Source organism: Oscillospiraceae bacterium, assembly GCA_009780275.1.
Lineage (GTDB): Bacteria > Bacillota > Clostridia > Oscillospirales > UBA929 > WRAI01.
Map to the genome: position 1 here is coordinate 1 of WRAI01000020.1, position 44,597 is coordinate 44,597.

Annotated in this window: 47 protein-coding genes, 4 tRNA genes and 1 riboswitch; of the genes, 19 read left to right on the top strand and 32 right to left on the bottom strand. The window is 50.0% G+C overall.

What is annotated here, in order from left to right; translation table 11 throughout:
- The first annotated feature begins 118 nt into the window (after positions 1–118).
- A complete protein-coding gene (locus FWE06_06900) occupies positions 119–628 on the top strand; it encodes a hypothetical protein (GenBank protein ID MCL2546907.1) in 510 nt (169 codons plus the stop codon).
- Positions 629–735: 107 nt separating this feature from the next.
- On the opposite strand, the gene thiE is transcribed toward FWE06_06900, so the two are convergent.
- The 19 genes from thiE to FWE06_06995 all read right to left on the bottom strand — a co-directional run bounded on the left by thiE (position 736) and on the right by FWE06_06995 (position 16,401).
- Positions 736–1,356, bottom strand: coding sequence for a thiamine phosphate synthase (thiE, locus tag FWE06_06905; GenBank protein ID MCL2546908.1), 621 nt, complete (start codon positions 1,354–1,356; stop codon positions 736–738).
- Between the two features lie 87 nt (positions 1,357–1,443).
- Positions 1,444–2,520, bottom strand: coding sequence for a 2-iminoacetate synthase ThiH (thiH, locus tag FWE06_06910; GenBank protein ID MCL2546909.1), 1,077 nt, complete (start codon positions 2,518–2,520; stop codon positions 1,444–1,446).
- A 5-nt stretch (positions 2,521–2,525) separates the two neighbouring features.
- Positions 2,526–3,293, bottom strand: coding sequence for a thiazole synthase (locus FWE06_06915; GenBank protein ID MCL2546910.1), 768 nt, complete (start codon positions 3,291–3,293; stop codon positions 2,526–2,528).
- Positions 3,290–3,919, bottom strand: a complete 630-nt coding sequence (gene thiF / locus FWE06_06920) for a sulfur carrier protein ThiS adenylyltransferase ThiF (GenBank protein MCL2546911.1) — start codon at positions 3,917–3,919, stop codon at positions 3,290–3,292. The genes FWE06_06915 and thiF overlap by 4 nt, the downstream gene beginning before the upstream one ends.
- A gap of 2 nt (positions 3,920–3,921) precedes the next feature.
- The gene (thiS, locus tag FWE06_06925; GenBank protein MCL2546912.1) at positions 3,922–4,128 is read right to left on the bottom strand and encodes a sulfur carrier protein ThiS; all 207 of its coding nucleotides are present in this window, start codon (positions 4,126–4,128) and stop codon (positions 3,922–3,924) included.
- Complete coding sequence (thiC, locus tag FWE06_06930; GenBank protein ID MCL2546913.1) at positions 4,121–5,428, bottom strand: phosphomethylpyrimidine synthase ThiC; 1,308 nt, start codon at positions 5,426–5,428, stop codon at positions 4,121–4,123. The genes thiS and thiC overlap by 8 nt, the downstream gene beginning before the upstream one ends.
- On the bottom strand, positions 5,425–6,270 hold the full coding sequence (gene thiD / locus FWE06_06935; protein MCL2546914.1) for a bifunctional hydroxymethylpyrimidine kinase/phosphomethylpyrimidine kinase: 846 nt from the start codon (positions 6,268–6,270) through the stop codon (positions 5,425–5,427). The genes thiC and thiD overlap by 4 nt, the downstream gene beginning before the upstream one ends.
- Positions 6,271–6,318: 48 nt before the next feature.
- Positions 6,319–6,413, bottom strand: a riboswitch (TPP riboswitch).
- 27 nt (positions 6,414–6,440) lie between these two features.
- Complete coding sequence (gene yunB, locus FWE06_06940; protein ID MCL2546915.1) at positions 6,441–7,019, bottom strand: sporulation protein YunB; 579 nt, start codon at positions 7,017–7,019, stop codon at positions 6,441–6,443.
- A 243-nt stretch (positions 7,020–7,262) separates the two neighbouring features.
- Entirely contained in the window at positions 7,263–7,928 is a 666-nt protein-coding gene (locus FWE06_06945; protein MCL2546916.1) for a helix-turn-helix domain-containing protein, read from the bottom strand.
- Between the two features lie 108 nt (positions 7,929–8,036).
- Positions 8,037–8,837, bottom strand: coding sequence for an AAC(3) family N-acetyltransferase (locus FWE06_06950; protein MCL2546917.1), 801 nt, complete (start codon positions 8,835–8,837; stop codon positions 8,037–8,039).
- Positions 8,834–9,544 (bottom strand): 1-(5-phosphoribosyl)-5-[(5-phosphoribosylamino)methylideneamino]imidazole-4-carboxamide isomerase, encoded by a 711-nt coding sequence (gene hisA, locus FWE06_06955; protein MCL2546918.1) that lies wholly within the window; start codon positions 9,542–9,544, stop codon positions 8,834–8,836. The genes FWE06_06950 and hisA overlap by 4 nt, the downstream gene beginning before the upstream one ends.
- Positions 9,541–10,134: an imidazoleglycerol-phosphate dehydratase HisB gene (hisB, locus tag FWE06_06960; protein ID MCL2546919.1), complete on the bottom strand. Its 594-nt coding sequence runs from the start codon at positions 10,132–10,134 to the stop codon at positions 9,541–9,543. Before hisB ends, hisA begins: the two co-directional genes overlap by 4 nt.
- 37 nt (positions 10,135–10,171) lie before the next feature.
- On the bottom strand, positions 10,172–10,966 hold the full coding sequence (locus FWE06_06965) for a class I SAM-dependent methyltransferase (GenBank protein MCL2546920.1): 795 nt from the start codon (positions 10,964–10,966) through the stop codon (positions 10,172–10,174).
- A 98-nt stretch (positions 10,967–11,064) separates the two neighbouring features.
- Complete coding sequence (locus FWE06_06970) at positions 11,065–12,117, bottom strand: hypothetical protein (protein ID MCL2546921.1); 1,053 nt, start codon at positions 12,115–12,117, stop codon at positions 11,065–11,067.
- A gap of 71 nt (positions 12,118–12,188) precedes the next feature.
- Complete coding sequence (locus tag FWE06_06975) at positions 12,189–12,659, bottom strand: hypothetical protein (protein ID MCL2546922.1); 471 nt, start codon at positions 12,657–12,659, stop codon at positions 12,189–12,191.
- 56 nt (positions 12,660–12,715) lie between these two features.
- Positions 12,716–13,777: a histidinol-phosphate transaminase gene (hisC, locus tag FWE06_06980; protein MCL2546923.1), complete on the bottom strand. Its 1,062-nt coding sequence runs from the start codon at positions 13,775–13,777 to the stop codon at positions 12,716–12,718.
- A 52-nt stretch (positions 13,778–13,829) separates the two neighbouring features.
- Complete coding sequence (gene hisD / locus FWE06_06985; GenBank protein MCL2546924.1) at positions 13,830–15,095, bottom strand: histidinol dehydrogenase; 1,266 nt, start codon at positions 15,093–15,095, stop codon at positions 13,830–13,832.
- Entirely contained in the window at positions 15,092–15,712 is a 621-nt protein-coding gene (gene hisG, locus FWE06_06990; protein ID MCL2546925.1) for an ATP phosphoribosyltransferase, read from the bottom strand. Before hisG ends, hisD begins: the two co-directional genes overlap by 4 nt.
- Positions 15,709–16,401 (bottom strand): ATP phosphoribosyltransferase regulatory subunit, encoded by a 693-nt coding sequence (locus tag FWE06_06995; protein MCL2546926.1) that lies wholly within the window; start codon positions 16,399–16,401, stop codon positions 15,709–15,711. Before FWE06_06995 ends, hisG begins: the two co-directional genes overlap by 4 nt.
- 258 nt (positions 16,402–16,659) lie before the next feature.
- Between FWE06_06995 and FWE06_07000 the strand changes: the two genes are divergently transcribed.
- From FWE06_07000 to FWE06_07020, 5 genes are all read left to right on the top strand, one after another.
- Positions 16,660–17,463, top strand: coding sequence for a Cof-type HAD-IIB family hydrolase (locus FWE06_07000; GenBank protein MCL2546927.1), 804 nt, complete (start codon positions 16,660–16,662; stop codon positions 17,461–17,463).
- A gap of 55 nt (positions 17,464–17,518) precedes the next feature.
- Positions 17,519–17,594 (top strand) — tRNA-Val (locus tag FWE06_07005).
- A 115-nt stretch (positions 17,595–17,709) separates the two neighbouring features.
- Positions 17,710–17,787 (top strand) — tRNA-Asp (locus FWE06_07010).
- Between the two features lie 55 nt (positions 17,788–17,842).
- Positions 17,843–17,917: transfer RNA gene (locus FWE06_07015), tRNA-Gly, on the top strand.
- Positions 17,918–17,920: 3 nt separating this feature from the next.
- Positions 17,921–17,996: transfer RNA gene (locus tag FWE06_07020), tRNA-Phe, on the top strand.
- A 303-nt stretch (positions 17,997–18,299) separates the two neighbouring features.
- Here the strand turns inward: FWE06_07020 and secF are convergent.
- The 5 genes from secF to FWE06_07045 all read right to left on the bottom strand — a co-directional run bounded on the left by secF (position 18,300) and on the right by FWE06_07045 (position 23,522).
- The gene (secF, locus tag FWE06_07025) at positions 18,300–19,238 is read right to left on the bottom strand and encodes a protein translocase subunit SecF (GenBank protein MCL2546928.1); all 939 of its coding nucleotides are present in this window, start codon (positions 19,236–19,238) and stop codon (positions 18,300–18,302) included.
- Position 19,239: 1 nt separating this feature from the next.
- Positions 19,240–20,547: a protein translocase subunit SecD gene (secD, locus tag FWE06_07030; GenBank protein MCL2546929.1), complete on the bottom strand. Its 1,308-nt coding sequence runs from the start codon at positions 20,545–20,547 to the stop codon at positions 19,240–19,242.
- Between the two features lie 181 nt (positions 20,548–20,728).
- On the bottom strand, positions 20,729–21,664 hold the full coding sequence (locus tag FWE06_07035) for a nucleoside kinase (GenBank protein ID MCL2546930.1): 936 nt from the start codon (positions 21,662–21,664) through the stop codon (positions 20,729–20,731).
- 50 nt (positions 21,665–21,714) lie between these two features.
- Complete coding sequence (hemZ, locus tag FWE06_07040; GenBank protein MCL2546931.1) at positions 21,715–23,130, bottom strand: coproporphyrinogen dehydrogenase HemZ; 1,416 nt, start codon at positions 23,128–23,130, stop codon at positions 21,715–21,717.
- Positions 23,124–23,522, bottom strand: a complete 399-nt coding sequence (locus FWE06_07045; GenBank protein ID MCL2546932.1) for a hypothetical protein — start codon at positions 23,520–23,522, stop codon at positions 23,124–23,126. Before FWE06_07045 ends, hemZ begins: the two co-directional genes overlap by 7 nt.
- A 158-nt stretch (positions 23,523–23,680) precedes the next feature.
- On the opposite strand from FWE06_07045, the gene FWE06_07050 reads away from it, so the two are divergent.
- Complete coding sequence (locus FWE06_07050) at positions 23,681–24,538, top strand: sugar phosphate isomerase/epimerase (GenBank protein MCL2546933.1); 858 nt, start codon at positions 23,681–23,683, stop codon at positions 24,536–24,538.
- A gap of 163 nt (positions 24,539–24,701) precedes the next feature.
- Here the strand turns inward: FWE06_07050 and FWE06_07055 are convergent, their stop codons facing one another.
- The 3 genes from FWE06_07055 to FWE06_07065 all read right to left on the bottom strand — a co-directional run bounded on the left by FWE06_07055 (position 24,702) and on the right by FWE06_07065 (position 26,102).
- A complete protein-coding gene (locus FWE06_07055; GenBank protein ID MCL2546934.1) occupies positions 24,702–25,022 on the bottom strand; it encodes a hypothetical protein in 321 nt (106 codons plus the stop codon).
- On the bottom strand, positions 25,019–25,624 hold the full coding sequence (locus FWE06_07060) for a zinc ribbon domain-containing protein (protein MCL2546935.1): 606 nt from the start codon (positions 25,622–25,624) through the stop codon (positions 25,019–25,021). Before FWE06_07060 ends, FWE06_07055 begins: the two co-directional genes overlap by 4 nt.
- Before the next feature lie 67 nt (positions 25,625–25,691).
- On the bottom strand, positions 25,692–26,102 hold the full coding sequence (locus FWE06_07065) for a hypothetical protein (GenBank protein ID MCL2546936.1): 411 nt from the start codon (positions 26,100–26,102) through the stop codon (positions 25,692–25,694).
- Positions 26,103–26,318: 216 nt separating this feature from the next.
- Between FWE06_07065 and FWE06_07070 the strand changes: the two genes are divergently transcribed.
- The 5 genes from FWE06_07070 to FWE06_07090 all read left to right on the top strand — a co-directional run bounded on the left by FWE06_07070 (position 26,319) and on the right by FWE06_07090 (position 34,525).
- Entirely contained in the window at positions 26,319–27,725 is a 1,407-nt protein-coding gene (locus FWE06_07070; GenBank protein ID MCL2546937.1) for a DivIVA domain-containing protein, read from the top strand.
- 1 nt (position 27,726) lies between these two features.
- Positions 27,727–30,459, top strand: coding sequence for an isoleucine--tRNA ligase (gene ileS / locus FWE06_07075; protein ID MCL2546938.1), 2,733 nt, complete (start codon positions 27,727–27,729; stop codon positions 30,457–30,459).
- Positions 30,456–30,947: a signal peptidase II gene (lspA, locus tag FWE06_07080; GenBank protein ID MCL2546939.1), complete on the top strand. Its 492-nt coding sequence runs from the start codon at positions 30,456–30,458 to the stop codon at positions 30,945–30,947. Before ileS ends, lspA begins: the two co-directional genes overlap by 4 nt.
- Entirely contained in the window at positions 30,919–31,827 is a 909-nt protein-coding gene (locus tag FWE06_07085; protein MCL2546940.1) for an RluA family pseudouridine synthase, read from the top strand. Before lspA ends, FWE06_07085 begins: the two co-directional genes overlap by 29 nt.
- A 97-nt stretch (positions 31,828–31,924) precedes the next feature.
- Positions 31,925–34,525 carry a transglycosylase domain-containing protein gene (locus FWE06_07090; GenBank protein ID MCL2546941.1) on the top strand — a complete coding sequence of 867 codons (2,601 nt, stop codon included), beginning with the start codon at positions 31,925–31,927 and terminating at the stop codon, positions 34,523–34,525.
- Between the two features lie 63 nt (positions 34,526–34,588).
- Here FWE06_07090 and FWE06_07095 read toward each other — a convergent pair whose 3' ends face one another.
- The 5 genes from FWE06_07095 to murI all read right to left on the bottom strand — a co-directional run bounded on the left by FWE06_07095 (position 34,589) and on the right by murI (position 39,244).
- Positions 34,589–35,812 (bottom strand): hypothetical protein, encoded by a 1,224-nt coding sequence (locus FWE06_07095; protein ID MCL2546942.1) that lies wholly within the window; start codon positions 35,810–35,812, stop codon positions 34,589–34,591.
- Positions 35,809–36,771 (bottom strand): sugar phosphate isomerase/epimerase, encoded by a 963-nt coding sequence (locus FWE06_07100; protein MCL2546943.1) that lies wholly within the window; start codon positions 36,769–36,771, stop codon positions 35,809–35,811. Before FWE06_07100 ends, FWE06_07095 begins: the two co-directional genes overlap by 4 nt.
- 12 nt (positions 36,772–36,783) lie before the next feature.
- Positions 36,784–37,866, bottom strand: coding sequence for a Gfo/Idh/MocA family oxidoreductase (locus FWE06_07105; protein ID MCL2546944.1), 1,083 nt, complete (start codon positions 37,864–37,866; stop codon positions 36,784–36,786).
- Between the two features lie 75 nt (positions 37,867–37,941).
- Positions 37,942–38,415, bottom strand: coding sequence for a glyoxalase (locus FWE06_07110; GenBank protein MCL2546945.1), 474 nt, complete (start codon positions 38,413–38,415; stop codon positions 37,942–37,944).
- A gap of 34 nt (positions 38,416–38,449) precedes the next feature.
- Positions 38,450–39,244 carry a glutamate racemase gene (gene murI / locus FWE06_07115; protein MCL2546946.1) on the bottom strand — a complete coding sequence of 265 codons (795 nt, stop codon included), beginning with the start codon at positions 39,242–39,244 and terminating at the stop codon, positions 38,450–38,452.
- Between the two features lie 258 nt (positions 39,245–39,502).
- Between murI and FWE06_07120 the strand changes: the two genes are divergently transcribed.
- The 7 genes from FWE06_07120 to FWE06_07150 form a co-directional block, all read left to right on the top strand.
- On the top strand, positions 39,503–40,375 hold the full coding sequence (locus FWE06_07120) for a substrate-binding domain-containing protein (GenBank protein ID MCL2546947.1): 873 nt from the start codon (positions 39,503–39,505) through the stop codon (positions 40,373–40,375).
- Positions 40,376–40,452: 77 nt separating this feature from the next.
- Positions 40,453–41,337: a phosphate ABC transporter permease subunit PstC gene (gene pstC, locus FWE06_07125; protein ID MCL2546948.1), complete on the top strand. Its 885-nt coding sequence runs from the start codon at positions 40,453–40,455 to the stop codon at positions 41,335–41,337.
- A gap of 72 nt (positions 41,338–41,409) precedes the next feature.
- The gene (gene pstA / locus FWE06_07130; GenBank protein MCL2546949.1) at positions 41,410–42,210 is read left to right on the top strand and encodes a phosphate ABC transporter permease PstA; all 801 of its coding nucleotides are present in this window, start codon (positions 41,410–41,412) and stop codon (positions 42,208–42,210) included.
- A gap of 1 nt (position 42,211) precedes the next feature.
- Positions 42,212–42,970 (top strand): phosphate ABC transporter ATP-binding protein PstB, encoded by a 759-nt coding sequence (gene pstB, locus FWE06_07135; protein ID MCL2546950.1) that lies wholly within the window; start codon positions 42,212–42,214, stop codon positions 42,968–42,970.
- A gap of 51 nt (positions 42,971–43,021) precedes the next feature.
- Positions 43,022–43,681 (top strand): phosphate signaling complex protein PhoU, encoded by a 660-nt coding sequence (phoU, locus tag FWE06_07140; protein ID MCL2546951.1) that lies wholly within the window; start codon positions 43,022–43,024, stop codon positions 43,679–43,681.
- Entirely contained in the window at positions 43,681–44,376 is a 696-nt protein-coding gene (locus FWE06_07145) for a response regulator transcription factor (GenBank protein MCL2546952.1), read from the top strand. The genes phoU and FWE06_07145 overlap by 1 nt, the downstream gene beginning before the upstream one ends.
- Before the next feature lie 2 nt (positions 44,377–44,378).
- Positions 44,379–44,597, top strand: a 219-nt coding sequence (locus FWE06_07150) for a hypothetical protein (protein MCL2546953.1), incomplete at its 3' end; no start/stop codon positions are given.

Consider the following 44,597-nt stretch of genomic DNA (forward strand, 5'->3'; position numbering starts at 1 on the left):
ACCGCCACCGCCGCCTTCTGCGCCGCCAACACCTTGGACGCCGCCACCGCCGCCTCCCCCACCGCCCTCACCTGCGCCTTCACCGACACCAACACCTCCGGGCGGCGACGTATAATCTATGATCGGCAACGTTTTCTTCAGAGGCATCACTGACATAAGACTGCCATGGGGCAAATGTTCCACACGCGCAACAACAGCCGACCAAAACCTGCGCGAAATCGTGCGCCGTCTGCTGAACGAGGGCGCGAACTATTTCTACACTAATCTGCAAACACCATCTGACGTTACCTTTGCACAGATGATATTGCATTGCAAGTCGTTATTCCCACAAATACAATTGGAAATTGCTCTGCCAAACGAATGCGGTCAGCACAAAGACCTACTCCATTCTGCAGACACAGTGACAATCTCCGAGGAAAACGACAACGACTTCTCCCTCTCACAAATTGATATGCGTTTACTCGAAATCGCTGACATGGCAATCGTTATGCCATTAGAGAACATGCCGCGCGACCCGTCAACGGTTCTATTGTCACGTATGACACGCCAAAAAGGCGTCGAAATCATCTTCTACTCTGATACAGGCATCCACAGAGCCAAAGCACAACGCTTACCGAAAAACATGTAAACGTAAAAGGGACGCAGCAGACCGCGTCCCTTTTTATGGCCACCCGTTCCCATAGGTCAAACATACCGCTACTGCACTATCACTGCTACAGGCGATTGATAATCGCGTTACAAAACAACGGCAATCCTTTTCCGCAATGCCTTCGCCGCCGCGAACGCATCTTGACTTTTCATAATCGCCGTCACAACCGCTGCCCCGTTAGCACGGCTGCCACGCAGGATATCCAAGTTTTCGGCATTTAGCCCACCAATGGCGACAATTGGCAAACCTGTCGCTTCGGCAATGGCATCGAGTGTCGATACTTTGGTAAGAACCGTCTTAACTTTGGTCGTTGTCGGAAAAATCGCGCCCACACCAAGATAGCTTGCACCCTCCGCCAAGGCTTGCTCAGCTTGCAGCACGGTTTTTGTTGTTGCACCAATAATGGCTGACTCACCCATCAATCGTCGCGCTATCTTAACAGGCATATCCTCTCGCCCCAAGTGCACGCCTGCCGCGTCAACTGCTATGGCGATATCAATTCTATCATCAATAATCAACGGTACATTATGCATATCAGTAATGGCTTTGACTTTTTGCGCCAGCACAAGATATGCGCTGCCATTGCATTCTTTCTCGCGCAATTGCACTATCGTCACACCACCGGCGCAGGCACGGTCAACGGTATGCAAAAATTGCTCATCGGTCAAACCATCGCGGTTGGTCACTAAATATAATGTTAAATCCATGATTATTTCCTCCCTACCCCCTTTCGAAAAAGAGGATGCTATATATCGCTTGCGTATCAACATCGTAACGGCTAGGGGAGGGAGACTCTACACCCTTATATAATCCGTATAAACAGGCTGCAACCCCTGCTGTACTATCATCTTATGAATCTCATCAACTCCACGCGGATCGGAAATGGCAAATTGCTCATCCCCTTTTGCCTCATCGCCATGTCCGCCAACACCGACCTTGACCCCCGCCGAAATCTTGTTGGCAGCAAGCTCTAGTACATGATTGCGAAAATGCGCACGTTCGCGCGTCGAAATATTGATAGAGGCATACGGCATAAAAATCCGATACGCCAACAACACTTGCAATAGCTCACGTTCATTAGTTTCAACTCCATATCCACGCAACCTCGGTACGGAAAAGGAAATTTCAATGTGCGGATACACTTGCTGGACATAATAAGCGTGTACAGCGGCGGCCAAAGCATCCCGCCGCCAATCATCTAACCCCAACAACGCGCCAAATCCCACACCCCGCATGCCGCTTTGTAAAGCACGTTCTTGCGAATTAAAGCGATAATCGTAATCGGATTTTGGTCCGTCGGGATGGCATTGTTTATACACATCTCGGTCATACGTCTCCTGATACACACTAACAAAATCAGCACCTTTTCGCCGCAAAGCATGGTATTCTGCACACTCTAACGAATAAATCTCAACGCCGACAGTCGAAAAACACGTTGCCGCAATTTCAACTGCCTTGGCAATATACTCAACCGGCGAGTGCTCACGCGATTCCCCCGTCAACAACAAAATCTCAGTCAATCCCATATCAGCAACAGCATGGCATTCCCGCTCAATTTCATCCAGCGACAACTTGCCGCGCCGAATATCCTTGTTGCAGTTAAATCCGCAATAAACACAATGATTGACGCAATAATTGGAAATGTATAACGGCGTATAAAGCGCGACGTTATTGCCATGATAACGAGCGCGTTCTTGTTTTGCGCGAATCGCCATGTTTTCGAGAAATTTATCAGCCGCAGTTGAGAGCAACGTCATCAAGTCGTGCGGTTGCAATGTTTCTTTGTTTAGTATATTTAGCACGTCTACTTGCGTGAAAGCATTAGCATCAAAAGCTTTTATGCACTGTGTTACTTTCTCTAAAATATCCATTTCATCTAATCCCCTAAAAAGCCCGTCAGTGGACTGGACGCTTCGCCTTCACGATCAAGTACACGCCCAAGCTTTGCCAAATACGCCTGCCGCCCCGCCTCAATTGCCAATTTAAACGCCGATGCCATCATGCCCACATCACCCGCCGTAGCGATGGCCGTATTTGCCATTACTGCAGCACAGCCCATTTCCATTGCCGCACAGGCCTGCGATGGCCGCCCGATACCGGCATCTACGATAATTGGCAAGTCGATCTCATCAATCAAGATTTGAATAAATTCGCGCGTTGACAATCCCTTATTGCTGCCAATCGGCGCACCTAACGGCATAATCGCCGCCGCGCCAGCCGCTGCCATTTTCCGCGCAGCAACCAAATCAGGATACATATACGGCATAACAATAAACCCCTCCGCCGCAAGAATTTCCGTGGCTTTGACAGTTTCATGATTGTCCGGCAAGAGATACTTGCTGTCGTTGATGACCTCGATTTTCACAAAACTGCCACAACCTAACTCGCGTGCAAGTCGTGCAATGCGCACCGCCTCATCTGCGTTACGCGCACCCGATGTATTGGGCAGCAGCGTAATGCCAGGCGGAATATAGTCCAAAATATTCTCACGCCCGCCTACATTGGCGCGACGCAAAGCAAGCGTCACCATTTCAGCCCCGCCATGTTCAATCACTTTTTTCGTAAATTCCAACGAGAATTTCCCGGAACCAAGGATAAATCGAGATAAAAAGCGATGGTTTCCTATTGTTAGCTTGTCATTCATACTTCATTCTCCTCTAGAATCAGCCGTAAAACCATATTCGCCTGATGTCCGGCGCAAATTATCACGCGCGGGGCCATCAATCCATGCTCCGGCGTTGTTTGAAAATCGCCACAAACGTATAAATTAGCAAAACGGCGCACTGTCTTAATTTCGTTGGCGCAGCCATAACCAGCCATACCGGACGCCGCAACCAGCTTTACACCCTCAACTTCCAATAATTCATTGGTAATATCTGCCTTAGACTGCGGATTGTCAAATGCCTCACAAACAATCGGATAGCCGGCGAAAATCGCCTGTGCGTTGCCCTCATCAACGCGCACATTTTTCGTATACACTGTAATAAACGGATTTGCCTGCTTAATTTGTGCTTGTAATGCCTCCGTTTTGCACTGCCCCAAATGAGTAAGATTGTAATGCTGACGGTTAAGGTTGCTTAGCTCAACCACATCAAAATCCACGAGGAGCAACGTCCCTACCCCAATGCGCGCCAACATCATGGCAATGTTTGAGCCCAGGCCGCCAAGTCCTGCAATGGCAATGCGTGCCGCCTTTAATTTAGCCTGTACATCCGGGGCATTCCGCGCGTACATCATGCTCTCAAATTCGTTGCTGTGCATAGTAGCCATACTCATCCACCACCTACAAAATGCACAACTTCCAACTTGTCGCCATTGATAAGAACATCACTATCAAATGCACTCCGCGGCACAATGTGGCCGTTTTTCTCAACTGCCACACGCTGTAAGTCATAGCTTTCCCGCATTAAAAGTGCCGTAACCGACATGCCTTTATCAATGACAATTGATGTCCCATTGACCATAACCATATCAGTCATATAGCTTCACTGTCCCGCCACTCAGAATTGTGTTTGTCGTCCGCACTGCACACATTTTACCGCACATCGAACAAGAATATTTGTCTTTCGGCGGCGCACTTTCGTGATACTTTCGCGCTTTTTCCTTATCAATAGCGAGCTTGAACATCGTTTCCCAGTCGAGATTGCGACGCGCATCCGACATACGGTTATCAATATCGCGGGCATTGGGAATACCTTTGGCAATATCACCGGCGTGCGCGGCAATTTTCGAGGCTATAATCCCCTCACGCACATCATCAACATCAGGCAACCGCAGATGTTCGGCCGGCGTGACATAGCATAGAAAATCGACACCATTCGCCGCGGCAATTGCGCCACCGATGGCAGACGTGATATGGTCATAGCCCGGCGCAATATCAGTGACAAGTGGCCCCAGCACATAGAATGGTGCGTTGTGACAGAGACGTTTCTGCAAGGTTATGTTAGCGGTAATCTCATTGAGTGCCATATGTCCGGGGCCTTCAACCATGACCTGCACGTCTTTTTCCCATGCACGTTTGGTCAAGTGCCCAAGCTCAACCAACTCACTGATTTGCGCCGCATCGGTGGCATCGTCAATACATCCTGGTCGCAAAGCGTCGCCCAAGCTAACAGTCACGTCAAATTCGCGCAAAATCTCCAGCACATCATCGTAATGTTCAAAAAAAGGATTCTCCTTGCCTGTCATTTCCATCCAAGCGAAGAGCAGCGACCCGCCGCGTGACACAATATTCATACGGCGCCCATCACGTTTGAACGCCTCTATCGCCGTTCGATTGATTCCGGCATGAATGGTCATGAAGTCCACGCCCTCAACTGCGTGCGCCCGAATGACGTCAAGAAAGTTCGCCGCTGTAATGTCGCACAGCTCTTTATCCAGATACCCGATGGCATCATACATCGGCACAGTACCAATCATCGCAGGCGATTTGGCAATCAAAGCCGTACGGAATTCGTTAGTTTTGCCGGTATTGCTCAAATCCATAATCGATTCAACACCGAATGACAACGCCATATCAACCTTTTGCATTTCCAGCGAATAATCCTTACAATCGCCTGATACACCCAGATTTACATTGATTTTCGTCCGCAATCCCGTGCCGATACCCTCAGGTGACAACGCAGCATGGTTGACGTTGGCAGGGATGGCGATTTCGCCACTTGCCACGCGGGCCACCAACAGCTCAATATCCATATTCTCTTTTTGCGCCACTGTTTTCATCTGCTCAGTAACAATGCCACGTTTGGCAGCATCCATTTGGGTGGTGTAATTTCTCATAGTTCCTTCCCCACGAAACAGGTTTCGCGGAGTCCCCTTTCTTGATTATATCGGCGGACTTCCGGCGACGAATAAAAATGATTCAATGGCCCATGCCCCTCGCCGATATTCGGCGCACACGCAATCGCCTCTGTCACATACTGCTTCGCCGCACCAACTGCCTCCGCCAATGCTAGCCCATTTGCCAAATTCGCCGCAATTGCCGATGACAACGTACAGCCTGTCCCATGTGTGTTGTGACTGTCAATGCGTTGGTGTGTAAAGGTTTGAAAGCTTTTTCCATTGAAGAGTACATCCACGGCATCGCCTATCAAATGTCCTCCCTTAATAAGTACGTTTTTTGCACCTAACTTATAGACTTCTTGTGCGGCAGATTTCATATCGTCAATATTCTCAACCGCCTGTCCAACAATAACAGCTGCTTCGGGAATGTTAGGCGTAAGCAAGTATGCGCGGGAAATAATCTTGCGACGTAAGGTATCAAGTGCGTCAGCTTGCATAAGTGCGTGACCACCCTTGGCAATCATCACAGGGTCAATCACAGTCAGCGGCGGTGCATATTGCACCAGCTTGTTTGCCACAGCTTGCATAATAGTTGCGTCCGATAGCATGCCTACTTTGACAGCATGTACTTCAATATCCTCAAAAATGGCGTCCATCTGGTTTGCAATCATGCTTGTCGCCACGTTCTCGACAGAAATCACACGGCAAGTATTCTGTGCCGTTACGGCAGTTATCACACTCATGCCATAACACCCATGCGCACTGAATGTTTTAATATCCGCCTGAATCCCCGCGCCGCCGGAGCAGTCAGAGCCGGCAATGGTGAGTAGATTTTTCATAAAATTTTCTCCCTCACAAAAACGCCCCTATCCCAACGATAAGAGCGTTCAAATGAACTTTTTGCTCCCTACGTCGGTCTTAACCAACAGGTTCAAAGGGTCTATCTCAACCGTGTCCCTGCACAGTACCCCTGCAACATTTTATAGTATATCACGCCACGACACACCTGTCAACCCTGTCGAAACACATCTCCAAACCCCGCATACGCATCCGGCACTTTGCCGACAATAATCGTTTCGGCAATGACAACCTGCGCGCGAACCGTCACATCGGTATTCTGTGACATGGTTAATACGCCCATGTGAAAGTCTAAGTTCATGACAATTTGGTGCTGCGTCTGATTTATCCCCGCCGCACTGAAATTATTTTCCAAATCGGCCGTCACCGCGCCTATGGGCACAATCCGAACGCCAATGCGCGGACCACGCCCCATCAACAGCCGGTTACTCGATAAGTTGCCGATGGGAATCGCCAAATCGCTGCGGTTGATGCTCTCAACCCTCCGTAGCACCTCGGCGCTGACTTCGGCTTTCAATGCATTCACACCTGCCATGTTGGTGCGCAATGCACGAATTTCGCCACTTCCGTCGCGCTCAAATGTAATCAAATCATCATACCCCACACCCTCGCGTGAAAGTACATCCAATACCGCCTCATTGATGGACATCGTAGCGAGATTCCGCACCCGCGCGCCGGCGACCTGTGCCACACCCGGGCGAATTTGTGTGTCAATCCAGATATAGAACATGACGATAATGCTCAATAATAGACATAGCAATAAAATACGCCGCTTTCGCCTATTCGGTAGGTATGCTCGCGAACGGCTGCGAAATAATGGACGCGAAAAACGTGGTGCCCGAAAACGACCTTTCCAGCGCAAACGCGAAAAAAGTCGCGGCAGTCGCAGTCGAAACACTCGGAATTTTTGCATGAGAACAACCCCTCTCGCGACAGTATATCACGGAGGGGTTGGCCATTATGCTTAGCAATTTTAAGGTCTGTTGTCTATAACGTATTCGATATGCCCTTTGTTTTCAGTGAAACCGATAGATTCCATCACCGAATTGTCAATGCCGTCTACAACGGTGCAGCTGATAAAATCTATACCGACTTTGTTCAATGCCTCGACCATCATCAATCCCATTTTTTTGGCGATGCCATACCTATCATTTTCTAGCAACGCCCCGTTTTCATGCTGATTTGCACCTTGCAATTCCAGTTCAAAATAAAATTCGCAAATTTTTGCGTATAGCTTATCGTGAATCACTCGAAGTATGCCGACAAGTTCATTTTCGCAAAACGCACCAACAATGAGATCAGAATTATACAACGGGATTGCGGCGGTTTCCTTGTCGTAGCACCGTGCCTCATACATGCCGTTGCGCACATAAAAACGCCAAAGTTGATCTTCCGATATTTCGGGATTGACAAGAATTTTCACATCACCCGGGTTTCTTTTGACTCTGAAAAGCCGGTTAACGGAAACGCCGAAAAATTCCGCAATCATGGGTATCAAGTACAAATCGGGCGTAGTGATATTGTTTTCCCATTTGCTGACAGATTGATAGGTAATCGAAAGATATTCGGCCAGCTGCTCCTGAGTAACGCCCTTTTCAGTACGGAGAGTTTTAATGTTTTCGCCAATATTAAGTGCCATTTTTTATCCTCCATAAATATAGTTGCATTACGTAACACAACCATATAATATCATGGCAAGAGCAATTTCAACAATAACGCATTCGGTTACTTTGATTAGCGTGGTGCGTTAGTTGCTCCTATTTTCCAAAAGCCATTTGGTCGCAAAGTCAACTGCCGGCTTAAAGTCAAACAATTTACATGTAGCAAGTCCAATTTGTCCCACCGCTACACCGCCTCCACGCTCATAAGCATTGCCGATAACAAGGAAGTCACCTTCACCGGCATAATCATAATCTTCGACTGATTTCCATGTCCGTTTTCCTGCCTCAGTCATAATAAACCGTTCGGGCACTTTCGACAAACGTCCGGTCAAGGCTTCAGCAAGATGAAACGCAGTGCAACAGTCGTAATCCACGCCAAGCAATAAAATCTTTGCGCCAAAATTATAAATCGCCCCTAAAGGAGTTTCCATTCCTTGCGACGGCGTTAGCGCGTGTTGCGCAACGATTTGTTTAGCCAGCTTTCCGTTTGCTGTAAACGAAACATATGGGTGGTCAGAGCGCAACGTCCCCGGATAGGTGCGAAAATACTCCGGAATTATTCCCAAGCCGCGAACAAAAACAGGTGTGGTGTTTTTGTCGAACGGCAACATCGTTTCACGAAACATTTCGTGCCATTCTACGGGCAGAGGTGGATTTTCATAATTGAGCGGGTCATCATTTTCCCAAGTAAACGCCGGCATCACTACCGTACCGCTACTACCAACCGCTTTCAATAATGCTCGAACAACTGCTTCTTGTGCACCAAAAACTGTGCCAAGCGCCGATAGCGACGAATGCACCATTAGTACATCACCGCCTGAAATCCCCATTGCGTTCAGCCCGGCATAAATGCTATCAATAGTGCTTGGCACTTTAGTTTTATTCATTCCAACTCCCGCACAGCCCGCGCCACATCAATTCCACCACTATACGCCGCCTTGCCGACAATTGCGGCGTCAACGCCCATGTCGTGCAGGCGCCGTAAATCTTCATGATTACTCATGCCGCCGCTGGCAACAATCGCACAGCTCAACTTCTCGCGCAATGTACGATACAATGCAAAATTCGGACCTTCAAGCATTCCGTCTTTGTCAATATCAGTCACAATCAACGTGCAAACGCCGCGCTTTTCCATATCAATCGCCATATCCAGTGACGTTACGCCACTGTTTTGCAGCCAACCATCAGTCTTAACGTCATCGTTCAGCGCGTCAATACCAATAGCAATGCGGTCGCCGTATTTCGCCACCGCTTGGCTCACAAATTCGGGATTGCGCACCGCCGCCGAGCCGATAATCATACGTGTTATGCCCAGTTTGTCGGCACGTTCAAGACACACCATGTCGCGCAGCCCGCCCCCGAGCTCAATCTTAACGCTCAATTTACAAAGCGCGGCAATCACGTCACCGTTGACGGATACGTCGCCTTTTGCGGCGTCAAGGTCAACGACATGAATCATGCTTGCGCCGGCGTCAATAAAACGTTGTGCCGTTTCAACGGCATTGTCGGCAACTTTATGCGCCGTCGCGTAATCGCCGCGCTGTAAACGCACGCATTGCCCGTTGTGCAGGTCAATCGCGGGTAAAATAATCATGCATCAATACTCCCTTTTGTCGAAGTTGCGCCCGCCAGTGGTACCATTGCGCCGCGCAACGCACGGGCAACAGCTTTGAAAATCGCCTCGGTCATGTGATGACCGTTTGTGCCGTAATACAAGTTGATATGCAACGTAATTTTTGCATTATTGCAAACAGCGCGCAAAAACTCTTCGGTCATATCGTACGTATAGCCGCCGCTTGCGCCTGTTAATTGCGGTTTGCTGAAATCGTTGAACACAAGAAACGGCCGCCCGCTGAGGTCAATCGTGGCTTCGGCGAGCGCTTCGTCCATAGGAATTGCCGCCGATGCAAAGCGCGCCATGCCGGACTTATCTCCTAAAAGTTCGTAGAGCGCCTGTCCCAGCAAAATGCCGGTATCCTCGATGGTGTGGTGTGCGTCAACGTGCAAGTCGCCCGCAGCAGAGAGCCGTAAGCCCAGCCCTGCATGGAAAAACAGCGCATCAAGCATATGGTCAAAGAACCCTATGCCGGTAGCGATTTCGCGTGTAAGGTCGGTGCGGCTGATGATGAGTTTAATGTCGGTTTCCTTAGTACGCCGTGCGGCGGTCGCATTTGGTGTGGTCATGATGTGTGTCCTCCCGGTTGTGTTGTTGTGGGTGTTTTTATTTTCTGAATATGTCAATCGCGTGACTCGTAATCCCCAACATATCTTCGCGTTCACAAGTAGCGAAGTGATACTTCAAATATAACTCAAATGTAGCTTTATCCATCGCGTCAACAGCTTCACGCATAATCATTGTGTACCCGTCTGATGCTACATAATGCAACCGAGCAACGCGAAATTTTGACATTAAATCGTCAATATGCTCTTTGCGAACAAGCTCAAATAATTCTGCTTCATTAGATTTTACAGTAAATGTAGTAGGGTCTATCAAATCTTGCTCGATATAATTTGAAATATTGATGTTACCGCGACTAAACCCCTCATCAAGAATACAGCCATCTGATATGACATACGCAACAAAAATAATCCCGCCTCGTTTTGTAACACGGATTGCCTCGCTCAACGCTCGTAGCTTGTCCTCTTTATTATATAAGTGATACATTGGCCCTAAAAGAAGTGTAATATCATATTTATTGTCTGAAAAATCGGATAAATTCATGGCGTTGCCTTGTGTAATGGTCACCATTTCATCGGGCTGAGTATTTTGACGAAAAATTTGTATATTATGTTCGATAAGTTCTATGGCATCAACGACATATCCTTGACGTGCCAACGCATGGGAATACCGACCGGTTGCTGCCCCTATTTCAATCACATGGTCACCCGGTTTTATATACTTATCAATGTAACGCATTGTGGTAAGAAACTCCACCGAACCACGCTGTGATATAAGGCGTTTATCTTCGTCACAAGTATTCGTGTAATAGTCTACTAGAAATTGATTCGGTTGCATGGTGTGTCCTCCCGGTTGTAGTCTGTTTGGGTTTTATTTGATTATTTAGTGTGGGTAGGCATCGCTATTGCTTATACTCTGTACTGCTTCTTACAATATCATAATTCACGTTTTGCCAAAATCAGCTGTTTGGCACATTCTATTTCCTCAGCATCAGGATTCCAGAAATCAGGAGCAGCTAACCCGCAAACTCTCTCCATTTCTTTTCCGAGTATTGTTTTGTTACCCCCCGGAAAACAGCTATTGCATACTTTGCAAGTTCTTACATTTGACCAAACGATTTCTTTGATACGCTCATCAGCTATTAAATTCTCATCGGCAAGACCCTCACAAGAAAAGCTGACCCACCAAGAACCGGTAAAAATTCCGTCAAGCTGAGACACTCGTATATAACACGTACGTTTTCCTTTGACGCTGACCATCCAATTATTTTTAGTAGCCCATGCGGGTGATATCTTGTTTGCCCGAAGCCACGTGACGAAGTTCAACAAGTTATCCAGCCTTTCACCAACAAGGGCTTTGCCCGCGATGTCTTCGATTTGAGGACGAGTATTTTTTTGACATTCATGCAAGGGTTTTACATCTTGTTCGGCTTTTTGAACATCGTTGTGTTTTACGACTTTTTTCGGCACTTCACTCCTTGCCGTTTTCTCTAATTCTATCAGTCTTTTTATGCCATTTATCACCGTTTCACTGGGATTCTCAACCAGCGTGAACGTTCTGCTAAAATGGCAAACACCTTCAATCTCCTTACCGAGAATTATTCTGCTTTCACCGCCGACACAGGGTTTATTCGAGCTGCAACCTGTACCTGACCCGTTGCTGCTATAAATACAGTAAACGACATTATCAAAAATGATTTTCTGTAATCCTTCACCCATTATCAAATCTTCATATTTATTTGTATCATTAAGACAATCAAGGTAAAGGGCAACAGCCCATGGATTCTTCTGTTCGGGTAGCAGATGTACAGTACAAATCACCTCGCCCTTATAACTCACCTTCCAAGTATTCCAAGCAGTCCACACAGGTTGTAACTTGATTGTCCGCAAATACACAACAAAATCCAACGCAGTTATTTTCATATCTCCATCAAGGTATTTGGAGATGCTTTCTTCAATTATCGGTTTAGCCTTCTTTGGAATTGACATTTTAATTTCCTCAATACCTAATATAAAATTTCGCTGTTATGTTGACAGACCGCGAGCGCAGGCGAGTTTGCTTATCTTGTGCTTTTTAGTTCTGCAATGCAGAGCTTCCACGCTTCCACTAATTTTTTGATTTCTTCAAATGTATCGGCAGTAGGATTCACGAACATGATAGGACAATGGCAAATGTTATCAAACTTTTCGCCAAGAATAATAAAACTCTGTCCAGGTTGACTGCCGCAACCGCAAACTTCACCGTTTGTTCTAAAATGGTTACATTGATTAAGATTATTGAAAACAAAGTTTTTCATTTCGTCACTTATCGGATAACTGTTAAAATCGCTAGTGCAAACACTGCTATTTTGTCCAAAGAAAATACGCAATGTTGAAGGTTCAGTGACGAAAAAACATATCGCTTCACCCAAGTGATTCCATCCAGATATTTCGTCCATATGCTCCACAAAGGCAAGCGCATTTGTCAACAAATCACCACTTAGGTTAGTATTAAATTCCTCTTCAATTTTTGGCTTTACTCGTTCTGACATTTTTGCAATCCTCCTACACCAAATATAAATTCCCTACACGTCCAATCGCCCCACGCCTACACCAAGTACCCCGCTGAGCTGTCCTCCCAATCGTCCATCGCCGCGACAAACGCCGCGTTTTCCTCACGGCTACCCACTGTTACACGCAGTAAGTCCGGCTTTAAGTACCGTGTAGCAATGCCTTGGGCAGTCATATGTGCGTGCAGTAACTGCGCGTCTGCGCCTTTGAGCAAGATAAAGTTCGTTTGCGTATCCAAACGCTCCAAAAGCCGCTCCACTGAGTCAATTGCAGTGATAAATTCGCGTTTGTTGTCCAAAATCTCGGCAATCATGGCTTTCAATTGCGCCGGCTCGCGTAACACTGCCGCGCCTACTGCTTGCGTCAACGCATTGACGTTAAACGGCGAGCGCACGTTGTGCAACGCCGTAATAATTGCCTCACTCGCCATGGCAAATCCCAGCCGAATACCTGCCAAGCCAAACGCCTTTGAACAAGTGCGCAGCACAATCAAATTCGGATACTCATCTAAACTCGGCAGCATACTGTCTTCGCAAAAATCGGCGTACGCTTCGTCAACGACAATGAGTGCGTCGGTCGAACGCAGTAAGCGCACGATTTCGGCTTGCGGAATCACCGCGCCTGTCGGGTTGCATGGGCTCGAAAAGATGACCAAGTCAACAGCCTGCGCCTTTTCAATCAAAGCGTCAAGATTAACGTCATCGCGCGGCAAATCGGCGACTTCAATGTCTGCCAACCCCGCGTAAAATGCGTACATATCAAAGTCTGGTTTGGTGACCAAAACCTTGCCGTCACGCGGCAGCAGTGCCATCATTAACAGCGAAATCAGCTCATCGCTGCCGTTGCCTGCAACAACTTGCTCGACACGAACGCCGAAATAATCCGCCGCCAACGCGCAACATTCACGCGCTATGGGGTCAGGGTAACGGTTGAGTTTTACATCCGCCAATGCGGCTTGCAAATCCACCTGCGGCGGCTGAAAATTTTCGTTGCCATTGAGAATCACTTTTGCCTTTTGCGGGCTGGGGCGGTATGGTGTAAAGGCGCGTTGCTTTTCCGCAATTTTCGGCGGCAAGCCTTGCCATGTCGGGTGTGTCATCGTGTTTTTCTCCCTATCAATTGGTGTGGCATCAGGCGAACATTGTTCGTCCCTACTTGAATCTGTATTTTACGCTGTTTGCATGGGCGTCTAAGCCCTCTTCTTCGGCGATATTGATAATATCGTCTTTTAACGCCAGCAAGTTTTCCCGGGAAAACTCAATCAAACTCATGCGGCGCAAAAAGCTGTCTGCCGACAGCGGTGAAAAGAACCGCGCACTACCCGATGTCGGCAACACATGGCTCGGTCCTGCCATGTAGTCACCCAACGGTTCGGGGCTGTACGCGCCCAGGAATACCGCGCCTGCATGTTTGATGAGCGGCAATAATTCGCGCGGATTTTCTGTGATAATTTCCAAATGTTCTGGTGCAAAGACATTGGATAGCTCGGCGCATTGCTGCAAATCATCGCATACAACCATCACGCCAAAACCTTCAATCGACTGTGCCGCAATCTCTTTGCGCGGCGATTCGTCTAACTGTTTTTGCAATTCGTCACGCACGGCGTCAATGAGTTGCTGCGAATTGGTCAACAGTATCGACTGCGCCAATGCGTCATGCTCGGCTTGGCTCAAAAAATCGGCGGCAACAAATTTGGGGTCGGCGGTTTTGTCGGCAATCACCAAAATCTCCGACGGCCCTGCGACGTGGTCGATGTCAACTTGCCCGTAAACCATGCTCTTTGCCGCGGCAACGTAAGCGTTGCCCGGGCCGACAATTTTATCAACTTTCGGCACAATGCCGTACCCGTATGCCAATGCCGCAACCGCCTGTATGCCGCCGACGGCAAACACACGGTCAACGCCTGCAATGTACGCGGCGGCAAGTACGCTTGGCTTCAAGTGCGCCGTGGGCGGCGTTACCATAATAATCTCAGATACGCCTGCGGCTTTGGCCGGCACTGCGTTCATCAACACCGACGACGGATACGCCGCCGTACCGCCCGGGACGTAGATTCCCACACGCCGCAACGGGCGCACCAACTGCCCGACTCTGCCACCAACGGGTGAATCCCACTCGCTGTCTTGCAGCACAATACGCTTTTGATAATCAAAAATTTGGTCGCGCGAACGCTCCAACGCGCGGCGCAAATCAATGTCAATGCTGTCGTACGCCTCCCGCAATGTTTCTTGCGAAATCTCGTACGGCGCAGTGCCGTCAAATTCCATTGAGCATGCAACCACGCCGTCCCAGCCTTTGGCGCGGATATCTTGCATAATCGCCTGTGTTTTTTGCTGTATGTCTTGCTCGACTGCTGTGCGCTTGCTCTGGGTAGCGGCAATTAAAGGCTGTGCTTCATTATATTTTACAATATTCATAATTTAATGTTCTCCAATAACGCCTTAATCTCGGCTTTGCGCGTTCTCATCGAAGCCGTGTTTACGATTACACGTGCGCTGATTTTTGCGATTTCTTCAATCTCACGCAACCCGTTGGCACGCAGCGTTTCGCCTGTTTCCACCAAATCTACAATACCATCTGCTAACCCAAGCAACGGCGACAATTCAACCGAACCTTCGATTTTAATCAGCTCAACATCCATGCCGCGTTCGGCGAAATATTGCGCCGCAACATTGGGGTATTTTGTGGCAACCCGACGGCGTTTGTAAGTATTAAAAAAGTCCACGCCATTGGGTACAGCCAGCATGAAACGACAAGCACCGAATCCTAAGTCTAAAACTTCGTAGAACGATTGCCCTTGCTCCAAAATCGTATCTCTGCCCACCACGCCGATGTCAACAACGCCGCGCTCGACGTATGTAATTACATCGGGTGCCTTGGCAAGCACGACTTGATACTTACCACCGTCCAACGGCACAATCAGCCGCCGACCCGGCGACTTTACGTCAGTGCAATCCATGCCGGCACGCTCGAACAACTCAACTGTTTTCTTCTCCAACCGCCCTTTGGTGAGCGCAATTGTCAGTGGTTTCATACACACACCTCCGAAAGTGCTTCCAAATCAACGGCGAAACCCACAGCAGGCAAATCACGCCCGAATTTCGATAACAAATTATCATACCGCCCGCCCGTAATAATCGGTGTGCCGACACCATGGATATACACATCAAAAATCAATCCTGTATAGTAATTCAGCGGTGTTGACGGCCCGATTGCGCCTTTGTCGGCATGCCCGATTTCTATATGCGCATTGTCAAGCCCGCACGCGGCAATTGTTTCGTCAAGCAAGCGCAATATTTCTTTATCGGCAATCTCAGCCTCTACGCCGAGTAGTTCCAGCCCGATTTGCCACCGCTGCGAATCGGCACCTTTGTGGCTGGCGTCACTGCGATACACAGGCTGCGAGTAATACAGCCGAAACGGCGGTTCTTGCGCCTTTAATCGTGTACCGACAAGCCGCGCAATGGGCGTAGTATTGTCGGGACGCATGACCAAAATTTTGCCCTCACGGTCGACGAGTTTCACCATCGCTTCTTGCGCAATGGGGCTTCCCGATTGCGCAATGGTATCGTAATATTCCAAAGTCGGAGTCATCACTTCACTGTACCCGTTGTGCGAGAAGACATCCGTAATTTTTTGCTCATATGTACGGCGGCATTGGCACTCGTCAAACAACCAATCACGGCTGCCCTCCGGTGTCCCCGCCCAATTTGTTTGTGTCATAGTTTTCACCTCTTACAATGGGCATTGTAACATAAATATGTTAATATAGCAAACACCCCCGCAAGGCAAGGCGTTGAGGCCTTATCTTGCGGAGTGCTTGTGTGGTACGATAACGCACCTCGGTTCGTTTATATTGATGTAAACGGTTTGTTAGTAATACACATGAACAGCCCAATTTATCGGGCAGAAAACAATTTTCCGCATAAACACTTGCTCAAACACATGATAACATGTTATTAAAATTTGGAGGATTCGTCTATGCCGACATTTGCGCCTAAACTTATTGTTACCGACCTTGACGGCACATTATTACGCCGTGATAAAACAATTTCGCAATATACTGTCGATATTTTTGCCAAATGCCGTGCGCGCGGCATTAAAATCGCGTTTGCCACGGCGCGTCCTGTGCGTTCGGTTGCTGCACTTGCCGCCAAGGCGTTAATTGCACCCGATGCCTTAGCCTACCACAACGGCGTGATTATCGAAATCGACGGCGCAATCACGCATCGATTCGGCATTCCACATGAAATGGCAGCATCCATCGTAGGAAAATCGCTATCAATATTTCCTTCTATGCGTGTCTTCGTCGAAACAGACGACTTTCTATATGTCAATTATGATGATTTTCCTTGCGACTCTTGGCGCATCAACTGTGCCAGCCTCACCGATTTGCCATGCAAGATCATTGATAAAATCTGTTTCGTTACACCGCAATATGATGAGCCTATTTCGCTAGATGTGATTGCAGGCATTAAAACCCTATTGTCCGATGATTTGCGCTACTTATTGGTCGAAGGCGCGCAATACATGCCGGTAACAAGCAAACAGGCTGGCAAAGACCTGGCATGCCAACATTTTGCAACACGTTACGATATTGCAACGGCCGACATTGTAGCTTTCGGCGATGATTACAATGACCTTGAAATGCTGCGTGCCTGCGGTGTTGGCGTCGCCATGGGCAATGCTTGCGAGGGTGTCTGTGAGGCTGTCGATTTAATCTGCGATAGCAACGAAAATGATGGTGTGGCAAAATGGTTGGAAGAAAATGTGCTGAACAACTAAAAAAGGGCTTGACAATGGCGCGTGAGTGTCGTATAATAACGAAGTTGTCAGTTGCGGAGGCATAGCTCAGTTGGTAGAGCATACGCCTTACAAGCGTAGGGTCACAGGTTCGAGCCCTGTTGCCTCCACCACATCATCGCAAACATCCGCTCTGCTTTCCTCTTGAAACAGGTTTCGCTTGAGGAGGGACTGGATTGTAGTCTCTGACCGCGAGCATTGTCGAGTAATGTGTTTTTTTGGCTTCATGGCCCGGTAGTTCAGTTTGGTTAGAACGCTAGCCTGTCACGCTAGAGGCCGAGGGTTCGAGTCCCTTCCGGGTCGCCACCAGGCGCCGAATAGGCGCAATACACCGGAGCAAAGTACCTTTTGCTCCGTTTCTGCGGGAGTGACTCAGTGGTAGAGTGTCACCTTGCCAAGGTGAAAGTCGCGGGTTCAAATCCCGTCTCCCGCTCCAAACGCCTCTGTAGCTCAGTCGGTAGAGCAACGGACTGAAAATCCGTGTGTCGTTGGTTCGATTCCGACCGGAGGCACCAAGCAAATCCCGCTAAACACCTTGACTTACAAGGGTTTGACGGGATTGTTTGTTTTAGTGATATTTTTCGTCAGTGGTGAATTCCCCGGAGCGGATGTATTAAGTTATTGAGTTGGCGAACGGTTGGTATGCACACTATCTTGTAATCTTGGATGAAGAAGTTGCTACAGCAGCATTTGAAGAATGGCAAAATGCTCAATTCAACCTAGGCAACGACGAGCAGTAAAAATGCAGCAAACACACCAGCATATACTTCTCCCCATCTATCAAAAAAAGACCGCGAGAGCGGTCTTTTTTGTAGGTTCTATGCGTCTTTCTTGCGGACTTTCATCAGCAAATTCCAAATGGGGCCAGACAGCAATATCGACGAATATGCACCCGCCGCAATACCGAAGAACAAAGGTAACGCAAAATCACGCACACTGGGCACACCCAAGAAAATCAGGAACGTAACCGGCAACATGGTCGTGATGGTCATATTCACCGCGCGAGACAACGTAAGGTGCGTCGCCTCATCAATAACAGTAGCTGTATCAATTTTGCGTTCGCGACTCTTAGTTTCGCGCACACGGTCGAACAAAATAATGCTGGCGTTCAATGAATAGCCAAGCGTGGTCAGCATAACGGCAATAAACGTCATGTTAACAGGGATTTGGAACACCACATAAGCGCTCAGCACCACAAGTAAGTCATGCGCCTGTGAGGCGATGACCGCAAGCCCCGAACGGAACTCAAAGCGAATGCCGATATAGATTAAAATCAACAACGCTGCCAACAGCGTCGCCATAATAGCAATATTGCGCAAATCGGCGCTCACCGCCGCTCCAATGTACGAATACAGCGGCGGCTCAATATCGTAAGCCTCAACCATAGCATTCTGAAATGCCTCAACCTCCGCCGTTGATACACGCGATAAGCGCAACAAAACAATGGAATTTTCAATCGCATCATCGCCAATACCGCCAACACGCTGTAACATGGATGGCGCAACGCCGAAGATTTCAGTCGCCAAAGCCTCTACTTCAACCGACTCCTCACGGGAAACATAACGTCCAAAATCGCTTTCAATTTCAATGCCACCTAAAAAATCAATGCCCAAGTTAATAAAAGACGTATTACTCTGTTGCACAATTAAACTGCCTGCACCAATCAATCCCGGCATAATTAAAATTAAGCTGATCAATACCGACCATTTGAAGTTCTTAACAAATGAGAACTTTCCGATTCTTTTTTTCAATGACATGTTAGGCTACCTCCTTGCTCGTCGATGCCCCAGAAAGCTCAGATACGCCGTAAAGCCGCGGGTTTGTTATGCGCAGACCCACCACCGCACGAAGCATGAGGCGCGTAATCACAAGTGCGGTGAACATTGACACCATAACACCCAGAAATAGCGTCACAGCAAAGCCTTGAATCGGCCCTGTCCCCATAAAGTACAAAACACCGGCTGAAATCATCGTGGTTAAGCAGGTATCAATAATTGCACTTCTGGCGCGCTTGAACCCAGAGTCAACAGCCGCACGAAGTGTCTTTCCACTGCGCAACTCATACTTAACGCGCTCAAATATGACAATTTCGGCATCGGTTGCCATACCAATACTGAGTATGATGCCGGCAATGCCAGGCAACGTCAAGTTGACGCTCAATATATTCATCAATGTAATCGATAACGTAACATATAGCGTCAGCACAACAGCCGCCACAATGCCGGGTACACGATAGTAGATGATCATAAACAATGCCAATAGAATCAAGCCAATCAGACCGGCACGAATGGATGTATGTAACGCCTCTTCGCCCAATGTCGCACTGACTTGGCGCATTTCAACCAGTTCCAATGTAAATGGCAATACACCGCTATTAATTAACTCCGCCAAATTTCTTGCCGCATTCCATCCGTCGCCTTCACCTCCCATTGTGATAACAGCCGTATTGCTGTTAATCGGTTCGTTGACAAATGGCGCACTTATCTGGTCTTCGTCCAGATAAATGAAAATACGATTGGCATCTGAACCCTGCGGCTGCGCAGCCGCAGCAGAGGTTGCCGCAAAGAATGCCGCCTGTGCCGATTGATCAAACGCCAACTGCACCACAGGCTGCCGCGCACCAAACTCTTGGTTCTGCCAATCCGCTCGCGCATTTCTTACTTGCTCGGCTCCAATGATTTCTTCGCCGTTATGGCGGAAACTCAGCCGTGCCGTACTTCCAAGTAATGCAACCAAGTCATCATCAGGGTTCTGCCCGGGAATCTCAATGGTAATACGATTTTGCCCCGACTGCACAATGCGACGTTCAGTAAAGTTCTGGTTATCCAGCCGTCGCCCAAAAATAGTGACGACGGAGTCCATATCCGACCTTGAAATGTTATCGACACCGACCGCTTGATACGTAATTGACGCGCCGCCCTGCAAATCCAGCCCCAGCACAATACCGTTGTCGCTCCCTACGCCGGGGAAATGAAAGTCGCCAATATCAAGCCCGGTGAGTGCTACCGTACCCAACACCGCGATGACAACAAACACCGCTGCGATGGTGATGATGTGTTTTCTCACGTTTTCAACTCCTTTTATATCCTTTGTAAATTCTTACCTGTCCGAGTATACAGCAATTACACAGCCGTGTCAATACTTCAAGCCTGTCGTGCCTCGTGTGCGCCGCACAGCCGACCGTAATAAGGCACAGACGACACCGTCTTATCGCGCCTTATACTCATTGCACGTCTACTCGGCAGTTCTAATATTTCAAATCCCCGCCCCCGATAAACTCCCGCAACAATGAGCTTTTTGCCACCACGTTTTCATCTATTCCCTCAAACATGGGCAACGCCGCCAACACTTTGTCATAATCGCTCTTGCGCAAAATATCTTCAGCTTCCCAGTCCTCGAATAACGACAACGCAAACGGTTTCAATGCCGCTACTTCGTAACCCAATGCTGTATCAAACTGATAATCGGCCAACCCTTTGTATGGCGAGATATAACGCAATTCACCACGTCGCACGCCATCCCACATATGCAATGTTTCGGCAATGCCCGTACCGCGAAAATGATTGTCGCGCACTACACGCCGAATCAAGCGCAGCAACGTATGGTCGAGCAAAACTTGCCCGTCATACATCATATCTGTTTGTGTCGAAATATACAGTTTGAAGCTTTTCGCCACACATTGCTCGTATAGGTTTGGATTTAAAGCGTGGATGCCCTCGTATATGGCAATTTCATCACGAACTAACTGCAGTGCTTTTTCTTTATCGGGGTTGCGTCTGCTCATTTTAAAATCAAAATACGGTACAAGCACCTCCTCGCCTTGTGACAGACTGCGATAATGTTCGCGCAGCAGCGGCAAATCCAGGCAATACGGCGACTCATAGTCGCGATCCCCCACCTCGTTGCGCAGATGTTTGGTCTGGTTTTCAGGCAAAAAGTAACTATCCATGGAAATCACGTGTGTGCCTATACCGCGCTTGCGCAGTGCCAGTTCTAACATCTTTGCTGTCGTTGTCTTGCCGCTCGCACTCGGACCTGCGAGAAAGGCAAGGTGGCTATTCTCTAAATTCGCGGCAATTTTATCCGCAGTTTCAGCAATTTGTCCTTCGTATTGCGCGTCGCATTCGGTCATGAATGCCACAACATCACTGCGAATGCGCGTGTTAATGGTAGTTAGATTCATGTTGTTTCTCCTTTTTTACGTAGTGTTGCGTTAACGGCACTTGATATCATCTACACGTTCATTCTATGGATATAGTCAACCGGATATTTCGGGTTGGCTTGGCGGATGATTTCGCCGTGTCGGCGATGAATTTTGCTGGCAGCACCGGCACCAAGGCCGATGACCGTGTGCAGTTCGTCCATTATACATATGTTATAGCCGCATTCTGTGCCGCGCTTACACCAACCGACGTTTTCTCCGTTTTCTGCCATTTGCTTTAGGCGGTATAAATAATATGGGTGGTATTGTGGAGGCAGGGCTTGTAGGGTGTGGTTGAGCATCCGGGATGGATGGCTGTTGTTTTGTGGGATAATCGGAGCGTCTCGATTTGCTGTTGCGCCTTTTTTATTTGCCATTGTGTGAACTGTGATATTTTCGGGGGCGAATGCCTGCACGGCACCCAAGGTTTCCTGAAAACCACTCAAATTATCGTTTGGTAAGCCTGCAATTAGGTCCATATTTAGTGCGGAAAACCCTATTTTTCGCACGGTTTCTACGGCTTTGTACACGTCTTGTACGCTGTGTTTACGGCCGATGGCATCAAGCACCGATTGATGCATACTCTGTGGGTTGACCGACACGCGCGTCACGCCATGATCGCGCAGAATACGCAAGCGCTCGTCATCGCATGTTTCGGGGCGGCCCGCCTCAACGGTGTATTCACGGAGAGATGACAGGTCGAGAGAGCATGCCAGCTTTGTCAGCAGCGCATCGAGCTGCACCGCCGACAGCACCGTTGGCGTGCCGCCGCCGATATAGAGATTGACAATGCGTTGTTTGTTGCCAGCGATGAGGCTTGCTTTTTGCTTAATTTCGCGGTATAGGGCCTGCAAATACGGCTCAATGAGCGGCAACTCGCGCTGTGTTGATTGGCTGACAAAGGAACAGTACCGGCAGCGCGACGGGCAGAACGGAATGCCGACGTAGACCGATATATCGTTGGGCTGCAGCATTGCCTGATACTCACGCGAAGCCAGCGCGGCTTGCAAACACAAGTCGGCACGCCGGGGCGAGACGTGATATTGTTTTTGTAATATAGTCAACACCTTTGACGGCGTTTTGTGTGTTTTGAGCAGCCTTGACGCCACACTTGCCGGTTTGACACCCGTTAATGAACCCCATGCCGGCGCGTCACCGGTGGCAGCGACGTAAGCGCGATAGAAAGATTCGCGGATGAGTTCGCGCAGCTGACGTTTGTGTTCGAGAGTTGGAAGAGCAGGCGCAAGTTTCCGCTGTGTTTTACCAAGCGGACGCGCACTGTACGCCCCTACATCGTTAATGGACAACCGCGTGGTGACGATGTATGTATCGTCGCGGACTGTTAATTTGCTTATACAATGGCCGGTGATATCGCGGGACAGCAGCATGAGGGCGCTTTGCTGGACGCTGTATTTGTCGATGTGACCGATGGTTTCGATGGTTAGCATGGCACACACTCAACCCGATACCCATAAGGCAGGGCGAAATCCGGCGGCAGATTCGGCAACATGATGGAATCCGCGGGTTGTCGCATCGGTGAGCGCAACCCCACCGCCGGCACTGATAATCGCCATAGGGAAGTGCGCGAATTCACTGCCGGGTGACCGTTGCCACCACAACCGCACTGTGCCGTCGACACAAGCCAAGTCACGCTGTTACTGTCGGCAAAGGTTTCGCCAACCGGCGCCGACGGCAGCACCGTTTCTGAAGCAAGCTCCGTTTGTGCGGTAATCTCCACTTGCGTGAGCCGTACGGATTCATGGCTAGTATTGCGATTGTTACACCCACTGATTGTCAGTGCCAGTACAACGAAAAATAAAATTGCGGCGCACGTTTTCATACTCTTCCCCACTTCCGTTTTGCTGTTTTATTCTACCACAAACAATGCGATGTTGCAACGCTGAATTCATTTACGGCGGCTTTTGAAATTCCCCCCTTGACAATCGCGCCCGATATGATAAAATGACGGTAATCAAACTTTATCGGAGGTACATGAATATGCAGAAATTTCCCATCGGCGTAATTCTAGATTCGTTCCGCGCCGGATTTCAAGGCGGCATTGAAAAGGCTAAGGCTCTTGGTGTACAAGGATTGCAAATCTATGCCGTGCACGGCGAAATCGCACCCGAAAATCTCACGCCGGCCAAAACGGCTGAGTACCGCAAAATGATTGCTGATGCCGGCTTAGTTGTCAGCGCGCTGTGCGGCGACATGGGCGGCGGATTTACCAAACCGGCTGAAAACCCTGCGAGGATTGAGAAATCCAAGCGCATTATTGACGTTGCGCTGGAAATGGGCACCAATATCGTTACCACGCACATTGGCGTTGTACCGCAGGATAAAAATGAAGAGCGGTTCAAAATTTTGCAAGAGGCTTGCAATGAGCTGGGCGAGTACGCGCAGAAACACAACGCCTGGTTTGCCATTGAGACAGGTCCCGAGACATGCAACACATTGGGCGCATTCCTCGACTCCCTGGACAGCAAGGGCGTCGGCGTAAACTTCGACCCCGCCAACCTTGTCATGGTCGTGGCTGATGACGTCGTGGCCGGCGTACATCGCTTGAAAGACTATATCGTGCATACCCACGCCAAGGACGGTGTAATGTTCCATCAAGTTGACGCTCGCGTGACGTATGACAACTTTACACATGAGGGGCTTGCCGAATTAGGTGAGTTGTTCCGCGAAGTGCCGCTGGGTGAGGGCGGTGTTGACTTTGACGGCTGGATTGGCGCGTTAGATGCCATCGGATACCACGGCTTCTTGACCATTGAGCGCGAAGTCGGCGACACGCCAGAAAAAGACATCGGCTTGGCGGTAGACTTCCTGCGAACCAAGACGGCTAAATATCAGTAGGCTGATTCTTAGTGTCAGAAAAACCGGGCAGCTTGGCTGTCCGGTTTTGTTTTGGTTGTCACGCCTCGTGTACGGCGGCTTTTCGATGATTTTTCGCGGGCTATGTCAGGTCGCGCCCTGACCCGCCCCCTCCAAAATCAATCGGCCGCCTACTCGGCAGCTCTCAGCCCCCGCAGAAAGTGCATCGCTCACCTTCGTAGCGGTTATTGCAGGCCTCGCAACGGTGCAGGATGGTCCGCGGTTTTTTATCGTCGCGACGGTCATCTTGCCATTTGAGCATTTCGTACATCTCTTCGAGCCGATATTTGATGTTTTCTTGATCTGCGCGCAGGCCTTCGAGGCGGATAAACAGCGTCAAGGCAATCGAGCCGACAGCTAAAGCGAGCAAGAAGCCGAAAACGCTCCGCAGCTCGTATGCCATCCACAGGCAGGCAATAAAGGCGACCAGCCAACTGGCAATGGTGACGGCTCTGATGTTTTTCATGATCGTTCCCCTCTTCTGTTTTTGGATGCGCCGATGAAATATAAAATGGGCAGCACAAGACCGAAGGGCATATCAAAAATACTCGAAATTGTTATGCGTCCGTGTACGTCCATGAAATATGTACTGCCAAATTCGTCGGCAATGCGCAACGCCACCCAAAGTACAGGCAATGCAATAACCAGTGCCATTTCAATGATAACAAAGATTTGCAGCAATCTGGCTTTTAGCACGTTGCGCCAATGGGTTACGGCCATAATGCCCATCAAAAGCATATAGCCCGCCAAAAGAAACGACACGATATAATAGAAACTCCATATCCCGCGCATGGTTTCGCCGCCGAAATCTTGCAGCCAAACATTCATATCCGCCAACGTCAGCGGTGCATACATAACCCCGGCTGCGCCGAACACGATGTATAAAATGCCAACGACCAAAAGAAACCACCGTCCCGACGGCTTGCTGTTTGTGATGGCGTGGGCGTAGCGCGGTTGGGGCTGCCATGTTGATTGTTCGGCCATCGGCGGCGGTGTTGTTTTCGCGCCGCATTTGGCGCAAAATTGCTGTTGCTCTTGCGCGACCGTGCCGCAAGTTGTGCAGGTCATATTATGTCCTCCTTGTTTTTTCTATATTTCCGGAGCTCATTTTTTTCCGGGCAGCTGTTCGGCTGCTCTATTTGTCCAGCACAATATTATCCGTGCCGTTGCGTTCGAATTCGAGGATATAGTCCGAGATGCGGCGGCTGAGTTCTTCAATATCTTCTTCGTCAAGCGCGGCGGCCTGCATATCGCGGCGCGCCAGTTCTTCAGCGAGGATTTCGAAGAAGACAACGTTTTCGTAGTCTAAAATCACTTCATGAATACCGCCCTCACAGAATTGCTGCGACGGAATGCTCTGCCGTCGGAATTTCTCGACCAGCGTCGGCATATCGACAGCAGCGCATTGCTCAAACAGCAACGACTCCACTTCGTCGAACTCGACAATGCGGTCGTTGGCATCGCGTGTAGAATTGATGATCCAGTTGCCGACATACGCCAGATCGAGCAGGCGGCGAAATTGCTTGTCGGTCAGTTCCAGTTTCATTGTTTCACCTCGCGCAAGCGTGCCGCTTGACTCCATTTTCTGAGTGACGTTGAGCAACGTCCTTCAAGTCTGCCCGCTTTTTACTGAATTAATTTAAGAATATAAGTATTATACACTATCGGCGCAAAACTGGCAAGAGGCAAAACTTCCCCTTGCCAATTTTGGCAATCCGTGATACAATGACATCAAACGTCAAAAGATACAGGAGTGACCACTATGCTGACACCCAATGAAGTGATGAATCAACGGTTCGACAAACAGAAATTCGGCGGCTATTCGCTCGACCAGATCGACGCGTTTTTGAAGCGTCTGACCGAGGATTATGCCACGCTCTATAAGGACAACACCTTGTTAAAGTCCAAAATGAAGAGTCTCGTCACAACGATTGAGGACTATAAACGCGTAGAGGAAGGTATGCGCAAGACCTTGCTCAATTCGCAGAAGATGGCTGATTCACTCATCCAAGAGGCGCGGGTCGAGGCAAAGCGCATTGTTGAGCAAGCCGGTGCTACCGTCGCGGGCACGACCGGCGACTTGGAAGAACGTGTCCACCGCGAAGAGGCACGTTTGCAGCAAGTTAAGCAGCAGACGGTGGCCTTCAGCAACGTTATTCGTGAGCTGTTTGCGCGTCAGTTGCAAATGTTAGAGGCTGTACCGTCGCACGTTGACAGTGAAACGCCCATCCCGCATGAGGACACCGAGCGCCATCTCTCGGAAGCGGCGCGTGAAATTGAGCAAAATCTAAACGCACAGCTTGACAGCGCGAAAGATACCATGTCCTTTGCCTTTGTGCAAGGCGGCGGTGAGCCGGTTGCCCAAGATACTGAACTGCTTCCCAACCTGCCGACCAGTTTTCCCTCAGAGACCGTCTTTACGCCGACAGCGTTTGAGCCACCGCAACAGCCGCAGCCCGCACAGCCCGAACCGCCATTTGTGACCGCTTTTGCGCCACCTGCTGCGTCAACGGCTTCGATGGACGACTTATTCCAATTTGAACCGGCACCACAAGAGCCGGCGTTCCCGCAAACAACGACATTGCCGCAACAAGACAACACACTGCCATTTGAGCCGGTCCTGCCGGAAACTGTTACTGCGCCGGATGTGTTTGCACAGCAAGACCCATTTGCGCCGCAGGCCGCAGTGCCTTCGCAGACTCCTGCTGCACAAGAACCGCTGCGATTTGAGCAAGATATGCCGACAACCCCGCAGGCAACAACTGCTCCGCAGACCGCGGCTTTTGAACTACCCTCATTTGCGCCGCCGGTAGCGACTGCGCCGCAGGAGCCACTCTTCCCGCCGGCTTCCCATCCTCAAACGCAGACCCCTACTTTCGATATGCAGCCCCCTACCCCGCAACCGACAGAGACAGAACCATCGCCGGCCGCTAACATCAGTACCACGGCATTGCAAGACACCTTGACCCGCTTGCGTCAGATGGACAACAGCGGTTTCCCGAATGCCAACGCGCAGACTAAAGACGCAGAAGAAGTTCTGCAACGTCTATTGCACGGCGGTAATGAGGCCATGGCAAAAGGTGTAGAAGACACTACGGCGACCTTGCCCAAGATTGATTTTAATGCGCTGAATTTCGGTAGCAATTATAAACCCGGAGACAATTCATAAAATGGACTATAATGTAACTGTAAATTTACCTAAAACCGACTTCCCGATGCGAGCCGGTTTGCCGCAGCGTGAGCCTAAGATGTTGGCCGATTGGGGCGATGTCTACGGACAATTGATGGCACGCAATGCCAATGCACCCAACGGAAAATATATCATGCACGACGGCCCGCCGTTCTCCAACGGCGACATCCATGCCGGGCACGCGCTGAATAAAATCCTCAAAGATTTTATTGTACGTTACCGCAATATGACAGGCTTTCAGGCACCCAATACGCCGGGTTGGGACAACCACGGTCTGCCGATCGAAAGTGCCATCATCAAAAAGCAAAAACTCAACGCCGAGACACTCTCTCCGGTGGCGTTTCGCGAGGCTTGTCATGCTTTTGCGCAGGACTATGTCAACCGTCAACGTGACAGTTTTATCCGTCTCGGTGCACTCGGCGACTGGGATAATCCCTATTTGACCATGGCACCTGCCTTTGAGGCGCGCGAGGTTGAAGTCTTCGGCGCAATGGCAGAAAAGGGTTGTTTGTACAAGGCATTGAAGCCGGTGTATTGGTGTGTGAAGGACCGCACGGCACTGGCTGAGGCTGAAATTGAATATCAAGAAGAGGACTGTGAGTCGGTTTATGTTAAATTTGCCGTCAAAGACGGCAAAGGGATTATTAACGACGCATACTTTGTCATTTGGACGACAACGGCATGGACGCTGCCGGGCAATATGGCGGTCTGCTTGCATCCGCGCGCCGATTATGTGTTGGTAGAGGCCGGCGACGAGAAATATATTTTGGCCGAGGCGTTGGTCGAAGCTGTTTCTAAGATTGCCAATTGGGATTGCTATACTGTGTCACAGCATTTTAAGGGCAACGAGTTGGAACATATTGTCTTGCAGCATCCGTTTTTAGATCGCGACAGCTTGGTCATCATGGGCGAGCACGTTACCACGGAGAGTGGTACGGGCTGCGTACACACGGCGCCGGGGCACGGTGTCGATGACTTTAATGTCTGTCAGAGCTATGGTCTTGAAACCATTGTGCCTGTTACCGACAAAGGTATTATGACTCAAGAGGCCGGGCCGTTTGCGGGGCAGTATTACACCAAGGCGGCGAAGAATATCATCCAAGCCTTGCGTGACGACGGCACATTGCTCGTCAGCGATGTTATCCGCCACACCTATCCGCACTGCTGGCGGTGCGGCGATCCGATTATTTTCCGCGCCACCGAGCAGTGGTTTGTCAGCATTGACGCCATTCGTGACGCGGCGTGTGGGGCTGTTGACGCTGTAGCGTGGCTGCCGGCGTGGGGCAAAGAGCGCATGAATGCCATGATTGTCGAGCGCAACGACTGGTGCATTTCGCGCCAACGTAACTGGGGTTTGCCGATTCCTGCATTTTTATGTAACGACTGTCCCGGCTATTTGGTCACGCCGGAAAGCATCGCCAAAATAAGCGATATTTTTAAGCGAGAGAGCAGCAATGCTTGGTTTGCCCGCGATGTCGCCGAGCTGTTGCCCGAAAAGGCAGTTTGTCCACTGTGCGGCGGCAACAATTTGCGCAAAGAGACCGATACGCTGGACGGTTGGTTTGACTCGGGCTGTACGCATGCTCATGTGTTAGAGGCGTTTCCGCATATGCGGCGCCCCGCTGATTTATACATTGAGGGCAATGACCAGTTCCGCGGCTGGTTCCAAAGTTCGCTCTTGACCTCAATTGCGGCGTACGGTAACGCGCCTTACAAAACAGTTGTTACTTGCGGCATGGTTGTTGACGGCGACGGCAAAAAGATGAGCAAAAGCTTGGGCAACGGCATTGATCCGATTGACGTTTGCAATGAGTTCGGTGCCGATGTGCTGCGACTATGGTTTGCGTCTTGTGATTATCACAACGATGTGCGCTTTTCTAAAGATTTGATCAAGCAGACGGCAGAGAATTACAAGAAGATCCGCAACACGGCGCGTTTTATTTTAGGCGTATTGAGCGATTTTGAGCCGAATACGATGGCTGTGCAATTAGAGGAGATGTTACCGCTTGACAAATACATTCTCTCACGCTTGAACAAACTGATTGAGAAAGTGCTGTTAGGTTACGAAAGTTTTGATTTCCATGCCGTTTCGTATGCTTTGCACAACTTTTGCGTAACTGAGATGTCGAACTTCTATCTTGATGTGCAAAAAGATACCCTCTATTGCGGCGCAAAGGCCGAATTGCCCCGCCGCAGTGCGCAAACAGCGTTGCATATTATCTTAGGTGCGCTTGTACGGTTGATGGCACCGATTTTGTGCTTTACATCGGAAGAAATTTGGCAGGCTATGCCGCATAGCAAAGACGATGCCGAGATGGCATTGTTTGCCGGTATGCCACAAGCCAGTCCGCTGTCGAGCTTGGGTAGCGAAATGGCAAACGCTTTTGAAGTGCTGCTTGCCAAACGCGATGAGGTCAATAAGGCACTCGAAGAAGCGCGCGCAGCAGGCGGAATCGGCAAATCGTTAGAGGCTTCTGTTTCCGTTGCTGAAGGTGCCGAAATTTTGACAATTCTTCGAAAATGGCAGGATTTATTGCCGAATTTATTCATTGTTTCGAACGTTACACTTTCTGAGGGTGAACCTATTATCACTGTCAAGCCTGCGGAAGGCGAAAAATGCACGCGTTGCTGGATACAGAGCGCATCAGTCGGTCGCAACGCCGCGCATCCCGAGCTCTGCGCTCGTTGTGCTGAGGTTGTCAGCACGTTATGAGCAAAAAGCTGACGTTGCACGGCTTGCAGTTGCTGGTGTTTGCTGCGTTGCTTGCTGTTGACCAGTACACCAAATGGCTGGTGCTTGCCGCTGAGCGGCGCGGGGCGGCGATGCCCTTTTGGTCGCTTGGTGGTGTACTTGATATTATTGTCACACGCAATCACGGCGCGGCATTTGGTATGTTGCAAGGCGGCGGTATTTTCTTTCTCATTATTGCAATCATTGCCGCGGCCGTCATTGGCTTTATTCTTGGCAAAGGCTACGTCAAAAATCCGTGGGGCGTATGGGGCATGATCTTGATTGCCGCGGGCGCGCTGGGCAACGCTGTTGACCGCATTCTGCACGGCTATGTTGTCGATATGGTACGTCTGCTGTTTATCAACTTTGCCATCTTCAATGCCGCTGATGTTTTTATTTCGGCCGGCGCAGGCATGATGTTTATTTATCTGTTCTTCTACTATGAAAAAGAGCGCGGCAAAAAGACTTGATGTACAAGAAGCCGACGTCGGGCTTCGGCTCGACGTCTTTTTGGCGCAGGCATTGGCAACCAGCCGCAGCGCGGCGGCGCGGCTGATCGACGGCGGCGATGTTGTCAACTTGCGCGGCCACGCTTGTAAGGCGGCGCAAAAAGTCGAGCTTGGCGGACAATATGACATTACATTGCCTGCGCCGACGCCGGCAACAGCTGTGGCGCAAGATATTACATTAGATATTGTCTACGAGGACGATAGCTTGCTTGTCATCAACAAGCCTCGAGGCATGGTGGTGCACCCCGCTCCCGGCCATCCTGACGGCACATTGGTCAACGCTTTGCTGCACCATTGCGGCGAGAGTTTAACGGGTGTTGGCGGTGTGGTGCGGCCGGGCATTGTGCATCGATTGGATAAGGATACATCGGGACTGATGTTGGTTGCCAAGACACAGGCAGCCCACGAGGCGTTGTCGGCGGCATTGAAGGCGCGGCAAGTCACGCGCATTTATCACGCACTTGTTGTTGGCAATCTTAAAAACGATTGCGGCACAATTGACGCGCCTTTAGGGCGGCATCCCGTCAAGCGCAAGCAGCAAGCTGTTGTATTGAGCGGGCGGGCGGCTGTTACGCATTATTGCGTCATCATGCGCTATCCCAAGCATACACTGGTGCAGTGCCAACTTGAAACAGGGCGTACACACCAAATCCGCGTACATATGGCACATATTGGCCACCCCATCGTGGGCGATCCGCTGTATGGTTCTGGAAAATTGGGCAAAGACAGCCAAATACTGCATGCTGCCGAGCTGCGATTTGCACACCCCGTCAACGGCGAGGCGATGGGGTTTAAGGCAGAGTTGCCCGAATATTTCCAAAAGGCATTGCGCGGACTTTAACTTGACTTTTTCCGTGTCATGTGGTATAATATATCCATGTGCGGGTGTGTATGCAGGCGCCTGTTATCTATTGTGACTTGACACAAAGGAGGCTTATATGGCAAAAAAAGAATCACGAAAAGACGTCTTGGGCGCTTTTAAGAAAACATTGGCGTGGGTCGGGCGCATTGTCGGCTCACTGCTGTTGATTATACTCACCACCAGCGCGATTTTGGCAGTGATCGGTGCTGTCTATATTGACCGGCATCTCGGCGAACAAGTGCTGGGTTTTAATTTGCGCGAATATCAGCTCGATATGTCCAGCACCATCTATCACCGTGATGCCAGTGGACAATGGGTAGAACTAGAGCAACTTGCCGGCATTGAGCACCGTGTTTGGGCGCGGTATGAAGAGTTTCCCCGGCATCTCGTACAGGCCGCGATTGCTATTGAAGATCAGCGTTTCCTTGAACATAACGGCGTAGACTGGCGGCGCACAGTCGGCGGCTTTTTAACCATGATGACGGGCGGTTCGCAATTCGGCGGCTCGACCATTACGCAGCAGGTCATCAAAAATCTGACTGAAAACGACGAAGTGACCGTCACGCGCAAACTCAATGAAATTATGTTGGCAATTGAAGTTGAACGCAGCCATTCCAAGGCTGACATCATGGAGTTGTATCTCAACACCATTTATCTCAGCCAGGGCAATTACGGCATCCGTACGGCAGCGTATTTCTACTTTGGTATTGAGGATTTGCAGGAATTGACCATTGCACAATCGGCAGCTCTCGTCGGCATTACCAATATGCCTGCGTTTTTCTGTCCTATTCGCAACCCCGAGAATAACCGCGCACGGCAGGAAACCATCCTGTATACTATGCGTAACCAAGGCTTTATCACACAGCAAGAATACGAAGAAGCTTGGGACGAAGAGTTAGAATTTCAAACCAATCGCGGGCTGCGGGCCGGCGGCGGTGAACGGCCTGTTCACGCCACTTATGTTGACCAAGTCATTGTTGATGTCAGCCGCGCTTTGGCAGAAGAACGCGGTATTCCCATCAATGAGGCGCGGCAGCTGATTTTTACAGCCGGATTTAATATTCATATCAGCATGGATATGGATGTACAGCGTACGTTGGAAGAAATCTTCCAAGACGACGCCAGCTTCCCAAACGTGCGTAGTTTGGACATTCCGCAAGCTGCCATGACGATTATCGAGCCAGGCACCGGGCGTATTCTCGGCATGGCGGGCGGGCGCGGCGAACGCGAAGGGCGTATGATTTTGAACCGTGCTGTATCCCGGCGGTCGCCGGGCTCGGCCATTAAACCGATGTCGATATTCGCACCGGCGTTGGAATTCCATGGCATGAATCCCTACTCTCCCATGCTCGATGCTCCCTTGCGACTCAACGCACGCGGACAAATGTGGCCACAAAACTCGACATCGCTGCCCGGTCGCCGCGGACAAATGCTCGGCAACATGACAATGACCGATGCTTTTGCTTTTTCAATCAATACGCCGACGGTGCGAACTTTACATGATATTATCGGCTTGAACGAAGCCTTTGAATTTATGACATCAGACACTGCCGGTTTGGGCTTCAATCTCGTTTCGGAAGATGGCGGTTTTACCGATATCGGATACAGCCCGTTGGCGTTGGGCGGCTTTACGCGCGGCGTGACAACGGTTGAAATGGCGGCATCGGCGGCTACGTTTGTCAACCGCGGCATCTTCAACGAACCGCGTACCTTTGAGTATGTCGTAAACAGCCGCGGCGAAATCATCCTTGACAATCGTGCCAATGTCGGCCGTGCGGTAGTTTCTGAGTCTACGGCATGGTATATCAATTATATGATGGTCGACGCGGTGCGGCGCGGCACAGCACCGGCTGCACGAAACGGCGCAGGGGGCGAAAACCTTGCCAACATCCCTGTCGGCGGTAAAACGGGTACAACTGATAACAATTTCGACCGTTATTTTGTCGGATACACACCCTATTTTGTCGGCGCAGTGTGGTTCGGCTTCGATGAGCCGCAGGAAATCCGGCTTGATTTTACACACAATCCCAGCGTCCACCTCTGGCGTAATGTTATGGGGCGGTTGCACGCGGGGCGGTCACGCAGTTTTGGCAATTTGGTCTCAGAAACGCAAGAGTTTTTTGAACTGCCGACAGAGCAGGTTGCCATCTGTTTAGATTCGGGCAAGCTTGCCGGTGCCGCTTGTCGTGAAGACCCGCGCGGTGGTCGTGTACAAACCGTCACACTGGTGGCAAGCGCCGTGCCGGAAGACACTTGTGAGGTGCATCAATCTATACACGTTTGCCGACAAACAGGCAATCGCGCTACGGCCTCTTGCAGCAGCACGCGACGAATCGGCGTACTGGCATTAAGCCGGCAATTCCCCATGCGAAACGTAAATTTGGTTGATGAGGCATTTGTGCTGCATTCAGCACGGGAAGCGTTGCGACCCGGTTACCATTATGCTAATGGGCGCGGGGCATTCAACAACCAGTGTCCAGGTTGCAGAGCCGCGCCGCCGCCTGCGCCTGACCCCACACCCACCCCTGATGCGCCGGCAGCGACACCAACGCCGCCCGCTGCACCATCACCAACGCCACCGCCTGCCGCACCGTCACCAACACCGCCGCCCGAACCACCGTCTCCGACACCGCCGCCCGAACCTTCACCACCTCCTCCGCCGGATGACGATGAATAAATAAAGCCCCGCCGATTGGCGGGGCTTTATATTGTGAGTATGGCGCTGTTCTCTTTTGCCTGCTTAATTTCTTTCAAACCACGCAACACCAATTGTGTCTTGCTCTGTTCTGTTGCCGGTGCGTACCAGCAATTCCTCGGCCAGCGGCTGTCCATTGATCGATATCGTCCACCGAGCCGCATTATCTACATAAAACGTCATACCGCGCAGCGAATCAATGGCCGGGTTCGAGTCCAATCCAAGTTGCGGGTCATCAATGGCCGTTATATCAATATTTCGCCCTGATGCCTCATACGCCAGATGGTCACGCACACGCAGATATTCTAAAAGCCGAGATGTGCGTGTCACCAAAATGTCGCCGCGTTCATATCGCTCGGCCAGACGTTGTAAGCCTTCCACGGCAGAACTGATAAAGGGGAAGTAATAGTTTGCGCCGCCGAAGTGTTGTGATACAACGACAGGTAACCTGTTTTCCACCAGCAAGTCAAGATTTGCATCAGATAACTGTTCATGCAAACCATATATGCTCCACCCCGGCGTATAACGGTGAAATCCCCATAACGTCTGCCCGTCATGCAGCGTTGTCGGATACAGGATGTCGTGCCGGCCAAAGCTGGTGTCATTATGCGAACCCCAAATAAATTTTATTCCGAGCGGGATGGTAATATCGGTGTGAAATGCATCGGTCCCCGGACGATCACCCGAGCGATATGACTCGACTCCGCGAGTTTCAATATTTTGTGTATTTGCCGCGTTGCCATGGTTGATCCAAACCGTTGGATAAATGCCGTGTTCACGCAATGCCGCTACGCCCCGCTCGGCCATTTCACGGCTGAATAAATGCTCACTTTCATCCACACGAGTAAAGTCTCCCCAGGTATGAATACTGTCAATCCAACCCTTCTCCCAGTAATGCACAATCATCTCGGCATCCTTGACAACATCGGACGTGCCCACAAACCATGACATTACGGCTTCCGATCCGTTTCCATGCCGATCGGCTACCAAAGGGAGATCGCTTGCCATATACATCCAAAAAGAATCGGCAATATCCAACCCCAGACCCAAACCCATATCGGTCATCTCGCGGGTATTCAGAAATTGATGGTAGGCAGTGAATTGTTCCGGCGTTGCAGCATCGATGTCAGAGCTGATGGCCAACATCGCCCGATACGAGTAGGGGAAATCACGCAGCTCTGCCACATCGCTACCCGCTTCATCCCCTGCGGCACAACCTGTCAAGCTGACAACCAAGCAAATCGAGAGTAGCAAAACAATACGTTTCATGCCCAAGTCACACTCCCTTTATCCTCAAACATGATCGTCTCTTTCAAGAAAGCAATGGCCTTTTCCAGCCCTTCGCGCGGACTCATTAAGCTGTCCTCATGCTCAATGCTAATGGCGCCGTCGTAACCGCACAAGCGCAATGTCGAGAATAAGTCTTTCCACATTTCAGTGCTTTGCCCGTACCCAACGGTGCGGAACAGCCACGAGCGATTGGCCTCATCGCCGTAATGACGGATATCAAGCACGCCGTTGACAGCGGCATTGTGCGTAATTTTTGTGTCCTTGGCGTGAAAATGGTAAATCGCGCCTTCCAACGCCCGCGCACACGCCGATGGGTCCATGCCCTGCCAGATCATGTGCGACGGGTCAAAGTTCGCACCGATTGCAGTTCCGCCGACAGCCTCCCGCAAACGCAGCAGCGTTGCGGGACTGTATACGCAAAATCCGCCGTGCGGTTCAAGCGCAATCTTCGTTACGCCGTGGTCGGCACAGAATTTCGCCATCTTTTGCCAGTACGGTACGAGGATTTCCCACTGATAATTCAGTGCCTCCATATACTCGCCCGGCCACGACACAACAGGCCAGTTCGGCGTTGTGTCACCCGGCGCACCGCCGGGAATGCCGGAAAAACCGATGACGGTATCAACGCCCAGCATTTCCGCCGCCAACACAGCTTTTTCAAATTGATTGTGATAATGCTCCGCTTGTTCTTTCACCGGATGTACAGGGTTACCGTGGCAGCTAATCGCCGACACTTCCAGCTCATTGCGCGCTAGAATGTCTCTGAATTGCTGCCGATAATTTGCATCGGACAGAAATTTTTCCGTCTGCAAGTGGTCATCGTTGGGGTAGCCGCCCGCACCAATTTCCACGCACTGCACACCTTGGCCGTGCAAGTAAGCCGCCGCTTGCTCAAACGGCATATGGTATAAACAAACTGTAAACACGCCTAGTTTCATTTTCTAATCCTCCTACGCAAAAAACACCGGCTGGCCCGACTCTGCCGACGCATAAATCGCCTCTAAAATCTCGGTTACAACCAACGCCTCTTCGGGTTTGACAAACAAGTCTTTGCCTTCGCGTACCGACTGAATCCAGTGATAGGCTTCCAGTTCATTCGGGCAACTGCTTGCGCCCTCGTAAAAGTCCACGCCGCCGCTTGCTAAATCGGGGCGCGTAATAATCTGCTTACCCAAATCGACACTATTAATACGCAGTCCGTCACGCATATCGGCACCTGCTTCGGTGCCACACAGCGTGGTAATCGCCTCGCCCTGTTCCAGCGTATTCAACGCCCAGCTTGACTCGACAATTACCGTCGCACCATTCTTCATCACAACAAAGCCAAACGCCGAGTCTTCGACTGTAAACTCATCGGGGTTCCAGTCGCCAAACGGGTTGCCGGTATCTTTGCACTTGTCGCGGAACTTTTTATAGCTCGTACCGACAGCATATGCCGGCTCATAATTGTCCATCATCCATAACGTCAAGTCCAGCGCATGCGTTCCGATGTCAATCAACGGTCCGCCGCCCTGCTCCTCTTCGTTGAGAAACACACCCCATGTCGGAATGCCGCGCCGCCGTAAGGCAATTGCCTTGGCGAAGTAAATTTCGCCCAAATCGCCGCGCTTGCAAACCTTGTTCATGTACAAGCTGTCAGGCCGATAACGGTTTTGGTAGCCAATTGACAGCAATTTCCCTGTTTTCTTGGATGTTTCAAGCATTTTTCGCGCGTCTTCCGCCGTTTTCGCCATCGGTTTTTCGCACATAACGTGTGCGCCGGCTTCCAGTGCAGCACAGGTAATTTCGCAATGCGACTTATTGGGCGTACAAACGTGTACGACATCCGGCTTAACTTCGGCAAGCATTTGCTTGTAATCGGTGTACGCCTTGGCGTCCTTTGAACCGAATGCGGCCTTTGCTTCTTCGGCGCGAGCCGAAATAATGTCGCAAAATCCGACCATTTCGACCATGTTGAGTTTGTGAAGTGACGGCATATGCTTGCCGTTGGCAATGCCGCCGCATCCGATAATAGCTACGCGTGTTTTGTTCATGGGTTTGTCCTCCAATATTTTTTTTAGTTTGTTTATGTATGTTGCCGTAGAGCGCTTGTTTTCAAAACCCTATGTTTACCATTCTCCGTTTAAGTATTTTTCTATATCGTCTGCCGGTATTTCACAGCGTGCAGCAACTTCATTGACTGACATGCCGCTCGACATAAAACGTTGGATAACTTGAAGGAATTTTTCTCCAACTTCGAGAATATGTCCATCCAAATCATAAATATGAACAACTCTTTGCCCCCAAGGCTGTTCAACCATTCCACCTTTAACAAACTCAACATTTGGATAGTTTTCAACCTTTGTAACAAACGCATTAAAATCATCTGCTTCAAAGACTAATTCCATATTATGGGAGCGGGGCATAACACTTTCTTTTGGTACACCAATGATTTCATTAAAATCTTGTTGTAAAGCAATTCCACCCTTAAAACTAACATTGACACCCCAATCAGTATCAATTTCCAATCCCATTAAATCTTGATAGAACTTTTTTGATGCCTCAATATCTTTCACAGCCAAGCATAAAGCTTCATATTTCATTCATTTCACCTCCTGCTTAACTTTGCACCAATCCTTACAATTGCACCGTCTCCGCCATAATATCCGCCCCTAGAAACAGCGATGCCAATGCCGCAAATCCCGGCGCACTATCACTGACAAAATAGCGGTCTTCACCACTTCTTCCTGCCAACGCATTCTGCCCGCGCAAAACATCTAACGTCGCCAACGCTGCCTCATGCCCCGCGTCAATCAATGTCACTTGCTTGCCCATCTCGGCAGCAATCAGGTCTGCCAGCAGCGGATAGTGCGTGCAGCCTAAAATCAGCGTATCGACGCCGCTGTCACGTAACGGCGCAAGGTATTCACGCGTCACTGTTTCAGCCACAATATCGCCGCGATGCACCCGCCCGTTTTCCACTAGCGGCACAAACAACGGACAAGCAACGCTCATCACGGTATACGATTGGTCAATGGCGTGCAAGGCGTTGAGGTAAGCGTCGCTATGAACCGTTGCCGCTGTGCCGATGACACCAATTTTACCATTCATTGTCGCACGCGCTGCACGGTTGCAAGCTGCTGTTACCACGCCGATGCAATCTTGACTTTGCACACTGTCAAACTGCGGCAGTGCTACGGCGCTCGCCGTGCCGCACGCTACAATAACGGCCTTAGTATCAAAAGCTTGTAAGAAATCCAAAGCTTGCTGCGTATATGTAAGGATTGTCTCGGGCGCACGTCCGCCATAGGGCACACGACCCGTATCACCAAAATACACGACCCGCTCGTTTGGCGCAACGCGGTGCAAGGCTCGCACCGCCGTTAGTCCGCCCAAACCGGAATCAAATACGCCAATGGCTCGATTGTCCATAATTCACTCTCCCAGCGAAATGTTGAAAATGAATTTTTCAACATGCCCGCTGTTGGTATTATATAGAAGTATGCCGTATGTGTCAACACATTTATGGGTACATCTACTAAACCTATCTACAGACGCATAGTGCGTGTCACGGCACGCCAAAACTTTACATAGATTTTACGAGTTTTATATGTGCTCTTGCTTTACGCTTGTCAAAATTTACGCTACACTGTGTTCGACAACATCAAACAAGAAAAGGAGAAAATCAACATGAAAAAAATCATCACTTTGGTTCTGGTACTCATGATGGCAACTACTTTGCTAGTGGGGTGCAACGGCAATAACGACAATAATCCTCCCACAGGAAATGGCAACGGCGGCGCAAACAACTTCGACACCAACGCGCTCATCGATGTTATTACGCGCGAAGAAGGCAGCGGCACACGCGGCGCATTTGAAGATGTCTTTGATGTAGACATCAGCCAAGAAGCCGATGTTATCCCCTCAACCGGCGGCGTTCGTGCCGCTGTTTCCGGAAACGTCAACGCCATCGGTTACATCTCGCTCGGCGCGTTGACAGATGAAGTACACGCCGTTCCCATCGACGGCGTTACGCCCAGCGCAACCGCTGTCCGCGACGGCAGCTACCCGGTCTTCCGTCCTTTCATTCTGGCTTACCAAGACGGCAGTTTGTCTGATTTAGCACAAGACTTCCTCAACTTTATCATGTCGGCCGAGGGCCAAGCCATCATTGAAGGTGAAGGCTATATTGCTGTTGATTACAACGCACCCGCCTTTGAAAGCAACGGCGCAAGCGGCTCGATTACCGTAGAAGGCTCGACTTCGGTTGCCCCTGTTATGCACGAGTTGCGCCAAGCCTATCTCGCCATCAACAGCAGCGCAAACATCGATGTACAAGAGGGCGGCTCAGGCGCCGGAATCACGGGTGCGATTGACGGCACCATCGACCTCGGCATGTCCAGCCGCGACCTGCGCGACGATGAAATTGTTAACTATACCACCATCGCCCTTGACGGCGTCGTTATTGTTGTAAATCCAACTAACCCCATTACAGGTCTGACTATGGAGCAAGTTTACCAAATCTACGCCCACGCGCAAACGCGTTGGAGCGCAGTATTCTAACCGATCTCTCCTCCAATGGGCGAAGGGTGCGGTTCACCGCATCCTTCCGCCTGTATATTCATCCATGAGGTGTACTTATGCAACGCGCCAAAATCTTAGAGTCTGTTATGAAATATGTTTTCATGGCATCAGCATTTACGGCCATCTTGGCAGTGGTGCTCATTTGTCTTTTTTTGTTTATCAACGGCCTTCCTGCTATTTTTGACATTGGTCCAGGCAATTTTTTAGGCGGCACAGAATGGCTTCCACGAGGGACACGCGCTGACCCAACGCCCTTATTCGGTATTTTACCCATGATTTTGGGCAGTATTTACGTCACAGCGGGCGCCATTTTGTTTGGCGTGCCCATCGGCATTATGACAGCCATCTTCATGGCACGTACATGCCCCCAATGGCTGTATAAGTTCCTCAAACCTGCCATCAATTTGCTGGCAGGCATTCCGTCGATTGTCTACGGCTTTTTTGGCATGATCGTCCTCGTACCGTTTGTGCGTGAAAATTTTGGCGGGCGCGGGACAAGTATGCTTACAGCATCACTCCTGCTTGGCATTATGATTTTGCCGACAATTGTCGCCATCAGCGAAAACGCTCTGCGCGCCGTACCGGACGAGATTTATGACGGCGCAGTCGCATTAGGCGCCAGCCACCAACGTGCCGTCTTCTTCGTGGTGTTGCCTGCGGCACGTTCGGGCGTTATGGCGGCCGTCATTTTGGCCATCGGTCGCGCTGTCGGCGAAACGATGGCCGTCAACATGGTGGCCGGCAACCAGCCAGTTATGCGTACACCGGACGAGTTTCTCATGGGTGTGCGAACACTGACGAGCAACATCGTTATCGAGATGGGTTACGCCGGCGGATTGCATCTTGACGCGCTGGTGGCAACAGGCGTTGTTCTGCTCGTTTTTATTTTTCTCATCAATATACTCTTTTCTATTTTACGGAAGGGAGGAACAAGATACTAAATGAGTGCTTTATTGCTACGGCTAAAACAATCAGCAACACGCAAGCGCAAGCCGCTCGACATAGCATTATCTATGATGGTCTGGCTCTCGGCGGCATTTACTTTGCTGATTTTAGGCTTTCTGTTGCTCCATGTATTGGTCAACGGCATCCCTCATCTACTCCGCCCCGGACTCTTTTCAACACAATGGACAACGCAAAATCAGTCTATGTTCCCCGCCATTATCAATACAGTCATTTTTGTTTTCTTTTCGCTCATGGTTGCCGTGCCGCTCGGCGTATTCACCGCCATTTATTTGGTCGAATACGCCAACCGCGGGAATAAATTGGTCGGTATCGTGCGTATGATGGCCGAGACACTGGCGGGCATTCCGTCAATCGTCTACGGGTTATTTGGCTTTATGATGTTTCGCAACTTCATGGGTTGGGGTCGTTCATTATTGGCGGGCGGCTTCACGTTAGCAATTATGATTCTGCCCGTTATTATCCGCACAACTGAAGAAAGCCTCAAAGCTGTTCCGGATAACTATCGAGAAGGCTCGTTCGGCCTGGGCGCGGGTCGGTTGCGAACGGTGTTCCGCATTGTTTTGCCATCGGCAATACCCGGCATTGTCGCCGGTGTGATTTTGGCGGTCGGGCGTGTTGTCGGCGAAACGGCGGCATTGATTTTCACCGCCGGCACGATGCCACATGTCATTGACAGCCCCACGGCATCAGGGCGCACGCTGTCGTTGCACATCTACTCAAACATCATGGAGGCGACCAACGACGATGTCGCTTACGCCACGGCAGTTGTTCTGCTGTTGCTTGTCATCGGCATCAACGCCTTGTCATACGGATTGGCTAAAATCAGCACAAAAGGCAGGAGAAAATAAAATGAACGAAACAATAACATTTGAACTCAAAAACGTAAATCTATGGTATAATGATTTTCAAGCACTGCACAATGTCAGCCTTGACATCATGGCAAGAAACGTTACGGCATTCATCGGCCCGTCGGGCTGTGGCAAATCAACCCTGCTCAAATGCCTTAACCGCATGAACGACTTGGTCGAAGGTTGCAAAATTGAGGGAAAATTCCTCTTGGATAATCAAGACATTTATGGTAATATAGATGTAAACATGCTGCGCAAGCGTGTCGGTATGGTATTTCAAAAGCCAAACCCGTTCCCCATGAGTATTTATGACAACATCGCCTACGGCCCGCGCATGCACGGCACAAAAAAACGCATTCTTTTGGACGAAATTGTGGAGAAAAGCTTGCGTGATGCAGCCATCTGGGATGAGGTCAAAGACAGATTAAAAAAGTCGGCGCTTGGTTTGTCAGGCGGGCAGCAGCAACGGCTTTGCATTGCGCGAGCGTTGGCGACCAACCCTGAGGTGTTGCTGATGGACGAGCCGACCAGCGCGCTCGACCCTATTTCAACCACTAAGATTGAGGAATTGATTGGCACTTTGAAGCAAAAGTACAGCATTGTCATTGTCACGCACAACATGCAGCAAGCGGCGCGTATTTCTGATGTAACGGCGTTTTTCTTGATGGGCGAACTCATCGAGACCGGCAGCACCGAGCAAATTTTTTCCAACCCACGTGAAAAACGGACAGAGGATTATATCACAGGGAGGTTTGGGTAGATTTTCCGTACACGAAACGCGACACTACTATAACACAGGAGGTACATCAATATGGGACGACCGACATTCGAACGCGAACTCAAAACCTTACAAATTGAACTCATTGACATGGGCAGCGCAGCAGAGTCCGCCATTGAGGAGTCCATCAACGCGTTCAAAAACTACGACGTTAACGCATGCAAAGTCATCATCGAAAACGATGAAATCATTGATGAGATGGAAAAACGCATTGAATCTAAATGTCTGTGGCTCATTGCACGCGAACAGCCCATTGCGTCGGATTTGCGTAAAATTACGACGGCACTGAAAATTGCTGCCGAGATGGAACGCATTGCCGACCACGCCGTTGATATTGCCATGCTGACCATCCGCATCACTGAGAAAAACGCCTTTGCCGACAGCGTTGAAATCCTACAAATGGCAGCTGTTTCCGTCGAAATGGTGCGCGATTCCGTCACTGCTTATGTCAATGCTGACTTGGAGTTGGCCAAGAATACAGAGGTGCGCGACGATAAAGTAGATGACTACTTCAATAAAATCAAGCACGACATCGCCGCTGTTTTTTGCGCACAGCCGGACAAGATTGACGGTGCGATTGACTACCTGCTCATTGCAAAATATCTTGAGCGCGTTGCCGATCATGCTGTCAATATCAGCGAGTGGGTCATTTTTTCGCAAACCGGCGAGCATAAAAACACCTTAATTTTCTGATGAGTGCATTGATTTATATCGTTGAAGACGACGAGAATATCCGCGAAATGATCGCTATGGCCTTGACATCGTTTGCCTACAACGTCAAGGCGTTCGACAATGCCGAAGATGCCATCACAGCAACGCAAGAAACGATACCCGACTTGTTTATCTTCGATGTCATGCTGCCCGGTATGAGCGGCATTGATGCCACGCAAACCCTGCGCAATACACCGCAAACGCAGGATGTCCCAATCCTCCTCTTAACTGCCAAAAGCACCGAGTTTGATAAAGTAACAGGCTTCAATTACGGTGCTGATGACTACGTCACTAAGCCGTTCGGCGTCATGGAGCTCGGCGCACGGATACGGGCATTGTTACGGCGGTCGAGCAAGGCATTGTCAACGGTAACAACAACGACTGTGGCGGGTGACTTACAGCTCAACCACAGCACACGCGAAGTCACACAGAAAAATATGACGCTGACGCTGACGTATAAAGAATATGAACTGCTTGCCATGCTGGTGCGCTTGCGCGACCGCATTGTGCCGCGCGAAGAACTGCTCAATGCCATTTGGGGTGACGATTTCTTCGGCGAATCGCGCACACTGGACATCCACATACGCACATTACGGCAAAAATTGGGCGACGATGCCGACAATCCGCGATATATTAAAACGCATCGCAGTGTAGGTTATCGGTTTATAGGTGAATAATTATGTATTATGTGATTATTGCTGTCACTGCCGCGCTCTCACTCTATTTATTTGCAGGGCGACTATTCATCAAATCAAGGCTGCGTCCCTTGAACCGGCTCGTCAAAAAAGTCACCACCGGTGATGACGACAACTTTGAACCAAGCCATAACTACGATGTCGACAAAATTGCTCTGCGCATCCAAATGTTGCATCGCGCGTTATCTGCAACACAAAAATCA

What these genes read in the sequence shown, in the direction of transcription:
- thiC (MCL2546913.1), bottom strand. Translation starts at nt 5,428, where the DNA reads ATGAGAAATTACACCACCCAAATGGATGCTGCCAAACGTGGCATTGTT.
- FWE06_07110 (MCL2546945.1), bottom strand. Translation starts at nt 38,415, where the DNA reads ATGAAATATGAAGCTTTATGCTTGGCTGTGAAAGATATTGAGGCATCA.
- hisC (MCL2546923.1), bottom strand. Translation starts at nt 13,777, where the DNA reads ATGACACACCCGACATGGCAAGGCTTGCCGCCGAAAATTGCGGAAAAG.
- thiE (MCL2546908.1), bottom strand. Translation starts at nt 1,356, where the DNA reads ATGGATTTAACATTATATTTAGTGACCAACCGCGATGGTTTGACCGAT.
- hisA (MCL2546918.1), bottom strand. Translation starts at nt 9,544, where the DNA reads ATGATTATTTTACCCGCGATTGACCTGCACAACGGGCAATGCGTGCGT.
- FWE06_07100 (MCL2546943.1), bottom strand. Translation starts at nt 36,771, where the DNA reads ATGAAACTAGGCGTGTTTACAGTTTGTTTATACCATATGCCGTTTGAG.
- hisB (MCL2546919.1), bottom strand. Translation starts at nt 10,134, where the DNA reads ATGACCACACCAAATGCGACCGCCGCACGGCGTACTAAGGAAACCGAC.
- hisG (MCL2546925.1), bottom strand. Translation starts at nt 15,712, where the DNA reads ATGAAACCACTGACAATTGCGCTCACCAAAGGGCGGTTGGAGAAGAAA.
- FWE06_07090 (MCL2546941.1), top strand. Translation starts at nt 31,925, where the DNA reads ATGGCAAAAAAAGAATCACGAAAAGACGTCTTGGGCGCTTTTAAGAAA.
- murI (MCL2546946.1), bottom strand. Translation starts at nt 39,244, where the DNA reads ATGGACAATCGAGCCATTGGCGTATTTGATTCCGGTTTGGGCGGACTA.
- FWE06_06900 (MCL2546907.1), top strand. Translation starts at nt 119, where the DNA reads ATGATCGGCAACGTTTTCTTCAGAGGCATCACTGACATAAGACTGCCA.
- FWE06_07045 (MCL2546932.1), bottom strand. Translation starts at nt 23,522, where the DNA reads ATGAAAACGTGCGCCGCAATTTTATTTTTCGTTGTACTGGCACTGACA.
- FWE06_07060 (MCL2546935.1), bottom strand. Translation starts at nt 25,624, where the DNA reads ATGACCTGCACAACTTGCGGCACGGTCGCGCAAGAGCAACAGCAATTT.
- FWE06_07145 (MCL2546952.1), top strand. Translation starts at nt 43,681, where the DNA reads ATGAGTGCATTGATTTATATCGTTGAAGACGACGAGAATATCCGCGAA.
- FWE06_06970 (MCL2546921.1), bottom strand. Translation starts at nt 12,117, where the DNA reads ATGTCAATTCCAAAGAAGGCTAAACCGATAATTGAAGAAAGCATCTCC.
- FWE06_07000 (MCL2546927.1), top strand. Translation starts at nt 16,660, where the DNA reads ATGCCGACATTTGCGCCTAAACTTATTGTTACCGACCTTGACGGCACA.
- thiH (MCL2546909.1), bottom strand. Translation starts at nt 2,520, where the DNA reads ATGGATATTTTAGAGAAAGTAACACAGTGCATAAAAGCTTTTGATGCT.
- thiD (MCL2546914.1), bottom strand. Translation starts at nt 6,270, where the DNA reads ATGAAAAATCTACTCACCATTGCCGGCTCTGACTGCTCCGGCGGCGCG.
- hemZ (MCL2546931.1), bottom strand. Translation starts at nt 23,130, where the DNA reads ATGCTAACCATCGAAACCATCGGTCACATCGACAAATACAGCGTCCAG.
- secF (MCL2546928.1), bottom strand. Translation starts at nt 19,238, where the DNA reads ATGTCATTGAAAAAAAGAATCGGAAAGTTCTCATTTGTTAAGAACTTC.
- thiF (MCL2546911.1), bottom strand. Translation starts at nt 3,919, where the DNA reads ATGGCTACTATGCACAGCAACGAATTTGAGAGCATGATGTACGCGCGG.
- ileS (MCL2546938.1), top strand. Translation starts at nt 27,727, where the DNA reads ATGGACTATAATGTAACTGTAAATTTACCTAAAACCGACTTCCCGATG.
- FWE06_07120 (MCL2546947.1), top strand. Translation starts at nt 39,503, where the DNA reads ATGAAAAAAATCATCACTTTGGTTCTGGTACTCATGATGGCAACTACT.
- thiS (MCL2546912.1), bottom strand. Translation starts at nt 4,128, where the DNA reads ATGACTGATATGGTTATGGTCAATGGGACATCAATTGTCATTGATAAA.
- FWE06_06950 (MCL2546917.1), bottom strand. Translation starts at nt 8,837, where the DNA reads ATGAATAAAACTAAAGTGCCAAGCACTATTGATAGCATTTATGCCGGG.
- pstA (MCL2546949.1), top strand. Translation starts at nt 41,410, where the DNA reads ATGATGGTCTGGCTCTCGGCGGCATTTACTTTGCTGATTTTAGGCTTT.
- pstC (MCL2546948.1), top strand. Translation starts at nt 40,453, where the DNA reads ATGCAACGCGCCAAAATCTTAGAGTCTGTTATGAAATATGTTTTCATG.
- hisD (MCL2546924.1), bottom strand. Translation starts at nt 15,095, where the DNA reads ATGAATATTGTAAAATATAATGAAGCACAGCCTTTAATTGCCGCTACC.
- FWE06_07095 (MCL2546942.1), bottom strand. Translation starts at nt 35,812, where the DNA reads ATGAAACGTATTGTTTTGCTACTCTCGATTTGCTTGGTTGTCAGCTTG.
- FWE06_07050 (MCL2546933.1), top strand. Translation starts at nt 23,681, where the DNA reads ATGCAGAAATTTCCCATCGGCGTAATTCTAGATTCGTTCCGCGCCGGA.
- yunB (MCL2546915.1), bottom strand. Translation starts at nt 7,019, where the DNA reads ATGTTCTATATCTGGATTGACACACAAATTCGCCCGGGTGTGGCACAG.
- FWE06_07065 (MCL2546936.1), bottom strand. Translation starts at nt 26,102, where the DNA reads ATGAAACTGGAACTGACCGACAAGCAATTTCGCCGCCTGCTCGATCTG.
- FWE06_07035 (MCL2546930.1), bottom strand. Translation starts at nt 21,664, where the DNA reads ATGAATCTAACTACCATTAACACGCGCATTCGCAGTGATGTTGTGGCA.
- FWE06_06965 (MCL2546920.1), bottom strand. Translation starts at nt 10,966, where the DNA reads ATGCAACCGAATCAATTTCTAGTAGACTATTACACGAATACTTGTGAC.
- pstB (MCL2546950.1), top strand. Translation starts at nt 42,212, where the DNA reads ATGAACGAAACAATAACATTTGAACTCAAAAACGTAAATCTATGGTAT.
- FWE06_07105 (MCL2546944.1), bottom strand. Translation starts at nt 37,866, where the DNA reads ATGAACAAAACACGCGTAGCTATTATCGGATGCGGCGGCATTGCCAAC.
- FWE06_07085 (MCL2546940.1), top strand. Translation starts at nt 30,919, where the DNA reads ATGAAAAAGAGCGCGGCAAAAAGACTTGATGTACAAGAAGCCGACGTC.
- FWE06_07070 (MCL2546937.1), top strand. Translation starts at nt 26,319, where the DNA reads ATGCTGACACCCAATGAAGTGATGAATCAACGGTTCGACAAACAGAAA.
- FWE06_06915 (MCL2546910.1), bottom strand. Translation starts at nt 3,293, where the DNA reads ATGAATGACAAGCTAACAATAGGAAACCATCGCTTTTTATCTCGATTT.
- FWE06_06945 (MCL2546916.1), bottom strand. Translation starts at nt 7,928, where the DNA reads ATGGCACTTAATATTGGCGAAAACATTAAAACTCTCCGTACTGAAAAG.
- FWE06_06975 (MCL2546922.1), bottom strand. Translation starts at nt 12,659, where the DNA reads ATGTCAGAACGAGTAAAGCCAAAAATTGAAGAGGAATTTAATACTAAC.
- lspA (MCL2546939.1), top strand. Translation starts at nt 30,456, where the DNA reads ATGAGCAAAAAGCTGACGTTGCACGGCTTGCAGTTGCTGGTGTTTGCT.
- FWE06_07055 (MCL2546934.1), bottom strand. Translation starts at nt 25,022, where the DNA reads ATGAAAAACATCAGAGCCGTCACCATTGCCAGTTGGCTGGTCGCCTTT.
- FWE06_06995 (MCL2546926.1), bottom strand. Translation starts at nt 16,401, where the DNA reads ATGACACAAACAAATTGGGCGGGGACACCGGAGGGCAGCCGTGATTGG.
- phoU (MCL2546951.1), top strand. Translation starts at nt 43,022, where the DNA reads ATGGGACGACCGACATTCGAACGCGAACTCAAAACCTTACAAATTGAA.